Origin of the sequence: Melaminivora sp., assembly GCF_032059615.1 — a bacterium.
Lineage (GTDB): Bacteria > Pseudomonadota > Gammaproteobacteria > Burkholderiales > Burkholderiaceae_C > Melaminivora.
In genome coordinates this window covers 1-52,352 of sequence record NZ_DAMCAM010000015.1, presented here as the reverse complement: position 1 = coordinate 52,352, position 52,352 = coordinate 1, and the positions used below count along the sequence as shown (strand labels likewise).

Annotated in this window: 48 protein-coding genes and 1 tRNA gene; 13 read left to right on the top strand and 36 right to left on the bottom strand. The window is 68.8% G+C overall.

The window, feature by feature from the left end; genetic code table 11:
- The 8 genes from RT051_RS05190 to RT051_RS05155 all read right to left on the bottom strand — a co-directional run.
- Window positions 1-3,634 (bottom strand): nitrate reductase subunit alpha (locus RT051_RS05190; RefSeq protein WP_313073048.1); only part of this gene is annotated, 3,634 nt, incomplete at its 3' end.
- 79 nt (window positions 3,635-3,713) lie between these two features.
- Window positions 3,714-5,159, bottom strand: a complete 1,446-nt coding sequence (locus RT051_RS05185; RefSeq protein ID WP_313073044.1) for an MFS transporter — start codon at window positions 5,157-5,159, stop codon at window positions 3,714-3,716.
- A 43-nt stretch (window positions 5,160-5,202) separates the two neighbouring features.
- Window positions 5,203-6,486, bottom strand: coding sequence for a nitrate/nitrite transporter (locus RT051_RS05180; RefSeq protein ID WP_313073041.1), 1,284 nt, complete (start codon window positions 6,484-6,486; stop codon window positions 5,203-5,205).
- 248 nt (window positions 6,487-6,734) lie between these two features.
- Window positions 6,735-8,777, bottom strand: coding sequence for a Cache 3/Cache 2 fusion domain-containing protein (locus RT051_RS05175; RefSeq protein ID WP_313073029.1), 2,043 nt, complete (start codon window positions 8,775-8,777; stop codon window positions 6,735-6,737).
- Between the two features lie 145 nt (window positions 8,778-8,922).
- Window positions 8,923-9,606, bottom strand: a complete 684-nt coding sequence (locus RT051_RS05170; protein ID WP_313073026.1) for a response regulator — start codon at window positions 9,604-9,606, stop codon at window positions 8,923-8,925.
- 41 nt (window positions 9,607-9,647) lie between these two features.
- A complete protein-coding gene (locus RT051_RS05165; RefSeq protein ID WP_313073021.1) occupies window positions 9,648-11,519 on the bottom strand; it encodes a type IV pili methyl-accepting chemotaxis transducer N-terminal domain-containing protein in 1,872 nt (623 codons plus the stop codon).
- Between the two features lie 116 nt (window positions 11,520-11,635).
- Window positions 11,636-14,077, bottom strand: coding sequence for an adenosylcobalamin-dependent ribonucleoside-diphosphate reductase (locus RT051_RS05160; protein ID WP_313073017.1), 2,442 nt, complete (start codon window positions 14,075-14,077; stop codon window positions 11,636-11,638).
- Between the two features lie 254 nt (window positions 14,078-14,331).
- Complete coding sequence (locus tag RT051_RS05155) at window positions 14,332-17,064, bottom strand: EAL domain-containing protein (RefSeq protein ID WP_313073013.1); 2,733 nt, start codon at window positions 17,062-17,064, stop codon at window positions 14,332-14,334.
- A gap of 42 nt (window positions 17,065-17,106) precedes the next feature.
- Between RT051_RS05155 and purU the strand changes: the two genes are divergently transcribed.
- The 5 genes from purU (at window position 17,107) to RT051_RS05130 (ending at window position 21,948) form a co-directional block, all read left to right on the top strand.
- On the top strand, window positions 17,107-17,955 hold the full coding sequence (gene purU / locus RT051_RS05150) for a formyltetrahydrofolate deformylase (protein WP_313073007.1): 849 nt from the start codon (window positions 17,107-17,109) through the stop codon (window positions 17,953-17,955).
- A gap of 14 nt (window positions 17,956-17,969) precedes the next feature.
- Window positions 17,970-18,860 (top strand): LysR substrate-binding domain-containing protein, encoded by an 891-nt coding sequence (locus RT051_RS05145; protein ID WP_313073002.1) that lies wholly within the window; start codon window positions 17,970-17,972, stop codon window positions 18,858-18,860.
- Between the two features lie 100 nt (window positions 18,861-18,960).
- Window positions 18,961-20,466, top strand: a complete 1,506-nt coding sequence (locus RT051_RS05140) for an FAD-linked oxidase C-terminal domain-containing protein (RefSeq protein WP_313072998.1) — start codon at window positions 18,961-18,963, stop codon at window positions 20,464-20,466.
- 186 nt (window positions 20,467-20,652) lie between these two features.
- Window positions 20,653-21,135: a carboxypeptidase regulatory-like domain-containing protein gene (locus tag RT051_RS05135; protein ID WP_313072995.1), complete on the top strand. Its 483-nt coding sequence runs from the start codon at window positions 20,653-20,655 to the stop codon at window positions 21,133-21,135.
- 117 nt (window positions 21,136-21,252) lie between these two features.
- Window positions 21,253-21,948 carry a MarC family protein gene (locus tag RT051_RS05130; protein ID WP_313072991.1) on the top strand — a complete coding sequence of 232 codons (696 nt, stop codon included), beginning with the start codon at window positions 21,253-21,255 and terminating at the stop codon, window positions 21,946-21,948.
- A 28-nt stretch (window positions 21,949-21,976) separates the two neighbouring features.
- Here the strand turns inward: RT051_RS05130 and RT051_RS05125 are convergent, their stop codons facing one another.
- The 4 genes from RT051_RS05125 to RT051_RS05110 all read right to left on the bottom strand — a co-directional run bounded on the left by RT051_RS05125 (window position 21,977) and on the right by RT051_RS05110 (window position 29,700).
- Window positions 21,977-23,323, bottom strand: a complete 1,347-nt coding sequence (locus tag RT051_RS05125) for a DUF445 domain-containing protein (RefSeq protein ID WP_313072986.1) — start codon at window positions 23,321-23,323, stop codon at window positions 21,977-21,979.
- A gap of 76 nt (window positions 23,324-23,399) precedes the next feature.
- The gene (locus RT051_RS05120; RefSeq protein WP_313072981.1) at window positions 23,400-24,545 is read right to left on the bottom strand and encodes an aminotransferase class V-fold PLP-dependent enzyme; all 1,146 of its coding nucleotides are present in this window, start codon (window positions 24,543-24,545) and stop codon (window positions 23,400-23,402) included.
- A 63-nt stretch (window positions 24,546-24,608) separates the two neighbouring features.
- Window positions 24,609-27,908 (bottom strand): carboxyl transferase domain-containing protein, encoded by a 3,300-nt coding sequence (locus RT051_RS05115; RefSeq protein ID WP_313072978.1) that lies wholly within the window; start codon window positions 27,906-27,908, stop codon window positions 24,609-24,611.
- Window positions 27,909-28,089: 181 nt separating this feature from the next.
- A complete protein-coding gene (locus RT051_RS05110) occupies window positions 28,090-29,700 on the bottom strand; it encodes an AMP-binding protein (protein ID WP_313072974.1) in 1,611 nt (536 codons plus the stop codon).
- Window positions 29,701-29,819: 119 nt separating this feature from the next.
- Between RT051_RS05110 and RT051_RS05105 the strand changes: the two genes are divergently transcribed.
- Together RT051_RS05105 and RT051_RS05100 are read left to right on the top strand one after the other, a co-directional pair.
- A complete protein-coding gene (locus RT051_RS05105) occupies window positions 29,820-30,554 on the top strand; it encodes a TetR/AcrR family transcriptional regulator (RefSeq protein WP_313072970.1) in 735 nt (244 codons plus the stop codon).
- Entirely contained in the window at window positions 30,551-31,795 is a 1,245-nt protein-coding gene (locus RT051_RS05100) for a branched-chain amino acid ABC transporter substrate-binding protein (protein WP_313072968.1), read from the top strand. Before RT051_RS05105 ends, RT051_RS05100 begins: the two co-directional genes overlap by 4 nt.
- 29 nt (window positions 31,796-31,824) lie before the next feature.
- Here the strand turns inward: RT051_RS05100 and RT051_RS05095 are convergent, their stop codons facing one another.
- Complete coding sequence (locus RT051_RS05095; RefSeq protein ID WP_313072965.1) at window positions 31,825-32,568, bottom strand: YggS family pyridoxal phosphate-dependent enzyme; 744 nt, start codon at window positions 32,566-32,568, stop codon at window positions 31,825-31,827.
- 33 nt (window positions 32,569-32,601) lie between these two features.
- Between RT051_RS05095 and RT051_RS05090 the strand changes: the two genes are divergently transcribed.
- From RT051_RS05090 to RT051_RS05080, 3 genes are all read left to right on the top strand, one after another.
- A complete protein-coding gene (locus tag RT051_RS05090) occupies window positions 32,602-33,645 on the top strand; it encodes a type IV pilus twitching motility protein PilT (protein ID WP_313072960.1) in 1,044 nt (347 codons plus the stop codon).
- 1 nt (window position 33,646) lies between these two features.
- Complete coding sequence (locus RT051_RS05085; protein ID WP_313072956.1) at window positions 33,647-34,783, top strand: PilT/PilU family type 4a pilus ATPase; 1,137 nt, start codon at window positions 33,647-33,649, stop codon at window positions 34,781-34,783.
- Window positions 34,784-34,874: 91 nt separating this feature from the next.
- Entirely contained in the window at window positions 34,875-35,804 is a 930-nt protein-coding gene (locus RT051_RS05080) for an NAD(P)-dependent oxidoreductase (RefSeq protein WP_313072951.1), read from the top strand.
- 33 nt (window positions 35,805-35,837) lie between these two features.
- On the opposite strand, the gene RT051_RS05075 is transcribed toward RT051_RS05080, so the two are convergent.
- From RT051_RS05075 to RT051_RS05065, 3 genes are read right to left on the bottom strand one after another with little or no spacing between them, the layout of a single operon-like run.
- On the bottom strand, window positions 35,838-36,503 hold the full coding sequence (locus tag RT051_RS05075) for a BON domain-containing protein (RefSeq protein WP_313072947.1): 666 nt from the start codon (window positions 36,501-36,503) through the stop codon (window positions 35,838-35,840).
- Entirely contained in the window at window positions 36,500-37,102 is a 603-nt protein-coding gene (locus RT051_RS05070) for an SIS domain-containing protein (protein ID WP_313072943.1), read from the bottom strand. The genes RT051_RS05075 and RT051_RS05070 overlap by 4 nt, the downstream gene beginning before the upstream one ends.
- Before the next feature lie 58 nt (window positions 37,103-37,160).
- Window positions 37,161-37,565 carry a YraN family protein gene (locus RT051_RS05065; RefSeq protein WP_313072941.1) on the bottom strand — a complete coding sequence of 135 codons (405 nt, stop codon included), beginning with the start codon at window positions 37,563-37,565 and terminating at the stop codon, window positions 37,161-37,163.
- Here RT051_RS05065 and rsmI point away from each other — a divergent pair.
- Entirely contained in the window at window positions 37,565-38,506 is a 942-nt protein-coding gene (gene rsmI / locus RT051_RS05060) for a 16S rRNA (cytidine(1402)-2'-O)-methyltransferase (RefSeq protein WP_313072938.1), read from the top strand. The two genes, RT051_RS05065 and rsmI, sit on opposite strands and share 1 nt — an antisense overlap.
- A gap of 163 nt (window positions 38,507-38,669) precedes the next feature.
- On the opposite strand, the gene RT051_RS05055 is transcribed toward rsmI, so the two are convergent.
- From RT051_RS05055 to RT051_RS04965, 19 genes are all read right to left on the bottom strand, one after another.
- Window positions 38,670-38,746, bottom strand: a tRNA-Met gene (locus tag RT051_RS05055).
- Window positions 38,747-38,772: 26 nt separating this feature from the next.
- Entirely contained in the window at window positions 38,773-39,171 is a 399-nt protein-coding gene (rplQ, locus tag RT051_RS05050) for a 50S ribosomal protein L17 (protein ID WP_313072935.1), read from the bottom strand.
- A gap of 88 nt (window positions 39,172-39,259) precedes the next feature.
- Entirely contained in the window at window positions 39,260-40,249 is a 990-nt protein-coding gene (locus RT051_RS05045; RefSeq protein WP_313072932.1) for a DNA-directed RNA polymerase subunit alpha, read from the bottom strand.
- A 115-nt stretch (window positions 40,250-40,364) separates the two neighbouring features.
- Window positions 40,365-40,988, bottom strand: a complete 624-nt coding sequence (gene rpsD, locus RT051_RS05040; protein ID WP_313072927.1) for a 30S ribosomal protein S4 — start codon at window positions 40,986-40,988, stop codon at window positions 40,365-40,367.
- A gap of 128 nt (window positions 40,989-41,116) precedes the next feature.
- Complete coding sequence (rpsK, locus tag RT051_RS05035) at window positions 41,117-41,521, bottom strand: 30S ribosomal protein S11 (protein ID WP_313072923.1); 405 nt, start codon at window positions 41,519-41,521, stop codon at window positions 41,117-41,119.
- A gap of 16 nt (window positions 41,522-41,537) precedes the next feature.
- The gene (gene rpsM / locus RT051_RS05030) at window positions 41,538-41,903 is read right to left on the bottom strand and encodes a 30S ribosomal protein S13 (RefSeq protein WP_312302620.1); all 366 of its coding nucleotides are present in this window, start codon (window positions 41,901-41,903) and stop codon (window positions 41,538-41,540) included.
- Between the two features lie 27 nt (window positions 41,904-41,930).
- The gene (gene rpmJ / locus RT051_RS05025) at window positions 41,931-42,044 is read right to left on the bottom strand and encodes a 50S ribosomal protein L36 (RefSeq protein ID WP_003050535.1); all 114 of its coding nucleotides are present in this window, start codon (window positions 42,042-42,044) and stop codon (window positions 41,931-41,933) included.
- A 155-nt stretch (window positions 42,045-42,199) separates the two neighbouring features.
- Window positions 42,200-43,519 carry a preprotein translocase subunit SecY gene (gene secY / locus RT051_RS05020; RefSeq protein ID WP_313072915.1) on the bottom strand — a complete coding sequence of 440 codons (1,320 nt, stop codon included), beginning with the start codon at window positions 43,517-43,519 and terminating at the stop codon, window positions 42,200-42,202.
- Between the two features lie 23 nt (window positions 43,520-43,542).
- Complete coding sequence (rplO, locus tag RT051_RS05015; protein WP_313073050.1) at window positions 43,543-43,974, bottom strand: 50S ribosomal protein L15; 432 nt, start codon at window positions 43,972-43,974, stop codon at window positions 43,543-43,545.
- 11 nt (window positions 43,975-43,985) lie between these two features.
- A complete protein-coding gene (gene rpmD, locus RT051_RS05010) occupies window positions 43,986-44,168 on the bottom strand; it encodes a 50S ribosomal protein L30 (RefSeq protein WP_100133813.1) in 183 nt (60 codons plus the stop codon).
- A 14-nt stretch (window positions 44,169-44,182) separates the two neighbouring features.
- Window positions 44,183-44,704, bottom strand: coding sequence for a 30S ribosomal protein S5 (rpsE, locus tag RT051_RS05005; protein WP_313072905.1), 522 nt, complete (start codon window positions 44,702-44,704; stop codon window positions 44,183-44,185).
- Between the two features lie 18 nt (window positions 44,705-44,722).
- Entirely contained in the window at window positions 44,723-45,088 is a 366-nt protein-coding gene (gene rplR, locus RT051_RS05000; protein WP_313072901.1) for a 50S ribosomal protein L18, read from the bottom strand.
- A gap of 11 nt (window positions 45,089-45,099) precedes the next feature.
- On the bottom strand, window positions 45,100-45,633 hold the full coding sequence (rplF, locus tag RT051_RS04995; RefSeq protein ID WP_313072897.1) for a 50S ribosomal protein L6: 534 nt from the start codon (window positions 45,631-45,633) through the stop codon (window positions 45,100-45,102).
- A 25-nt stretch (window positions 45,634-45,658) separates the two neighbouring features.
- Window positions 45,659-46,054, bottom strand: a complete 396-nt coding sequence (rpsH, locus tag RT051_RS04990; protein ID WP_313072893.1) for a 30S ribosomal protein S8 — start codon at window positions 46,052-46,054, stop codon at window positions 45,659-45,661.
- 21 nt (window positions 46,055-46,075) lie between these two features.
- Window positions 46,076-46,381, bottom strand: a complete 306-nt coding sequence (rpsN, locus tag RT051_RS04985; protein ID WP_313072891.1) for a 30S ribosomal protein S14 — start codon at window positions 46,379-46,381, stop codon at window positions 46,076-46,078.
- An 11-nt stretch (window positions 46,382-46,392) separates the two neighbouring features.
- Window positions 46,393-46,932, bottom strand: coding sequence for a 50S ribosomal protein L5 (rplE, locus tag RT051_RS04980; protein ID WP_313072889.1), 540 nt, complete (start codon window positions 46,930-46,932; stop codon window positions 46,393-46,395).
- Between the two features lie 11 nt (window positions 46,933-46,943).
- Window positions 46,944-47,264, bottom strand: a complete 321-nt coding sequence (gene rplX, locus RT051_RS04975; protein ID WP_313072886.1) for a 50S ribosomal protein L24 — start codon at window positions 47,262-47,264, stop codon at window positions 46,944-46,946.
- 13 nt (window positions 47,265-47,277) lie between these two features.
- On the bottom strand, window positions 47,278-47,646 hold the full coding sequence (gene rplN / locus RT051_RS04970; protein ID WP_313072883.1) for a 50S ribosomal protein L14: 369 nt from the start codon (window positions 47,644-47,646) through the stop codon (window positions 47,278-47,280).
- Between the two features lie 224 nt (window positions 47,647-47,870).
- Window positions 47,871-49,472 (bottom strand): glycerol-3-phosphate dehydrogenase/oxidase, encoded by a 1,602-nt coding sequence (locus tag RT051_RS04965; RefSeq protein WP_313072879.1) that lies wholly within the window; start codon window positions 49,470-49,472, stop codon window positions 47,871-47,873.
- Between the two features lie 109 nt (window positions 49,473-49,581).
- Here RT051_RS04965 and glpK point away from each other — a divergent pair, with 109 nt between their 5' ends.
- Window positions 49,582-51,087, top strand: a complete 1,506-nt coding sequence (glpK, locus tag RT051_RS04960) for a glycerol kinase GlpK (protein WP_313072875.1) — start codon at window positions 49,582-49,584, stop codon at window positions 51,085-51,087.
- Between the two features lie 101 nt (window positions 51,088-51,188).
- Window positions 51,189-52,028 carry a pyrroline-5-carboxylate reductase gene (proC, locus tag RT051_RS04955; RefSeq protein ID WP_313072871.1) on the top strand — a complete coding sequence of 280 codons (840 nt, stop codon included), beginning with the start codon at window positions 51,189-51,191 and terminating at the stop codon, window positions 52,026-52,028.
- 13 nt (window positions 52,029-52,041) lie between these two features.
- On the opposite strand, the gene RT051_RS04950 is transcribed toward proC, so the two are convergent.
- The coding region (locus RT051_RS04950) for a UbiA family prenyltransferase (RefSeq protein WP_313072866.1) at window positions 52,042-52,352 on the bottom strand (311 nt) is incomplete at its 5' end.

Here is a 52,352-nt window from a genome sequence, read left to right as displayed (position 1 = left end):
TGTGCGTGGGCTTCAGGACCACGCGCGTCACCGAGTTGTGGATGCCGCCGCGCACATGGGTCATCTCCGAGCCGGGGGTGTTCACGATCTTTTCCTGGGCGTGGTACATCATGACCATGCCGGGCTTGACGCGCTGGCTGACCACGGCGCGCGCGGTGAGAGCGCCGTTGACGTTGAACAGCTCGATCCAGTCGTTGTCCTCAATACCGGCGCGCTTGGCGTCCTCCTCGCTGACCCAGACGATGGGCCCGCCGCGGCTCAGGGTGAGCATGAGCAGGTTGTCCGTGTAGGTCGAGTGGATGCCCCACTTCTGGTGCGGCGTGATGAAGTTCAGCTGGATCTCCGGGTTGCCGTTGGGTTTGAGGCCCATGACCTCGGCCGTAGCTTTCAAGTCCACCGGCGGGCGGTAGCTGGTGAAGCCCTCACCGAAAGCCAGCATCCAGGGGTGGTCCATGTAGAACTGCTGGCGCCCGGTCAGCGTGCGCCATGGGATCAGCTCGTGCACGTTGGTATAGCCGGCGTTGTAGCTCACCGTCTCGCTCTCGATGCCGCTCCAGGTGGGCGAGCTGATGATCTTGCGCGGCTGCGCCTGGATGTCGCGAAAGCGAATCTTCTCGTCCTCACGGTGGATGGCCAGATGCGTGTGGTCGCGCCCGGTCTGCTTGGACAGGGACTCCCAGGCCTTCACCGCCACGTGGCCGTTGGTCTCGGGCGCCATGTGCAGCACCACCTCGCAGGCGTCGATGTCGCTCTCGATCCTGGGCATGCCCTGGCTCACGCCGGGCTCCCGCACCACGCCGTTGAGCTGGCCGAGCTGGGTCACCTCCAGTTCGGTGTTCCAGTTGATGCCCTTGCCACCGTTGCCCAGCTTGTTCATCAACGGGCCCAGGGCGGTGAAGCGCTTGTATACGTTGGGGTAGTCGCGCTCCACCACCTGCATCTGCGGGCCGGTCTTGCCGGGGATCAGGTCGCACTCGCCGCGCGTCCAGTCGGACACGCCGAAGGGCTGCGCCAGCTCGGCCGGGGAGTCGTGCGCCAGCGGCGACAGCACCAGCTCGCGCTCCACACCCAGCTGGCCGGGGCACAGCTCGCTGAACTTCTTGGCAAAGCCCTTGTAGATGTCCCAGTCGCTGCGCGCCGACCAGGCCGGGTCCACCGCCGTGGACAGCGGGTGGATGAAGGGGTGCATGTCGCTGGTGTTGAGGTCGTTCTTCTCGTACCAGGTGGCCGTGGGCAGCACGATGTCCGAGTACAGGCAGGTGGTGCTCATGCGGAAGTCCAGCGTGACCAGCAGGTCCAGCTTGCCTTCGGGCGCCTTGTCGTGCCAAACCACCTGGGTGGGCTTGGCGTCCTGCGGACCCAGGTCCTTGCCCTGTACGCCATTGCTCGTGCCCAGCAGGTGCTTGAGGAAGTACTCATGCCCCTTGCCTGAGGAGCCCAGGATGTTGGAGCGCCACACGAACATGTTGCGCGGCCAGTTGTCCGGGTGGTCGGGGTCGATGCAGCTCATCTTCAGGCTGCCGCTCTTGAGCGCCTGGACCGCGTAGTCCTTGGGGTCCTGGCCCGACGCCTCGGCGTCGCGCACCACCTGCAGGGGGTTGGTTTTCAGCTGCGGCGCCGAAGGCAGCCAGCCCATGCGCTCGGCGCGCACGTTGTAGTCGATGAGACTGCCGCCGTATTCGCTCCTGTCGGCCAGCGGCGAAAGCACCTCCTCCACCCCGATGCGTTCGTAGCGCCACTGGTCGGTGTGGGCGTAGAAGAAGCTCGTCGAGTTCTGCCAGCGCGGCGGGCGGATCCAGTCCAGCGCGAAGGCCAGGAGTGTCCAGCCGGTCTGCGGACGCAGTTTTTCCTGGCCCACGTAGTGCGCCCAGCCGCCCCCGCTCTTGCCGATGCAGCCGCACATCATCAGCATGTTGATGACGCCACGGTAGTTCATGTCGCAGTGGTACCAGTGGTTCATCGCCGCGCCGATGATGACCATGGAGCGGCCCTCGGTCTGGTGCGCGTTCTGTGCGAACTCGCGCGCTACGGTGATGACCTGGTCACGCGGCGTGCCGGTGATCTTTTCCTGCCAGGCGGGCGTGTAGGGCGTGTCGTCGTCGAAGCTCTGGGCGGCGAACTCGCCGGGCAGGCCACGTGCCACGCCGTAGTTGGCCACCTGCAGGTCGAACACCGTGGCCACCAGCGTCTCGCCGCCAGCCAACCGCAGGCGCTGCACGGGCACGGTGCGCACCAGCACGTCGGATTGCGGATTGCTCGGAAAATGCTCCGAAGGCAGGCCGCCGAAATAGGGAAAGCCCACGCGCGCGGTCTCGTCCTGGCCGCCCTCGCCTTCGAGCAGCGACAGGCGCAGGCGCACCTCGCCGCCGCCCGAGGCGTCCTTCTGCTCCAGGTTCCACTGCCCCTTGTCGGAGCGGCCGTCAGGGCCCCAGCGAAAGCCGATGGCGCCCTGCGGCACGACCACGCGGCCGGACTCGTCCAGCGCCACGGTCTTCCACTCGGGGTTGTTGGCCTGGCCCATGCTGCCATCGAAGTCGCTGGCACGCACGTAGCGGTCGGGCACCATGACCGTCTCACCAGACTCGAGCACCTTCTCCTTGAGCGTCACCAGCATCGGCATGTCGGTGTAGCGACGCACATAGTCGTCGAAGTAGGCGCTGCGCTCACCGCTGTCGGGGAAGTAGAAATCCTTCAGGATCACGTGGCCCATGGCCATGGCGATGGCCGCGTCCGTGCCCTGCTTGGGGTGCAGCCAGATGTCGGACAGCTTGGCCACTTCGGAGAAGTCGGGCGTCACCGCCACGGTCTTCGTGCCCTTGTAGCGCACCTCGGTGAAGAAGTGCGCGTCCGGCGTGCGCGTCTGCGGCACATTGGAGCCCCAGGCGATGATGTAGCTGGAGTTGTACCAGTCGGCGCTCTCGGGCACGTCGGTCTGCTCGCCCCAGACCTGCGGCGACGACGGCGGCAGGTCGCAGTACCAGTCGTAGAAACTCATGCACACGCCGCCGATCAGCGACAGATAGCGCGTGCCGGCTGCATAGCTGATCATGGACATGGCCGGAATGGGCGAAAAACCGATGACCCGGTCCGGCCCGTGGCGGCGGATGGTGTGGATGTTGGCCGCGGCGACGATCTCGTTGACCTCGTCCCAGCTCGAGCGCGCAAAGCCCCCCATGCCACGCACCTTCTGGTATTCGCTGCGCTTGGCGTCGTCACTGACGATGCTGGCCCAGGCCTCCACCGGTCCCAGGGTCTGGCGCGCCTGACGCCACAGACGCAGCAGGCGGCCACGCACCATGGGGTATTTCACGCGGTTGGCGCTGTACAGGTACCAGCTGTAGCTGGCGCCGCGCGAGCAGCCGCGCGGCTCGTGGTTGGGCATGTCCCAGCGCGTGCGCGGGTAGTCGGTCTGCTGGGTTTCCCAGGTGACGATGCCGCCCTTCACATACACCTTCCAGGAGCACGAGCCGGTGCAGTTCACACCGTGCGTGGAGCGCACCACCTTGTCGTGCGCCCAGCGGTTGCGGTAGGCGTCCTCCCAGGTGCGGTCCTCGCCGGTGACCTGGCCGTGCCCGCCGGCGAAAGTCTCGCGCGGCTGCGAAAAGTAGGTGAGGCGGTCGAGGAAGTGACTCATCGTGTTTCCTTCATGGTGTTGTCGTGGTGGAGCGGCAAAGGGATAGAAGATGGCGAAGAAGGGGCCGGGCCGGGCGTCATCAGCATGGCATCTCGGCACTGCGGCGCGCGTAATACCACCAGGTCACGACCACGCACAGCAGGTAGAAGGCAGCAAAGATCCACAGCGCCAGCTCAGGGCCACCGGTGGCGGCGATCGAGCTGCCGTAGCTCTTGGGGATAAAAAAGCCCCCGTAGGCACCCAGCGCGCCGGCAAAGCCCACGGCCGCGGCACCCTCGGTGTTGCCATCGCGGATGGCCTGGGCGCGCGCGGCCTCGTCGCCCTCGTGCGCATGGCGCAGCTTCTGGTTCAGGAAGATCACCGGGATCATGCGGAAGGTGGAGCCGTTGCCGATGCCGGTGGTGCAAAACAGCACCAGGAACATGATGAAAAAGCCGGCGAAGCTGCCCTCGGCGGGGCCGAACGGCAGCACATAGCCACCCGAGCCCTTGGGCAGAAAGTACAGCACGCCCACCACCGCCAGCGCCATGACCAGGAAGTTCCACAGCGTCACCACGCCGCCGCCGACCTTGTCGGCCAGCCAGCCGCCAAAGGGCCGGATCAGCGCGCCCAGCAGCGGCCCGAGCCAGGCATAGGCCAGCGGGTTGATGGCCGGAAACAACGCCTTGATGAGCAGCGGAAAGCCCGCGGCAAAGCCGATGAACGAGCCGAACGTGCCCAGGTACAGCAGGCACATGATCCAGTTGTGCTTGGCACGGAAGATGGCCGCCTGCGCGGCAAAGCTGGCACGGGCATCGGCGATGTCGTGCATGCCGAACCAGGCGGCCAGCGAGGCGATGGCAATCCAGGGCACCCAGATGAAAGCGGCGTTCTGGGCCCACACGCGCGTCTCGACGCCGTTCTTCATGATGGTCTGGGCGTCGCCACCGAAGATGCCGAACACGCCGGCGGTGATGACCAGCGGGCTCAGGAACTGCACCACCGACACGCCCAGGTTACCCAGGCCTGCGTTCACGCCCAACGCCGAGCCCTTGCGCTCCTTCGGGAAAAAGAAGCTGATGTTGGCCATGCTGGAGCTGAAGTTGCCCCCGCCCAGGCCGCACAGGAGCGCCAGGATCAGCATGGTGGGGTAGCCGGTGGTGTTGTCCTGCACGGCGTAGCCGATGCCGATGGCCGGGATCAGCAGCGACGCGGTGGACAGCGCCGTCCAGCGGCGCCCGCCGAAGATCGGCACCATGAAGGAGTAGAAGATGCGCAGCGTCGCGCCCGACAGCGCCGGCGCCGCGGCCAGCCAGAACAGCTGATTGGTCGAATACTTGAAGCCCAGGGCCGGCAGGTTCACCGCCACCACACTCCAAACCTGCCAGATGGCGAAGGCCAGGAACAGCGCGGGCACCGAAATCCACAGGTTGAGCTTGGCAACGGCCTCGCCCTCCTTTTCCCAGAACTTTTTGTCCTCGGGAGTCCAGAGCGAGAGCAGGCGGCCTTTGCGGCCATTGCCGGATGAAACGGTGGTGGAAGACATGAAGCGTCTCCGGTGAAGGGAAAAGGGGGGGAGTGCGTTCGGTTCAGCGCAACGCGGCGGCGCCCTGCGGGGCCATCACGTCGGTGCGGCGCACCTCGGTGAAGTACATCCAGATCAGCGACACCCAGACCACGCCGTACATCAGCATGAAGGCGCTGGAGCGGATGCCGGTCCAGTCCATCAGCACACCGAACAGGATGGGCAGGATGAAGCCGCCCAGGCCGCCGGCCAGGCCGACGATGCCGCTGATGGCACCGATGTTGCCGGGGTAGTCGTCGCTGATGTACTTGAAGACGCTGGCCTTGCCGAAGGCCCAGGCGATGCCCAGGATGAACATCAGGCCGGTGAAGACATAGACGTTCAGGCCGATGTGCAGCGTCATGGGGCCGTTCACGGTGGCGATGGTGAAGTCGGTCTGCGGATACGACAGCAGGAACAGGCAGATCCAGCTGACCCACATGACCCACCAGGTCACGCTGTGCGCGCCGTACTTGTCCGAGAGCACACCGCCAATCGCCCGCAGCACGCCGCCGGGCAGCGAGAAGCACGCCGCCAGCAGGGCGGCGACGCGGATATCGAGGCCGTACTCGCCCACGTAGTACTGCACCATCCACAGCGCCAGGGCCACGTAGCCGCCGAAGACGATGCTGTAGTACTGGCAGTACTTGAGCACCTTGGGATCCTTCAAAGCCTTGAGCTGCTCGGTGAACTTGACGTTGCTCGGCACCAGGTGCGCCGGGTCGCTGGCGCTGAACATCCAGAACAGCACCAGCGTGCCGAGCATGATGGCGGCATAGACGTGTGGCACGGCCTGCCAGCCGAAGGCCACCAGGATGACCGGGGCGACGAACTTGTTCACTGCAGCGCCCGAGTTCCCGGCGCCATAGACGCCCATGGCCATGCCCTGGCGGTGCTTGGGGAACCAGCGCGCCACGTAGGGCGTGCCCACCGAGAAGGCGCCGCCAGCCAGGCCGACGAAGAGGCCGATGACCAGGAAGTGCCAGTACTCGGTGGCCGAGCCCATGAACCAGATGGCCGGCACGGTGCAGGCCAGCAGCACCGTCATGACGATGCGCCCGCCGTATTTGTCCGTCCAGATGCCCAGCGGCACGCGGATCAGCGAGCCGGTGAGCACCGGCATGGCGGTGAGCAGGCCGAACTGCGTGGACGACAGGTTCAGCATCTTCTTGATCGGGATGCCGATGACGCCGAACATCATCCAGACCATGAAGCACACGGTGAAGGCCAGCGTGCTGACGATCAGGACCGACCAGGCCTGGCGGCTTTTCCTGGGATCCTGGCTTACGGGAGGTGAGGAAGTGGCCATTGCGCTTGTTTCCGGTTGTGCAATGGACGCCATGGTGGGGCATGGAGGGCGGCGCGCCCATCCTCCGGTGGCAGGTCGCAGGCGCGGCAGAAGAACGAGGTTTGTCAGCGAAAACCCTAATCCAAAAGAACTAGGGGGGAGTGATCCAGCCTGCCAGGAATAAAGAACAAAAATGAAAAAAGCCGTTGACTGGCAACGGCTTTCAGCTATTTTAAAAGTAGCAACCCGGGTGCCCCCGGCGGCGCAGCTCAGGCGGCGCGAGCCAGCAGCGGCCGCGACGGCGCGGCGTCGCCGCGGTCCAGGCGCGCTGGCCGGGCGTCCATCAGTGCCGGCCCCGTGGCCGCCAGGTGGAACACCGCCACCGACTGCACCATCTCATCCGCCTGCTGACGCAGGCTCTCGGCGGCGCCCGCCATCTGCTCGACCATGGCGGCGTTCTGCTGCGTCGCCTGGTCCATGTTGGCCACCGCCTCGCCCACCTGCGCCACGCCCGTGCTCTGCTCGGCGCTGGCATGGCTGATGTCGGAGATCAGCTGGGTGACCTTGCGGATCTCGGCGATGGCCTGCTCCATGGTGTCGCCGGCGCGGCTGGCGCGCACGTTGCCCTGCTCGATCTCGGTCACGCTCGAATTGATGAGTTCGCTGATCTCGCGCGCGGCTGCCGCCGAGCGCTGCGCCAGCGCCCGCACCTCGCCGGCGACCACGGCAAAGCCCCGGCCCTGCTCGCCCGCGCGCGCGGCCTCGACGGCCGCGTTCAGCGCCAGGATGTTGGTCTGGAAGGCGATGCCGTCGATGACCTGGGTGATATCGGCGATCTTCTTGCTGCTGGCATCGATGGCCTGCATGGTCTGCACCACCTCGCGCACCGCCTGGCCACCCTCGGTGACCACGCGCTGCGCCTCATGCGTGAGCCGGTCGGCCGAGCGCGCGTGGTCGGCGTTGTGCGCCACCGTGCCGCCGAGCTGCTCCATGGCCGCCGCTGTCTCCTGCAGGGCGCTGGCCGCGCTCTCGGTGCGGGCGGCCAGGTCCTGGTTGCCCTGGGCGATCTCGGCGCTGGTCTGCGCCACGCCATCGGCGCGGGCATGCACGGCGCGCACCACCTGGGTCAGGCCGTCGGCGGTCTGGTTCATGTCATCGAGCAGGTGACCGATCTCGTCCCGGCGCGAATGGTGGATGCGCACGCTCAGGTCGCCCGCCGCGATGGCGGTGGCCATGCGGCTGGCCTGCTGCAGCGGGGCGACCACCATGCGCCGGATCAGCACCAGCCAGACGCCGGCCAGCACCGCGACGGCGCCCAGGCCCAGCGCCGCGATGGTCGCCAGCAGGCGCACGACGCCGGCCAGGAACTCGTCCTTGTAGGCGCTGGCGGCATAGACCCAGTTCCAGGGGGCATAGTGGCCAAAGACCGCCACCTTGTCGCGCGGCGCATCGGCGCCCGCATCGCGCCAGGCGTATTCGATGACGCCCTGCTTGCGTTCGAGCATGTCGCGCAGGAAGGCCGGCCCCTCGCCGCCACCCTCGGGGTGCAGCAGATTCCTGCCCTCCTGGCTGGGGTGCACGGCGGCCACGCCGTAGCTGGGGCCCGCGTCGGCGCGCAGCACGAAGTAGTAGCCACTCTCGCCACCCACCTTGAGTTCGCGTATCGACGCCTTGAGCTGGTTGAGCAGCTCGGAGAAGTCCTGGCCCACGAAGAGCGCGCCAACGACGGCCCCGGAGGAGTCCTTGAGCGGGCGGTAATGCGTCATGAACTGGCGCCCGAACAGCGTGGCCAGGCCGGTGTAGCGCTGCCCGGACTGCAGCGCCGCGATGGCCGGGTGCGCCGCGTCCAGGGGCGTGCCGACCACCGGCCGACTCTCGCCGTCCTTGAGCGAGGAGGCGATGCGCAGGTAGCTGCCGCCCTGGGGCAGCAGCACCGTGGCCACCACGCCCGTGGTGCGGGTGAAGGCCTCCAGCCGCGCGTTGTCGCCGTTGAGCGGGGCGCCATCCAGGGTCAGCCGGGGCACGTCCCCGGAGGCGTCCAGCGCCAGCGTGCCCGCCAGCGCCGCCTGCAGGCTGTCGGCGAAGAATTCCACGCGCTGGCGCTGGTCGCGGTCGTTGGCCTCGATGAAGCGCCCCAGCATGGTGATGCCCTGCTGCATCTCCGAGCGCAGCTTCTCCTGCATGGCCTGCGCGATGCCCCAGGCGATGGCTGCCACCAGCGTCGCCAGGATGGCAGTCACCCAGACAAAATTGGTGATCGCCAGACGGGCGCCCAGGCCCCTGCCCTGCCAGATACGTCGACCCTTGCGCATGCCCTGCCTCCTCCCAAAAAGGAAAAACCGACCAAAGAGGGCGGTTACATAGTGTTTCGCAATGTATCGGCAAGTCTGCGCGGGTTTTTGATCAAGGTCAAACGACATGGCATGTCCGCCGCGGCAGCAGGCAGGCGGGGCGCCGTTACAGCTTGCGGTCGGAGGCGTACACGGCCGCCTGCACGCGCGAGGTCAGGCCGAGCTTGCGCAGGATGTGCTGCACGTGAATCTTCACCGTCGTCTCGGCGATATCGAGCGTGCGGGCGATCTCCTTGTTGCTCGCGCCGCGCGCGATCTCGCGCAGCACCTCTTCCTCGCGCGGCGAGAGCGGAGCCGCCAGCTCGTCGGCCGGGGCGGGGGCGGGCGCCGGTTCGGGCACGCCCTGGGTCTGGAAGGCCGCCACCAGCTTGCCCATCATCTCGGGGCTGACCACGGGCTCGCCGCGCGCCGCGCGGCGGATGGCCTCGGCCAGCAGCTCGCCATCGATGGTCTTGAGCAGGTAGCCCTGGGCGCCGCGCTGCAGCGCCGCGGCCAGGTCGGCGCCGTCCTCGCTCACGGTGAGCATCAGCACGCGGCTGTGCGGCGAGGCCTCGCGCAGGCCGGCGATGGCGTCCACGCCGCGCACGCCGGGCAGGTGGTTGTCCAGCAGGATGATCTGCGGGCGCAGCTGCGGCACCAGGCGCAGGGCCTCGCCGGCGTCGCCCGCCTCGCCCACCACATGCAGGTCGGGTTGCTGGCTGAGCAGCGCCACCAGCCCGCGGCGCAGCAGGGTGTGGTCATCAATCAGGAACAGGGTAATCGCTTCAGCAAGGGGGGATCGCTCGGGCATGGTGCGCAAGCATAGTCCCCGCGTGCCGCGGCTGCGGCGCCCTAACCCTCCACGCTGCCGGGCGGCAGCTCCAGCCGCACGCAGGTGCCCGGACGGCCGGCGGCCGAGTCGATGGCCAGCTGCGCGCCGATGCGCTCGGCGCGCTCGCGCATGATGCCCAGGCCGACGTGCAGCGAGTCCGGCGGCACGGCCCCAGGGTCGAAGCCGCAGCCGTCGTCGTGCACCTCGAAGCGCCAGCGCGGATGGCGCTCCACCCGCAGCAGCACGGTGCGCGCGCTGGCGTGCTTGCGCACGTTGGACAGCGCCTCCTGCACGATGTGCAGCACCTGGATCTGCACGTCCGGCGCCAGCGGCCGGCCCTGGCCGGACATGGACAGGTACGTCGGCACGCCGGTCTGGTGTTCGAACTTGGACAGCGTGGCGCGCAGCGCGCCCTCGATGTCCTCGTCCTGGGTGCGCGTGCGAAAGTGCACCAGCAGCTCGCGCACGTCGGCGTAGCACTCGCGCACGCCCGTGTCGAGCTCGTCGATGCTGGCGTTGCGCGCGCCCTCGTTGCCCCGGGCCACGGCGTCGCGCAGCAGCTGCACCTGGATCTTGAGAAACGCCAGCGACTGCGCGATGGAGTCGTGCAGCTCGCGCGCGATCAGGCTGCGCTCGGCGGCCACCGCCGCCTCGCGCTCAAGCGCCGCGGCGCGCAGCCCCTCCATGGAGCTGGCCAGGTGGCGCGCCATGCTGGCCAGCAGCTCCTGCGTGTCCGCCGCCAGGGTGAAGGGGTAGCGGAAGAACAGAGTCACCTCGCCCAGCAGGCGCTGGTGCAGGCGCACCGGCACGTTCACCACGGTCTGGAACCCTGCCTCGCGGCAGTGCGGCAGTTGCACGTCGGTGGCCGGCAGGATGGGGATGACACGCATCTGCGCGCTCTCGGGCACCTGTCCGCATTCGCAGGAGCCGGCCATCACGCAGTGCTCCTGCTCGACCATGGACTGCGGCAGGCCGTCGGTGGCCAGCAGCACGTAGCGCTCGTTGGCTTCGTCGGACCAGCGCACCGCGGCGGCGTCCGCCCCGGCCACGCGCCGCACCTGCTGCACGAAGCCCCGGGTCAGCGCCTCCAGCGTGCTGGCCTCGGACGCCAGCGCGCTCACTTCGTAGAGCGCTTCCAGCCGCTGGTTCTGCAGCTCCACGCTGGCCGTCTTCTCGCGCACCTTGCGCTCGAGGTCCTCGTGCCAGGTCTGCATGGCGTGGGCCATGCGGTTGAAGCCGGCGGTGAGCTGGCCGAACTCGTCGTCCGCCTCCACCACCAGGCGCGTGGCCAGCTCGCCGCGCTGCACCCGCGCCAGCGCCTGCTGCAGCCGCATCACGGGGTTGAGCACCAGCAGATAGCTCAGCGCCATGAAGGCCACGGCGGCGGCGATCGCCAGCGCCACCATCATCAGCTGGAACAGGTGCAGCCCGGCCGTCCAGCGGGCGATCTGCACCTCGATGGCCTCGACGAAGCCATCCAGTTCGGTGACGAAGGCATCGCCCCGGGCCAGCGCCTGCTCGCGCGATGGCGGCGCGCGGCGCCACTCCGCGCGGATGGCCTGCCACTCATGCACGATGGCGCGGTAGTGCTCGCGTGTGGCGTCGCTCCAGGGCACGAACAGCGGCCGGGACGGATCGCCCGTGCGCAGCAGCTCCAGGCTGCGGTCGAAGCGCTGCGTCAGCACGGTCACCTCCTCGGGCGATTCGTTTTGCTGCGCCAGCACCATGCGCAACATGTTCATGCGCAGGCGCCCGGCCTCGTTCACCGCGGCCGCGCCGCCTTCGAGCTTCCAGGTCACCCACAGCGTGAAGCCGATGGAGGCCAGGGCCACGAGCAGGAAGGCCGTGCCCATGGCGAGCAGCTTGGTGGACAGCGTGGTCCGGTGGCGCATGGGCGCAGTGTAGCGGCCGCAGCCTGCGGCTGGCCACCGCCGAAAATCGCAGCAAAAACCCGCCCTGACCCTTGCTGGACAACGGGTTGTTGCTATCTATTTTGCAAGCGGAAGGCTCAGCCGCAGGTGCCCAGCGCGCCGCACTGGGTGCAGTAGTCACAGCCGTCCTTGCGGATCACGGCGTGCGCACCGCACTCGAAGCACTTCTTCCCCGCCATGGCCGGCGGCATGCCGCCGATGGCCAGAGGCGGCTCCTCCAGCGGCAGCTGCTGCTGCTCGGGCTCGGCCGAGCGGCGCGCCAGGATGTTCTGCACGGCGTAGGCGATGGCCGCCACCTCCGAGTCGTGCCACAGCGGCACCTGCGTGCCGTCGGCCCGCGTGTGCTGCCCCAGGCGCACGGGGCCGCGGTCCCAGGCCACCTTGCGCATGTCCGACAGGGCCCGCTCCAGGAAGCCGCCACGCGCGGCCAGCGACAAGAGGCGCATGCTGGAGGTGATCCACTGCTGCGACTCGCCGCTCTGGCCCACGGGCATGAAGAACTCGATGGCGCGGTCCACCGTGCCGCCGCGGCCGTTGGGCACGGGCAGGAAGGAGACGATGAGGTAGAGGCGCTTCTGGCCTTCCTGCGTCCAGTACTCGACCTTCTCGGCCACCGCCGACAGACCACCCTGGGGCCGGCTCTCGATCACCGTGCGCATGGGGTCCACGGGCACGGCCGGCTCCGGGCTGGGGGCAGGCGCGACGGCGGGCGCGGGCGCCGCCGCCGGCACTTCCAGCACCGCGCCCAGGATGCTGTTGGGCCGGTAGGTGGCCAGGCCCTTCAGGCCCGAGTGCCAGGCCTGCAGGTACAGGTCCTTGAAGTTCTCGTAGGGGTAGTCGGCGGGCACGTTGACGGTCTTGGAGATCGCCGTGTCGATGTAGGGCTGCACCGCCTGCATCATGGCCACGTGGTCGCTGGCGGCCATGTCCATGGCGCTGACGAAGTACTCGGGCAGCTGATTCACGTCGCCGCCCAGCGTCCTGTAGAGGCGCCAGGCATGGTCCTCGACCACGTACTCGCTCTTGCTGCCGTCGGCCTCGCGCTTCCTGCGCGTGTAGGTCCAGGAGAACGGCGGCTCGATGCCGTTGGAGGCGTTGTCGGCGAACGCCAGGCTCACCGTGCCGGTGGGCGCGATCGACAGCAGGTGGCTGTTCCTGATGCCGTGCTTCCTGATGGCCTTCTTGATGTCCTCGGGCAGGCGGCTGGCAAACGTGCCTTCGGCCAGGTAGCCGGCGGCGTCGAATTTCGGGAAGGCGCCCTTTTCCTTGGCCAGCTCCACCGAGGCGCGGTAGGCCGCGTCGCGCATGCGCTGGGCGATGCGCACCGCCATGTCGCGCCCGTCCTGGCGGTCATAGCGCACGCGCAGCATGGCCAGCGTGTTGCCCATGCCGGTGAAGCCCACGCCGATGCGCCGCTTGGCCGCCGACTCGGCGCGCTGCTGGGGCAGCGGCCAGAAGGTGACGTCCAGCACGTTGTCCAGCGCCCGCACCTGGGTGGCCACGGCGGCCTCGAAGGCGTCGAAGTCGAACGACGCTTCGCCCTGCAGCCCGAAGGGGTTGCGCACGAAGCGTGTCAGGATGATGGGCCCGAGATCACAGCAGCCGTAGGGCGGCAGGGGCTGCTCGCCGCACGGGTTGGTCGCCTCGATCCCCTCGGTGTAGCGCAGGTTGTTGTCGTTGTTGATCTGGTCGAGGAACAGGATGCCCGGCTCGGCAAAATCGTAGGCCGACTGCATGATGGTGTCCCACAGCTCGCGCGCGCGCACGCTGCGGTAGACCCACTGGCCGTTGGCGCGCTGGCGGGCGCCGGCCTTGACCAGCTCGCGGCCGGGCTCGGCGCGATGCACCAGCTCCCAGCTGCCGTCCTGCTCGACGGCCTGCATGAACGCGTCGGGCACGCCCACCGAGACGTTGAAGTTGTTCCAGCGCCCGGGTGTCCTCTTGGCGGTGATGAAGTCGAGCACGTCCGGGTGGTCGATGCGCAGCACGCCCATCTGGGCACCGCGCCGCGCGCCGGCGCTCTCCACCGTCGAGCACGACTGGTCGAAGACGTTGATGTAGCTGCATGGCCCCGAGGCCATGGAGTGCGTGCCCTTGACCAGCGCGCCGCGCGGGCGGATGCGCGAGAAGTCATAGCCCACGCCGCCGCCGCGGCGCATGGTCTCGGCAGCCTCGCGCAGGGCCTCGTAGATGCCGGGATAGCCCCCGTCATCGACCCCCTGGATGCAGTCGCCCACGGGCTGCACGAAACAGTTGATGAGGGTGGCCTGGATGTCAGTGCCGGCGGCGCTCATGATGCGGCCCGCGCCGATGGCGCCGGCGCGCAGGTTGTCCAGGAAGCGTGCCTCGAACTTCTCGCGCAGCTCGGGCTTTTCCACCGAGGCGAGCGCCCGCGCCACGCGCGCGAACAGGGCCTCGGCTCCGTCCTCGCCCTGCTTGAGATACTTCTCGCGCAGCACATCCAGGCTGATGGGCTGTTCGGGCAGGCTGGGGGCGAGGTCGGTCGGTTCGCGTTGCATGGCGTGTGGTATTCGTTCGTATGGGAGGGAGAAAAAGGCGCGCCGCAGGCGGGGCTGCGGCGAAGGCCCGTGGTTGTACACCGTAGCCGCGAAGCGGCCCTGGACCCGTATCAAACCCCGTCACCGCGTGCGCCTACGGGCTCTTCCATTCCTGTAGCACCCCGCCCTTGCCCACGGAGGCGCAAACGCGGTTTTGGGCTGCGGAAAAGTCAGGCAAGCCCATTTACTTTTTGTTGCGCCTTGGCGCCGTGGAGCTACGGCAGGGGGCTGTGTGCGCCGGCACCGGCCTGCAACGGCTGCCCGTGCCCGGCCTGCGCGGAGCGGGCGCGCAGCAGGCGCGCGAAATCATCGGCCGGAACGGGCGGGCTGCACAGATAGCCCTGGTACAGGTCGCAGCCGCGCTCCTGCAGGAAGGCCAGCTGCCCGGGTGTCTCCACCCCCTCGGCCAGCACCTGCAGGCCCAGGCTGTGGCCCATGGCGATGACCGCGGCGCTGATGGCCGAGTCGTCGGCGCTGTCCGGCACGTCGCGCAGGAAGCTGCGATCGATCTTGAGCACGTCGATGGGAAAGCGCTTGAGGTGCGCCAGCGACGAATAGCCGGTGCCGAAGTCGTCCACGGCGATGTGCACGCCCAGCTCGTGCAGGCGCTGCAGCGTGCGGCGCGTCTGCTCGGGCTGCTCGGCCAGGGCGGACTCGGTCAGCTCCAGCTCCAGCAGGTGCGCCGGCAGGCCGCTGGCCGCCAGCGCCAGCGCCGCGCACTCGGCCACGTCGTGCAGCTGGAACTGGCGCGGTGCGACGTTGACGGCGATGCGCAGCTCGGGCAGGCCGGCGCTGCGCCAGCGCTGGGCCTGCCGGCAGGCCTCGTGCAGCACCCACTCGCCCAGCGTGGCGATCAGGCCCGAGATCTCGGCCACGGCGATGAACTGCCCCGGCGCGATCAAGCCGCGCTCGGGGTCGAGCCAGCGCACCAGCGCCTCTGCGCCGACGATGCGGCCGGTGGCAATTTCCACCTGCGGCTGGTAGTACAGACGCATGTGGCCCTGGGCAAGCGCCGTGCGCAGGCGAGCCTCCAGCTCCAGGCGCTCGCGCGCGCCGTGGGTCATCTCGGCCGAGAAGAAGCAGTACACCCCGCGCCCGCGCTCCTTGGCGCCATAGACAGCCGCGTGCGCGCCCTGCAGCAGCAGCAGCGGCGTGTCCGCGTGCTCGGGGTACATGCAGATGCCCACGCTGACCCCCACCGTGACGGTGATGCCCTCGGGCGAGCACCAGGGCCGGGCCACGGCGTCGATCAGGTTGCGCGCCACGGCGGCAGCACCGCCGGCATGGCCCAGATGGCGCACCACCACGGCGATCTCGTCGCCCGCCAGGCGCCCGATCAGGTCGTCCGGGCGCAGCGCGCCGCGCACCTGCTGCACGATGTGCTTGAGCACCTCGTCGCCCACGGCATGCCCGTAGCTGTCGTTGACGTTCTTGAAGCGGTCCAGGTTCAGCAGCAGCACGGCGAACTGCTCGCCCGCCAGCTTCGCCTGGCGCAGCACGTCCTCCAGTTGCCGGCCGAACCACTGGCGGTTGGCCAGCCCCGTGAGCGGATCGCAGTGGGCCAGGAACTCCAGCTTCTCGCGCTGCGCCTTTTCCTCGGTGATGTCGGTGAAGATGCAGACGTAGTGCGTGACCTCGCCCTGGGCGTCGTGCACGGCCGACAGCGACATGCGCTCGGGAAAGACCTCGCCGCTCTTGCGCCGGTTCCAGATCTCGCCCTTCCAGTGGCCGGTGCGCGCCATGCTGTCCCACATGGCGTCGTAGAAGGCCTTGTCGTGCCGGTTGGACTTGAACACGCGCGGCGTGCGCCCGAGCAGCTCGTCCTCGGTGTAGCCCAGCACCCGCGTGACGGCGGCGTTCACCGACAGGATGCGCGCCTGTGCGTCGGTCACCACCACGCCCTCGACGGTGTTGTCCACCACGGTGGCTGCCAGGCGCTGGCGCTCCTCGGCCTCGCGCCGGTCGCTCAGGTCGGTGAGGATGCCCGAGAACCGCTCGGGCTGGCCGTGGGCGTCCAGGTGGCGCTGGCCGCGCGCATGGAACCAGCAGTAGCTGCCGTCAAAGCGCTTGAGCAGGACCTTCTCGTCGAAGGGCGCGCCGCTGGAGATCGCGTGCTCGACCGCGCGCTGCAGGCGCTCGCGGTCGCCCGAGTGCACGCGCGCCAGCAGCATCGACGGGCCCATGGTGCGCCTCTCGGGCTCGTGCCTGCGCAACAGGCGCAGCAGGCCGGGCGAATAGGTGGCACGGTGCTGCGCCAGGTCCCAGTCCCACAGGCCGCTGCCGCTGCCCTCCAGCGCCAGGCTCAGCACATGCTGGCTGTGCGCGAGCGCGGCCCGCGCCGCGCCGATCTCGCTCATGTCCTGCACCACGCACACCAGGTAGTCGGGCGCGCCGTCGATGGCCGGCACGTGGCTCACGTTGCACAGCACGGGCAGGGGCATGCCGCCATCGGCACGCACGCACAGGCGTTCGCCCTGGTAATGGTCGATGCGCCCGGCCAGCAGGCTCTCGAGCTGCCCGGCGGCGAACGGGCCGTCCGGCGCCACGATGAGCTCGTGGAAAGGGCGCCCTTGCGCCTCGCGGGCATCCAGCGCGAGCCATTGGCACAGCCGCTCATTGGCCCAAAGCAGGCGCAGGCTGCGCGCGTCCACGCGGGCGATGCCGGCGGGCGCGTGCCGCGCGATCTGCGCCATCTCCAGCGCCAGCGCGCCGCGCAGCCGCTCGGCGCGGCGCATGCGCAGCAGCAGCCACCAGGCGAACAGCCCCGACAGCAGCACGAATAGCCAGCCCTTGAGGGCGTGCCAGTGCGACAGCTGCGTGCTGCCCTGCAGCCAGTGCTCGATGGCCAGGTCGCCCAGGACGACCCAGGCCGCGCCCACGCCCAGGTAGATGGCCAGGCCCCAGGCCGGCGTCATGCGGGGCCCGCGCCCCGGAGAGTGGATGTCCATTGCTGCTGCAGCCCATGGGCCCTGCTGCGACAATTCGCAACCATGAGCCAAACCTATATTCTGACCTTGTCCTGCCCCGACCGGCTGGGGTTGGTCCACGCCGTGTCGGGTTTCCTGCTGCAGCACGGCGGCAACATCGAGGAAGCCGCGCAGTACAACGACCACGCCACCGGCCTGTTCTTCATGCGTGTGCAGTTCGCCTGTGCCGACCACGACGCGGCCACGCTGCGCGCGCACCTGCAGGAATTCGCCGCCGGCCACCAGATGCGCGCCGGCCTGCACGTGGCCAGCGAGCCCATGAAGACCGTGCTCCTGGTCAGCCGCGAGGGCCACTGCCTCAACGACCTGCTGTTTCGCGTGAAAAGCGGCCTGCTGCCCATCCGGGTGGCGGCCATCATCAGCAACCACCGCGACTTCTACCAGCTCGCGGCCAGCTACGACATCCCGTTCCACCACATCCCGGTCACGGCGGCCACCAAGGCCCAGGCCGAGGCGCGGCAGTACGAGATCATCCAGCAGGAGGGAGCCGAGCTCGTGGTGCTGGCACGCTACATGCAGATCCTGTCGGACGACCTGTGCACAAAACTGGCCGGTCGCGCCATCAACATCCACCACAGCTTCCTGCCCAGCTTCAAGGGTGCCAAGCCCTACTACCAGGCGCACGACCGGGGCGTCAAATTGATTGGCGCCACCGCCCACTACGTCACCGCCGACCTCGACGAAGGCCCGATCATCGAGCAGGACGTGACCCGTGCCGACCACACCGACACGGTGGAGGACCTGACGGCGCGCGGCCGCGACACCGAAAGCCTGGTGCTGGCACGCGCCGTCAAGTGGCACAGCGAGCACCGCGTGCTGCTCAACGGGCACAAGACCGTCGTGTTCCGTTGAAGGACAAGCCCGCCATGGCCGCCCCGGACGGCGCCGGCCTGCGGCGCATCCCGCCCATCCAGTGCCTGCTGACCTTCGAGGCGCTGGCGCGCCTGCGCAGCGTCACGCAGACCGCCGACGAGCTGTGCGTGACGCCCAGCGCCGTGAGCCACCGCGTCAAGCAGCTCGAGCAGATCCTGGGCACGCGGCTGTTTGGCCGGGCGGATTTTTCCCTCACCACCGATGGCAGCGCCTACCTGGCCCACGTGCGCGAGGGGCTCACCGCGCTGCAGCGCTTTCCGGGCGCGGCGGCCAACCCGGCCAAGCGCCGCTTGAAGATCGCGGTGACGCCGACCTTTGCGCGCTCCATCCTGATCCCGCGCCTGCGCCAGTTCACCGAGGCCTACCCCGAGATCGACCTGGCACTGCAGGTGTCCATTCCGCTGCTGGACGTGGTGGCCGAGGACGCCGACCTGGTGGTGCGCTTCGGGCCCGGCCACTACGCCGATATGGAGCACGTGGAGATCGCGCGCGACATCGTCACGCCGCTGGCCTCGCCCGCCTTCGTGCGCGAGCACGGCCCCTTCGAGCGGCCCGAGGACCTGGCCGAAGTGCCCCTGCTCAGGAGCCCGCTGGAGCCCTGGAGGAGCTGGTTCGACGCCTGCGGCCTGAACTGGCCGGCCCCGGCCGAGGGCTCGCAATTCAACGACGTGGGGCTGATGTGTGATGCGGCCGCCGCCGGCATGGGCGTGGCCCTGGTGCGCCTGAAGCTGGGCATGCCCTGGCTGGAGCAGGGCACCCTGGTGCGGCTGTTCGACATCGACGCGCCCAGCCCGCACGCGCACTACCTGTGCTGGCGCACCGGCACCATGGACCGCTGGGAGTGCTCGGCCTTCGCCCAGTGGCTCAGGCACGCCATGGCCTGAGCCATGGCCCGGGCCGGGCCCTGAGGGCCGCGCGGCCGCTTCACGCCCTGCTGCAAGAAAACTCACGCCGCCCCCGCACGCGCTCGCCTACAGTCACTCCATGTCCAGCCCTGCCTCCACCCCACCCCTGCCCACCCCTGCCGAACGCGCCGCGCGCCAGCAGGAAGTCGTCCAGGCGCTGTCGGCCTGCCTGCCCGCGCACGCCCTGCTGTGGCACGCCGAGGACACCACGCCCTACGAGTGCGATGGCCTGACGGCCTATCGCCAGCGCCCGCTGGTGGTCTGCCTGCCCGAGACGGAAGGCGAGGTGCAGGCCGTGCTCAGGACCTGCCACCGGCTGCAGGTGCCGGTGGTGGCGCGCGGCGCCGGCACGGGCCTGTCGGGCGGCGCCATGCCCCATCCCATGGGAGTGACGCTGTCACTGGCCAAGTTCAACCGCATCCTGGACGTGGACGCCGCCAGCCGCACGGCGCGCGTGCAATGCGGCGTGCGCAACCTGGCCATCAGCGAGGCGGCCGCGCCCTTCGGCCTGTACTACGCGCCCGACCCGAGCAGCCAGATCGCCTGCACCATCGGCGGCAACGTGGCCGAGAACTCGGGCGGCGTGCACTGCCTGAAGTACGGCCTGACGGTGCACAACGTGCTGGCCGTGCGTGGCTACACCGCAGACGGTGAGCCGGTGACCCTGGGCAGCGGGGCCCTGGACACGCCCGGCTTTGACCTGTTGGCCGCCGTGATCGGCAGCGAGGGCATGCTGGCCGTGGCGCTGGAGGTGACGGTGCGCCTGATCCCGCGCCCGCAGCTGGCGCGCTGCATCATGGCCAGCTTCGACGACGTGCGAAAGGCCGGGGACGCCGTGGCCGCGGTGATCGCCGCCGGCATCATCCCCGCCGGCCTGGAGATGATGGACAAGCCCATGACTGCCGCCGTGGAGGATTTCGTGCATGCCGGCTACGACCTCTCGGCCGAGGCCATCCTGTTGTGCGAGAGCGACGGCACGCCTGAAGAGGTCGAGGAAGAGATCGCCCACATGAGCCAGGTGCTGACCGCCGCCGGCGCCACGGCGATCGCCGTGAGCCGCGACGAGCAGGAGCGCGCGCGCTTCTGGAGCGGGCGCAAGAACGCCTTTCCGGCCAGCGGCCGCATCAGCCCGGACTACATGTGCATGGACTCGACCATTCCGAGAAAGCGCCTGGCGGACATCCTGCTGGCCATCCAGGAGATGGAGAAGAAATACGGACTGCGCTGTTGCAACGTCTTTCACGCCGGCGACGGCAACCTGCACCCGCTCATCCTGTTCGATGCCAACGACCCCGACCAGCTGCGCCGCTGCGAGCTGTTCGGCGCCGACATCCTGGAGACCAGCGTTGCCATGGGCGGCACCATCACGGGCGAGCATGGCGTGGGGGTGGAGAAACTGAACAGCATGTGCACCCAGTTCACGACCGAGGAGAACGCCCAGATGTTCGCCCTGAAGGCCGCGTTCGATCCGGCCGGGCTGCTCAATCCGGGCAAGGTCATTCCCACGCTCAACCGCTGCGCCGAGTACGGCAAGATGCTGGTGCGCGGGGGCAAGCTGGCGCATCCGGATTTGCCAAGGTTCTAGCAAAAACCCTTGAAACCGGCGCCAGTCAACGACATCTTGCTACAAAATTTGCCACATCGGTCGTTGATCCGAGCCGGCTGCGGCAACGCTCGCCCCACACCCGGGTGCGCCCTGCTCCGACACCCGCCGTCGCGGTCCCGCGCGAGCATGGCCTTCTTTGCGTATGCACGACCAAGGAGCCCTGCCATGCCCGCCCTGCCCGCCCTGCCCGCCCTGTCCCGCCTGTTCACCCCGCTGGCCGCCGCCGCTCTGACCCTGGCCAGCGGCCCGGCGCTGGCCCAGCAAGGCGGTGCGGCCGCCGCGCCCGCCTCCTCCACGCAGTCCGGCGCACAGGCGCGCATGCCGGCCGTGCAGGGCCAGGGCTCGCTGCGCTACCAGTGCGGCGGGATCGGCAGCGACGAGTCCGATGCCATGCGCGCGGCCATGAAGGACCATCCGCTGTCGCTGCTGTTCGCGCGTGCCGACGGCGCCTACGAGGCCAACGTCCAGGTGCGCATCAGCCCGCAGGGCGGCCAGGGCGAAGCCCTGTCGTTCACCGCCGCCGGTCCGGTCTGCCTGCTGCAGCTGCCCGCCGGCAACTACCAGGTGCAGGTGCAGGGCGCCGGCCAGAGTCACTCCCGCACGGTGCGGGTGGGCGGCTCGCCGCAGACGCTGGACTTCCGCTTCTGACCGGCACTGCCCCTTCCGGCAGCAGCGTCTCGACGAAAAGGCGCTGCTGTCCGCCTATGATTTGCGCCCCCGGCACCCCGTTGGCGCCCTGAACCTCTTCGCCTGCAGCCTTTTCCCATGGAACTTTCCGCGCTCGATCTGCTGGCCGCCTTCGCCCGCAGCGTGCTGTTCGTGCTGGCCGGGGTGCTGCCCATCATCAACCCGCTGGCTTCGGCGCCGATCTTCGTGGACCTGACGCGCGGCCTGAGCGACCAGAGCCGTGCCCAGCTGGCGCGCCGCGTGGGCAAGAACGTGGCACTGCTGCTGGCCGGCACCATGCTGCTGGGTTCCTACGTGCTGCACATCTTTGGCGTCTCGCTGCCGGTGGTACGCATCGCCGGCGGCATGATCGTCGCCTCCATCGCCTGGCGCATGCTGCATGCCCAGCAGGTGGCCAGCGAGGAAACAGCCAGCATGGCGCTGTCGATCAGCGAGGAAAAGGCGCACATCAAGGCCTTCTACCCCCTCACTTTCCCGCTGACCTGCGGACCCGGCTCGATCGCCGTGTCGATCGCCATCGGCGCCAGCCTGCACACGCGCAGCAGCCTGCCGACCACCGTGGCCAACATGACGGGCGGGCTGGTGGCCACTGCGCTGCTGGGGCTGCTGGTGGCCCTCACCTTCCGCTACGCCGGCCGCCTGCTGCGCCGGCTGGGCGAGACCGGGCAGATCGTGTTCCTGCGGCTCATGGCCTTCATGCTGCTGTGCGTGGGCGTGGAGATCCTGTGGGACGGCGTGCGCGCGCTGCTGGCGAGCGTGCTGCCCGCCGGCTGACGGCGGGGCCTGGCGCGCCGCCCCGGGCTCAGCCCGGGCGCGCCAGCAGCGCCCACAGCGCGCCGGCATGCGAGACGCCGAACAGCACCAGGCCGATCAGCCCGCCCACCACCGTGCCGTTGATGCGGATGTACTGCAGATCCGGGCCGATGTGCAGCTCGACCAGGCGCGCCGTCTCCTGGGCATCCCAGCGCTGCACGGTGGCGTGGATGTGCTCGGCCACCGACTGCGCCACGTCGGGGGCGAAGGTGGCGGCCCACAGCTCCAGCCGCACGTTCAGCCGCACGCGCAGCGCCGGGTCGTGGGCGAGCGAGCGGCCCAGCCAGCGGCCCATGCCGGCCACGCGCTGGGCCAGGCGCGAGTCCTCGTTCATCAGGTCGTCGCGCAGCTTGCGCCGCACGTCCTGCCACAGGTGGCGCACGTAGCGCCCCAGGACTTCGTCGTTCTGCAGGTAGCGGCGCACCTCCTCGCTGCGGCGCGCCCAGTCGGGGTCGGTCTGCAGGCGCTCGATCAGCCGGGCCACGGCCGCGTCCAGCGCCTCGCGCAGTTCGTGGTCGCGGTCCTCGGCCACGGTCTTGAGCAGCGCCTCCACCGCGTGCGTGATGGCGTCCGCACCCTTGCCGGTCAGCCACTCGGTGGGCAGCATCTTCTGCTTGAGCGGGTGCTCGCGGCGCAGCCAGTGCACCAGCGTCTCGGCGATGAAGGCGCGCGTCTCGGGATTGCGCACCGTCTCGCCCAGGCGCGCCAGCAGGGCGTCGAGCAGGCTCTGGTGCCGGCCCTCGTGCGTGAGCGCGGCCAGTGCCGAGGCCATGGAGCGCGAGATGTCCAGCTGCCCCACCAGCGCCCGCGCCGCGCGTGCGAGAAAGGCCTGGATGCGCGCGTCCTCCACCGTCTCCAGCGCCGTGAGCGCCAGCCGCGCCACCTGGCGCCCGAGTAGCTGGGCATTGGCCGGAGCGGTGAGCCACTGCGCCAGCATGTCGGCCGGGTCGTGGCGGCGGATCAGCGCCACCAGCGAGGGCGCGTCGAGGAACTTGTCGCGCACGAAGGCCGCCAGGTTGCCACCGATGCGGTCCTTGTTGCGCGCGATGATGTCGGTGTGGCGCTGCACCAGCGGCAGCGGAATGCGCCGAAACAGCGCCGAGACGGCGAACCAGTCGGCCAGGGCCCCCACGGTGGCCGCCTCGGCCACGGCGCGCAGGCAGCTCACCCCCAGGCTGGGCGGCAGGAAGTGGGTGGCGACAAAGACCAGCACCACCAGCACCAGCAGGCCCGTCGCCTGGCGCTTGGCGCGCGCGAGCTGGCGCGCGTGACTCAAGGGGACGGCGGAGGTCAGGGGCGGCTCGCCGGCCTGCGGCTCCGGAGGTGGCACGGGCATGGCCGCAAGCATAGGCCGGCGCCGCCCGCACCGTCCATGGGGCGGCTGTAGGAGGCGGGCCGGCAGGCGCGTGCGGTCAGGCCGCCTGCTGGGCGCCTATCTGGTCCAGCGCGGCGCGCAGGTGGCCCACGGTGCGCTCGACGTTGTGCCACTTCTCCAGCCCGAATAGGCCGATGCGGAAGGTCTGGAAGTCCGGCCCCTCGCCGCACTGCAGCGGCACGCCGGCGGCGGTCTGCAGGCCGACTTCGAGGAACTTCTTGCCGCTCTGGATGCCCGGGTCGGTGGTGTAGCTCACAACCACGCCCGGCGCCTTCCAGCCCTCGGCGGCGACGCTCGGGAAGCCGCGCGATTCGAGCAGCTCGCGCACCTTCTCGCCCAGCTCAATCTGCTCGGCGCGCACGCGCTCGAAGCCATAGGCGCGTGTCTCCAGCATGACGTCGCGCAAGAGCACCAGCGCGTCGGTAGGCATGGTGGTGTGGTAGGCGTGCTGGCCTTTTTCGTAGCCCTCGGCAATCTGCATCCATTTTTTCAGGTCGCACGAAAAACTGGAGCTTTGCGTGCCCTCGATGGCGTCCCGCGCGCGCTTGGACAGCATGACCATGGCGCAGCACGGCGAGCCGCTCCAGCCCTTTTGCGGCGCGCTGATCAGCACATCGACGCCCGTGGCCTGCATGTCCACCCACATGGCGCCCGAGGCCACGCAGTCGAGCACGAACAGCGCGCCGACCTCGTGCGCGGCCTCGCCCACGGTGCGCAGATAGTCATCGGGCAGGATGATGCCGCTGGCCGTCTCCACATGCGGGGCGAAGACCACCTTGGGCTTTTCCGCGCGGATGGCGGCGGCCACCTCGTCCGCCGGGCAGGGCGCCCAGGGCGCCTGGCTGCCGCCCTCCTGCTGGCGCGCCTTGCAGACCACGGAGCCGCCGCCCAGGCCGGCGTCGGCGTCAAAAATCTGCGTCCAGCGGTAGCTGAACCAGCCATTGCGCACGATCAGCACCTTTTCCCGGTTGGCGAACTGGCGCGCCACGGCCTCCATGCCGAAGGTGCCGCTGCCCGGCACCAGCACGGCGGTGTGGGCGTGATAGACCTCTTTCAGCGTCGCCAGGATGTCCTGCATGACGCCGACGAAGCGCTGGGACATGTGGTTGAGCGCGCGGTCGGTATAGACGACGGAAAACTCCAGTAGTCCATCAGGGTCGATATCGGGAAGCAGTCCGGGCATGGTGTGGTTTTCTCCAAAGATGGCAGGCGCCGCAGCGCCAAGGCGGGGCAGCTTACCACCGGCCTACCAGGTATCCACGAAGCGCGCGCGGCCCGGGCGCAGCTGCGCCGAGGCCAGGCCGCGCGCGAGCCAGGCGCGGGTCTCGGCGGGGTCGATCACGGCGTCGATCTCCAGCGTGCTGGCCAGGTGCATGGCCTCGCCGTGGGCGTACTGGCGCGCCAGCAGCTTGCGAAACAGCGCATCGCGCTCGGCCCCTTCGGCCACGGCCTCCAGCTCCTTGCGAAAGCCCAGGCGCACCGCCCCTTCCAGCCCCATGGCGCCGAATTCGCCCGTCGGCCAGGAGACGGTGAACACCGGCGCGTGCAGCCCGCCCGCCGCCATGCCCATGGCCCCCAGGCCATAGGCCTTGCGCAGCACCACGGCAAAGAACGGCACGCGCAGGCTGGCGGCGGCAACGAACAGGCGGCTGACGCGGCGCACCTGGGCGGTGCGCTCGACCTCCGGCCCGACCATGAAGCCGGGCGTGTCGATCAGGCTGACGATGGGCAGTCCGTGGGCATTGCACAACTGCATGAAGCGCGCCGCCTTGTCGGCTGCCGGCGCGTCGATGGCGCCGCCCAGGTGCCCCGGGTTGCTGGCCAGCAGGCCCACTGGCCGGCCCTCGATGCGCGCCAGGGCCGTGTGGATGCCGACGCCAAAGCCGGTGCGCAGCGGCAAGAGGCTGCCCTCGTCCACCAGACCTGTCATGGCGGCGCGCGTGTCATAGACGCGCAGGCGGTTTTCCGGCACCACGGCGCGCAGGGCGCGCTGATCGGGCGCGCTCCACTGGCGCGCCCGGCCCTGGAAGAACGACAGGTAGTGCCGCGCCGCCGCCACGGCTTCCCGCTCATCTTCCACCAGCAGGTCGATCACGCCGCTCTCGTGCTGCACGCCGCTCGGGCCGATGTCTTCGGGCCGGAACACGCCCAGGCCGCCGCCCTCGATCATGGCCGGGCCGCCCATGCCGATGTTGCTCGCGCGCGTGGCGATGATGACGTCCGAGCAACCCAAGAGCGCCGCATTGCCGGCAAAGCAGCGCCCGTGCGCGATGCCGACCACCGGCACTTGGCCGGACAGGGCGGCGTAGGCGGCAAAGGTGTGCACGTGCAGGCCGGCGACGATGGCCATATCGGTGTCGCCCGGCCGCCCGCCGCCGCCTTCGGCAAACAGCACCACGGGCAGCTGCTGATCCAGGGCGATGCCCAGCATGCGGTCGGTCTTGGCGTGGTTGCGCATGCCTTGCGTGCCGGCCAGCACCGTGGCGTCGTAGGCCATGACCACAGTGCGGGCCTGCTCCTCGCTCTCGCAGTGCGCGCCGTTGACGCTGCCGATGCCGGTGACCATGCCGTCGGCGGGTGTGTTGGCGATCAGGTCTTCCATGCTGCGCCGGCGCGTCTGCGCAGCCACGGCCAGCTGGCCGTATTCGATGAAGCTGCCAGCATCGCACAGGTCGGCGATGTTCTCGCGTGCGCTGCGGCTGCCGCGCGCGTGGCGGCGCGCCATGGCCTCGGGCCGGGCGGCGTCCAGCGTCTGCGCATGGCGCTCGATGACGCGCTGCAGATCGGCGCGGATCTGGTCCGGGTCGTGCTGCGTGGCCGGGCCGTTGGCAGCCTCGCCCGGAGCGTCATCTGCCGCGTCGAGCAGCACGATGGCCTGGCCCGGCACCAGCTGCGTGCCCGGCGCCACCAGCCACTGGCGCAGGCGGCCCGCGTGCGGCGCGGCCAGCACATGCTCCATCTTCATGGCTTCGAGCAGGGCCAGCTCGGCGCCGGCGGCGACCCACTCGCCCTCGGCCACGCTGCACTGCACCAGGCGTGCCGGCATGGGCGCGCGCAGGGCGCCCTCGGGAGCCTCTGGCACGCTCTCGGCGGCAGCGGAAGGGTTTGAATGATTTTGGCCTTCAGCCCTTGCTGGGTAAAGGCTCTCAGCTATGGTTTTTGCTTCTTCCAGCAGGTCCGGCAGCACGCCTTCCAGCCAGCGCGTGTGCACCAGCTGGCTGCGCATCTCGGGCCGCTCGGCCAGGGCGCGCAGCAGCGTCAGGTTGGTCGCCAGGCCGTCGATGTGGAACTCGGCCAGCGCGCGCTGCGAGCGGCGCAGCGCCGCCTCGAAGCCATCCGGGGCGGTCACGATCAGCTTGGCCAGCAGCGTGTCGTAGTGCGGCGAGGGCGCGCTGCCGGCCTGGCCGTGGCTATCGACACGCACGCCGGGGCCGCCGGGCAGCTCGAAGCGCACCAGCCGGCCACTGCCGGGCACGGCGTTGCCCTGGGCATCCAGCGTCTCGGCATTGATGCGCCACTGGATGGCGCAGCCGCGCACGGGGGGCGGGGCGGCAGCGTCCAGCCCCAGCCCCAGCCCGGCCAGCCGGGCGCCGGCGGCCAGGCGCACCTGGGCCTGCACCAGGTCGATGCCGGTGACCTCCTCGGTGATGGTGTGCTCGACCTGCAGCCGGGCGTTGGTCTCGATGAAGACGAAGTGCAAGTCCTCGCTGCGCAAGTCCACCAGGAACTCGAAGGTGCCCAGGCCTTCGTAGGCCACGGCGCGCGCCAGGGTCAGCGCAGCGCCCTGCAGTTGCGCGCGCAGCGCCGGCGTGAGCGAAGGGCTGGGCGCAATCTCCACCAGCTTCTGGAAGCGCCGCTGCAGCGTGCATTCGCGCTCGCCCAGGGCAATGGCCTCGTGGCCGTCGGCCAGCACCTGCACTTCGATATGGCGCGCGCCTTCCATCAAGCGCTCGACATAGACGCCCTCGACGCCAAAGGCGGCGCGCGCCTCGCGCTGGCAGCGCGCGTAGGCATCCTCCAGCTCGGCCAGGCTGCGCACGGCGCGCATCCCGCGCCCGCCGCCGCCGCCCACGGCCTTGAGCATGACGCCGGCGCCGCCCTGGGCGCTGAAGAATTCGCGCGCCTGCTCCAGGCTGACCGCGCCGCCGCTGCCCGGCATGACGGGCACGCTGTGCTGCTGCGCCAGCTCGCGCGAGCGCGCCTTGTCGCCGAACAGCGCCAGCTGCGCCGGCGTCGGGCCGATGAAGCGCAGGCCAGCATCCTGGCAGGCCTGGGCGAAATCGGCGCGCTCGCTCAGAAAGCCATAGCCGGGGTGGATGGCGTCACAGCCATGCGCGCGGGCGATGGCGATGAGCTGCGCGCCATCGAGGTAGGCGGCCGGGCCGCTGGCAGGCAGGGCCACGGCGGCGTCGGCTGCCTGCACGTGCGCGGCGTGGGCGTCGTCCTCGGCAAAGACGGCCAGGCTGGCGACGCCCAGCTCCTGCAGGGCGCGGGCAATGCGGATCGCCACCTCGCCCCGGTTGGCGATCAGGATTTTTTCGAACATGGGTCAGTGAAATTCAAATTTGATAGCTGATGGCGCTTGCACGGCCTGGGTTTGCAGGCTTTTTCACCTTCTCCCGCGTGCAGGAGAGGGCTGGGGTCAGGGGGCCAAAAATGGGCGTTGCGCTTGAATCACCCCCTCACCCCTACCCTCTCCCCCAAGAGGGAGAGGGAGACAGGGCGCCTCAGGCTGCGTCCTTGAGCAATCGCCGCAGCACCTTGCCCGCCCCGGTGGCCGGCAGGGCGTCCACCACGCGCACCTCGCGCGGCGCCTTGTAGGGCGCCATGTGCTCGCGGCACCAGGCGATGAAGTCCGCCTCCTGCAGCGTCTGCCCGGCGCGCGGCACGACAAAGGCGCGCACCACCTCGCCCTTGGCCGCGTCGGGCACGCCGATCACCGCCGATTGCGCCACGGCGGGGTGCTTGTTCAGGATGGCCTCGACCTCTTCGGGGAAGACGCTGTAGCCCGAGACCTTGATCATTTCCTTGAAACGCCCCAGGAAGGTGAGGTAGCCCTCGGCATCGAGCTGGCCCATGTCGCCGGTGTGCACCCAGCCGTCGCGCAGGGTCTGCGCCGTGGCGTCGGGGCGCTTCCAGTAGCCTTTGAAGTTGCCCGGCCCGCGCACCACGATCTCGCCGGTCTGGCCGGCGGGCAGCGTCTCGCCCGTGGCCGGGTCGATGATGCGAATCTCGTTGCCGGTCACGGCGCGGCCCTGCGTGCCCCAGCGGATGGCGCCGTGCGGCATGGCGGTGTCCACGGTGTGCGTTTCGCTCAGGCCATAGGCGGCCTCATGGCTGATGCAGTTGGGCGCAAAGGCCTGCCACTGGCGCGCCAGCTCCTCGGTCCAGGCGAAGCCGAAACTCGTCACCGGGTTGCGCACCAGGGCGCTCCAGTCGCGCTCGCGCGCGCCGGGCAGCTGCATCAGCGCGCCATTCATGGGCGCGATGCTGTACCACCAGGTGACGCGTTCGCGCTCCAGCGCCTGGGCCACGCCCTCGAGGTCGAAGCGGTGCAGCAGCACCAGGGGCGCGCCGGTCAGCACCGGCAGGTTCACGCCCATGACCATGCCGGCGATGTGGTAGAGCGGCGCCACGGCCAGCAACACGTCGCCCGCCTGCACGCCGTTGCACTGCGCCGCCGCCTCGGTCTTGTACAGCGCGTTGCCGTAACTCAGCATCGCGCCCTTGGGCAGGCCGGTGGTGCCGGACGTGTAGGTCATCAGCGCCACGTCGTCCAGCTCCAGCGCCACCGGCGCGGGCACGCCGCCGCCGCGCGCCACGGCCAGGAAGTCCTCGCACCCGGCGGGCAGCGGGGCCGTGGCGGCGGCGCGCCCGGCCAGCAGCTCGGGCGGCAGGGGCAGGCTGGGGGTCTCGGGCAGCAGATCGGCGTAGCGCACGACGAAGACGTGCTCGAGCTGCGTCTGCGCGCGCACCTGGTCCACCACCGGCAGCAGGCCGTCGGCGGCGACCAGCACGCGCGCGCCCAGGTCGGCGAGCTGGTACTGCAGCTCGTGCTCCTTGTTCAGCGGCCCGCAGGGGCAGACGATGGCGCCAATCTTCTGGATGCCGTAGTGCGCCATCAGGTACTGCGGACAGTTGTTCATGAACAGCGCCACCGGCTCGCCCTTGTGCACGCCCAGCGCCTGCAGCCGCGCGGCAAAGGCATCACTGGCGGCGTCCAGCTCGGCCCAGGTGATGGCGCGGCCGTACCAGCGCACGGCGGTGGCGCCGGGCATGGTCCGGGCGTGGCGGCGCAGGTGTTCGTGCAGGGGCTGGCGATCTGCGGTGCGATCCATGAACTGTCTCCTGTGTGTCAGAAATCGTTGTTTCGCGGCGCCTTCCGAGGGTTTGCCATGAGGACAGCGGCCAGGCACCGTCTTGCCAATGTATACCGCTCAGTAGAAAAATACTACCAATGGGTAGAACAAAGGCGACAACGGCTTCGAGAGCCACTCCCTTCTGGGAGAAATCTCCGGTGCAGGCACGGGGCCGGCAGCGCGCCAGCACCGCCACCACCGACGAAAAGCGCGAGCGCATCCTGGCGGCGGCCGAGACCTTGTTCGACGCCCAGGGCTACGCCCTCACGACCATGGAGCAGATCGTCCAGGCGCTCGGGGTGAGCAAGCCCTACGTCTATTACTACTTCCGCAACAAGCAGGAAATCTTCGAGACGCTGTGCTGGCGCCCCGCCGTGGCCTGCTTCACCGCCATGGACTTCCCCGAGGACGACGCCCGCCCGGCGCACCTCAAGGTCACCGAGGGCGTCGAGCGGCTGATTCGCGCCACCATCGAGCACCACCCGGCGGCCTTCTTCCCCTACCGCGAGCCGCAGGTGTTCCGGCCCGAATTCCTGGCCATGCAAAAGAAGCTGGCCAACCATTTCTATGACCGCATGTGCGCGCTGATGGAGCAGGCCCGCGCGGACGGGATGCTCGACTTCAAGGAAACCCGCCTGACGGCCATGGCCGCCTGCAGCCTGCCGGGCTTCCTCTACCACTGGTACCGGCCCGATGGGCGCCTGTCGCCCGCCGAAGTGGTGCGCGAGCTGTCCGAGCTGGCCTGGCGCGTCCTGGGCCTGCGCAAGGCGCGTCGCAAGCCGGCCCCCTCCTCCCTTGTTGCCTCCCATCCACCTGAAGAAAGCGCCCCATGACCCACTGCCTGCGCCCGCTGGCCGCCGCCGCCCTTGCCCTGTGCGCCATCAGCACGCACGCCCAGGAAACTTTCAAGATCGCCTACATCGACCCCCTCTCCGGGCCCTTCGCCAACGTCGGAGAGCTGATGCTGACGCACACGCAGTACGCGGTCGAGGACATCAACGCCAGGGGCGGGCTGTGGAAGGGCACGCAGCTGCAGCTGCTGCAATTCGACAGCAAGCTGTCGGCCCAGGAGAGCCAGAGCGCCCTGCAGGCAGCCATCGACCAAGGCGCCCGGGCCATCGTGACCGGTGGCTCGGGGTCCTCGGTGGTCACCGCGCTGGTGCAGGCCGCCACGCGCCACAACCAGCGCAATCCGGGCAAGGAAATCCTGGTGCTGAACCACTCCTCCATCGATCCGGAACTGACCGGCAAGGCGTGCAGCTTCTGGCACTTCCAGTTCGAGGCCAACACGGCCATGAAGATGAAAGCCATCGCCAACTACATCAAGGGCCAGGCCGACATCCAGAAGGTGTACCTGCTGAACCAGGACTACGCGCACGGTAAGCAGTGGGCCCACTACGGCCGCGAGCTAGTGAGCCTGGCGCGCCCCGACATCCAGTTCACCGGCGAGACACTGCACCCCATCGGGCGCGTCAAGGACTTTGCCCCCTATGTCTCCAGGATCAAGGGTTCGGGAGCGAGCTCCGTGATCACGGGCAATTGGGGACAGGACATGGCGCTGCTGCTCAAGGCAGCCGGCGAGGCCGGGTATGACCTGCGCTACTTCAACCACAGCGCAGGCTCGGTGCCCGGCACGGTACTGGCCGTCTCCCAGGCGGGGCGGGGCCAGTTGACCTGGGTGGCCGAATGGCACCCCGGCCAGGCCGATACGCCCAGGGTGGACGCCCTGGCGGCGGCCTACAAGGCCAAGACCGGCAAGGACTTCCTGGCGCCGCGCATCGACCTGACGCCCCGCTTTCTCGCGGCTGCCATCAACAAGGCCCAGTCCACCGATCCGGTGAAAGTTGCCCGTGCGCTGGAAGACCTCACGGTCGAGACCCCGTTGGGGCCGCTGCGCATGCGCGGCGAGGACCACCAGCTGCTGCTGCCGCAAGTGGTCAACACCATTGCCCCAGTGGACGGCAAGGCGGTCAAGCTCGGCTGGGAAGGCACGCGCTACGGTTTTCGTACAGATGCCGTGTATTCAGGCAACGAGCTGGCCCAGGGCAGCGACTGCAAGATGAAGCGCCCCTGACTCCTCTGTTTCGCCCCCAGCTGGGCGATTCAGGTCGCGCCGACGTGCACGGCGCGCACACCGAAGATCCCGCTGCCGACCCGCACCAGGGTGCTGCCGGCAGCCACGGCGGCCTCCAGGTCGCCCGTCATGCCCAGCGACAGGGTGTCGAAGCGCTCCAGCCCTTCGGCACCTGAGGCGGCAATCGCGTCAAATACCGCGCGCACGCGCTGGTGCACGGCCAGCTGCGCGGCAAAGTCCTGCTGCGGCTCGGGGATGGCCATGACGCCGCGCAGCGCCAGGCGCGGCAGGCGGGCTGCGGCGCACGCCAGCTCCAGCGCCTCCCCGGGCGCCACGCCGGACTTGTTGGCCCCGCCATCGACGTTGACCTGGATGCAGACATTGAGGGGCGGCATGCCCGGCGGCCGCTGGTCGGACAGGCGCTGGGCGATCTTCAGCCGGTCGATGGTGTGCGCCCAGGCGAAGTGCCCGGCCACCAGCCGCGTCTTGTTGCTCTGGAGGGGGCCGATGCAGTGCCAGACCAGCTCGCCGGCCAGAGCGGGCGCCATGCCTTGCAGGGCGGCCATCTTGTCCACCGCCTCCTGCAGGTAGTTCTCGCCGAAGGCGCGCTGGCCGGCCTGCGCGGCAGCCAGCACCGCCTCGGGCCCGAAGGTCTTGGAGACGGCCAGCAGCGCCACGGATCCGGCGGGCCGGCCCGCCGCGGCGCAGCTGCTGTCGATGCGCGCCCGCACTTCGTTCAGGCGGGCGGCGACGGTGTCGATAATATTTGTCATTTTCTTTGCGTACCGGACGATTCAAGAGGCCCTGTGGACATCACCCAATTGCTCGCCTTCAGCGTGAAAAACAAGGCCTCGGACCTGCACCTGTCCGCGGGCCTGCCGCCCCTGATCCGCGTGCATGGCGACGTGCGCCGCATCAACGTGGAGCCGCTGGACCACAAGGCGGTGCACGCCATGGTGTACGACATCATGACCGACGCCCAGCGCAAGGCCTACGAGGAGTTCCTGGAGGTCGATTTCTCCTTCGAGATCGAAGGCCTGGCGCGCTTTCGGGTCAATGCCTTCAACCAGTACCGCGGCGCCGGGGCGGTGTTTCGCACCATCCCGAGCAAGATTTTGTCGCTCGAGCAGCTCAACGCCCCGAAGATCTTCTGCGACCTGGCGCTGAAACCCCGCGGCCTGGTGCTGGTGACCGGCCCCACGGGGTCGGGCAAGTCCACCACGCTGGCGGCCATGGTCAACCACCTCAACGAGTGCCAGTACGGCCACATCCTGACGGTGGAGGACCCGATCGAGTTCGTGCACGAATCCAAGAAGTGCCTGATCAACCAGCGCGAGGTCGGGCCCATGACGCTGTCGTTCGCCGCGGCGCTCAGGTCGGCGCTGCGCGAGGACCCGGACGCCATCCTGGTGGGCGAGATGCGTGACCTGGAGACCATTCGCCTGGCCATGACGGCCGCCGAGACCGGGCACTTGGTCTTCGGCACGCTGCACACATCCAGCGCCGCCAAGACCATCGACCGCATCATCGACGTCTTCCCCGCGGCGGAAAAGGAAATGGTGCGCGCCATGCTGTCGGAGTCGCTGCAGGCGGTGATCTCGCAGACCCTGTGCAGGACGCGCGACGGCGCGGGGCGCGTGGCAGCGCACGAGATCATGCTGGGCACCAATGCCATCCGCAACCTGATCCGCGAGGCCAAGGTGGCGCAGATGTACTCGGCCATCCAGACCGGCAACAGCCTGGGCATGCAGACCCTCGACCAGAACCTGGCCGACCTGGTGCGCCGCAACGTCATCACCGCCGCCGAAGCGCGCGGCAAGGCCAAGGTGGCCGAGAACTTCCCCGACTGACATGGAACGCGACCAGGCCACCCAGCTCATCAACGACCTGCTGCGGCTGATGGTCAGCCGCGGCGGCAGCGACCTGTTCCTCACCGCCGAGTTTCCGCCCGCGATCAAGCTCGACGGCAAAGTGACCAAGGTGGCCGCGCCACCCCTGGCGCCGGCGCACACGCTGATGCTGGCGCGCTGCATCATGAGCGACCGCCAGGCGGCCGAGTTCGAGCGCACCAAGGAGTGCAACTTCGCCATCTCGCCGGCGGGCATCGGGCGCTTTCGCGTCAACGCCTTTCTGCAGCAGGGCCGCGTGGGCCTGGTGCTGCGCACCATCCCGAGCACGCCGCCGACCATCGACGCCCTGGGCATGCCGCCGGTGCTGAAGGAGGTGGTCATGAGCAAGCGCGGCCTGTGCGTGATGGTGGGCGCCACGGGCTCGGGCAAGAGCACGACGCTGGCCGCCATGCTGGACTGGCGCAACGAGCATTCCCACGGCCACATCATCACGGTGGAAGACCCGGTGGAGTTCGTGCATCCGCACAAGAACTGCGTGGTCACGCAGCGCGAGGTGGGGCTGGACACCGAGAGCTGGGAGGCCGCCCTCAAGAACACGCTGCGCCAGGCGCCCGACGTGATTCTGATGGGCGAGATCCGCGACCGCGAGACCATGGAGCACGCCGTCGCCTTCGCCGAGACCGGCCACCTGTGCCTGGCCACGCTGCACGCCAACAGCGCCAACCAGGCGCTGGACCGCATCATCAACTTCTTTCCCGAGGAGCGGCGCACGCAGCTGCTGATGGACCTGTCGCTGAACCTGCGCGCCGTGATCTCGCAGCGCCTGCTGCCGCGCCAGGACGGCCGCGGGCGCGTGGCCGCGGTCGAGGTCATGCTCAACAGCCCCCTGATCGCCGACCTGGTCTTCAAGGGCGAGGTGGCCGAAATCAAGGAAGTCATGAAGAAAAGCCGCAACCTGGGTATGCAGACCTTCGACCAGGCGCTGTTCGACCTGTTCGAGGCCGGCGCCATCAGCTACGAAGACGCCCTGCGCAACGCCGACTCGGCCAACGACCTGCGCCTGCAGGTCAAGCTGGGCAGCCAGCGGGCGCGCTCGGACGACCTGGACGCAGGCACCGAGCACCTGAGCATCGTCTGAGCCCAGCCCTTCCGCCCGGCAGCAAGCCGCGCACCACGACCGCGCTGCGCAAGCAGCCTTCCCTCTCTTTTCTCACGAACCCCGAAGACGCATGAGCCAAAGCATCAACCCCCGCAGCTATCCCGAAAACGCTCCCCGGCGCGTGGCCTTCCTGGGCCTGGGCGTGATGGGCTACCCCATGGCCGGCCACCTGGCGCGCGCCGGCCACAGCGTGACGGTGTACAACCGCACGCAAGCGAAATCCATAGCATGGAATCAAGAGTTTGCGCCGCAAAACACCGAAAACACCTCCAAGACGCCGCGCGAGGCGGCCACCGGGGCGGACATCGTTTTCTGCTGCGTGGGCAATGACGACGACCTGCGCTCGGTGGTACTGGGCCCGGACGGGGCCTTTGCCGGCATGCAGCCGGGCGCCATCTTCGTGGACCACACGACGGCCTCGGCGGCAGTAGCGCGCGAGCTGTATGCCGCGGCCCGCAGCCAGGGCCTGCAGTTCGTCGATGCGCCCGTCTCCGGCGGCCAGGCCGGGGCACAGAACGGCCAGCTCACGGTGATGTGCGGCGGCGACCCGCAGGCATTCGACGCGGTGGCGCCCACGGCCCTGGCCTTTGCCCGCGCCTTCACGCGCATCGGTGACAGCGGTGCCGGCCAGCTGGCCAAGATGGTCAACCAGATCTGCATCGCCGGGCTGGTGCAGGGCCTGTCGGAGGCCGTGGCGTTCGGCCAGCAGGCGGGCCTGGACATGCCGCTGGTGCTGGACGTCATCGGCAAGGGCGCGGCGCAGAGCTGGCAGATGGACAACCGCGGCAAGACCATGGCCGAGGGGCGCTTCGACTTCGGCTTTGCCGTGGACTGGATGCGCAAGGACCTGGGCCTGGTACTCGAGGAGGCGCGGCGCAACGGCGCACGCGTGCCGGTGACGGCGCTGGTGGACCAGTTCTACGGCGACGTGCAGCGTGCCGGCGGCGGGCGCTGGGACACGTCCAGCCTGGTCACGCGCCTGGTGCCGGCCAAGGACTGACGGACAGCGCCGGGGCGGCCCGGCGCTGCGGGTTCAGCGGGCTGGCGGGCGGGTTGCGGCCGGGTCCTGCGTGACGGTGGCGGGCTGCGCAGGCTGGCGCGCCAGCTCCTCCTCGCTGACCAGCTCGAAGACGCGCACCACCTTGTGCACGCCGCTCACTCCCCGCGCGATCTCGGCGGCGCGCGTGGCTTCGCGCTGCGTCACGCGGCCCATCAGATAGACCACGTTGCGCTCGGTCACGACCTTGAAGGCGGTGGCCGTCAGGTCGCGTGCGTCCACCAGGCTGGCGCGCACCTTGCCGGTGATGAAGGTGTCGCCCGAGCGCTGCGACAGCGACGTGGGCGCCATGACTGCCAGCTCGTTGACGGTGGACGCCACGTTCTCCACCCCGCGCACCACCTCCTCGGCCTTCTGGCGGGCCTCGGCCGTGGGCACCTCGCCGGTCAGCAGCACTTGGCGGTTGTAGCTGGTCACGTTGACGTGCGCCTCTCCGGGCAGCGTTTCGCGCAGGCGCGAGGCGGCGCGCAGCTCGATGCCCTCGTCCTCGACCTGGGTGCCGGCGGTGCGCCGGTCGGTGGCCATCAGGGTGCCAACCAGGGCGCCGCCGCCGATGACCAGTGGCGCGCAGGCCGTGAGCGCAGCGCCCAGCGTCGCTGCAGCAAGGGAGGCCGAAGCCGCGCGAAAAAGGGAATGACTCATGGCATGACCTCCTGATCTCCGAGCAATTGGGCGTCCATGCCGTCGCACAGGCAGTGCAGCACCAGCACCTGCATCTCGCGCACCCGCGCGGCGCGCTCGTGCGGGATGGTGATGAGCACGTCGGTCTCGCGCAGCAGGGCAGCCAGGCTGCCACCGTCGCGCCCGGCCAGGGCCACCACGGTCATCTCGCGCTCGTGCGCGGCGCGCACGGCATCCAGCAAGGCCGGCTCGTTGCCGCTGGTGGCCAGCAGCAGCAGCACGTCGCCGGCATGGCCCAGGGCGTGCACATGGCGCGCCAGCAGGGCGCCCTGCGCCGCGCTGCCGTCGGTGCCGGCGGACATCCAGGATGCATCGGGGGCCAGCGCCAGGGCGGCCAGGCCCGGACGTTCGCGCTCGAAGCCGGCCACGCACATGACGGCAAATTGCTGGGCCAGCGCCGCGCAGGTGCCGCTGCCGCAGGCCAGCACCTTGGCCCCCCCGGTCAGCGAGGCGACCATGGCATGCACCGCCGCGGCGATGGGGGCGCCGAGGGCCTGGGCGGCCTGGTATTTGAGGTCGGCGCTGTCGATGAAGTGCTGTTGGATCCGGTGCTCAAGCATGGGGCGGGAATCATACCCCCCGGCCCCATGACCGCCGCCGGCGCTGGTCTGCGGCTGCTCAGCAGGCCTCGAACGCGCCGCGCAGCCACTGCAGCCGGCCTTCATCGATCAGCACCGCGTCGAAGCGGCATGGCGGAGGCGCAGGCCAGCGCAGCAGAAAGCACTGGGCCGCAAAGACGATGCGTCGGCGCTTGACGGCGCCGATGCTCGCGCCCGCACCGCCGTGCGTGGCGCGGCCGCGGCTGCGCACCTCGACGAAGACCAGCGTGCCGTCGGGCTCACGCATGATCAGGTCGACCTCGCCGCCGCCGCGACCGGCGGTCCGATAATTGCGCTGCACCAGCGCCAGACCCGCCTGCTGCAGGTAGGCCAGTGCCCGGTCCTCAGCCGCGGCGCCCGCCACGCGCGTTCCGGGCGCAGGCACATTCGCCCCCTGCCCTTTCTTGCTTCGAAGGAATTCCATTGAGCGCATCCTTTGCCTCCGCCCTCGCCGCAGCGCACGACGCGGCTGCCGGCCAGCATTATCCGGAGGGCACGCTCTACGTCGTGGCCACGCCCATCGGCAACCTGGCCGACATCAGCCTGCGCGCACTGCATGTGCTGGCGCTGGCGGACACGGTCGCCTGCGAGGACACGCGCCACACCCAGGCGCTGCTGCGCGCCTATGGCATCGACAAGGCGGCGGGCGCCCTGCTGGCGGTGCACCAGCACAACGAGGCGGGCGCCGCCGAACAGGTCATCGGCCGGCTGCGAAGGGGCGAACGTGTCGTCTATGCCAGCGATGCGGGCACCCCCGGGCTGAGCGACCCGGGAGCGCGACTGGTGGCCGCCGTGCGCGAGGCCGGCCTGCGCTGCCTGCCCCTGCCTGGCGCGAGCAGCGTGACGGCGGCCCTGAGCGTGGCCGGCGCCGTGGCGACTTCGCCGCAGGCTGAGGGCTTTGTCTTCGCCGGCTTCCTGCCGCCCCGGGGCGCGGAGCGCGCAGCGGCCCTGCAACGACTGGCGGACGAGGTCCGCTGCACCGTTCTGCTCGAAGCTCCCCACCGGATCCGCGACCTGGCACAGGCCCTGGCCCCCTTCGCGCAGCGGCGCGTGACGCTGGCGCGCGAGCTCACCAAGCAATTCGAGGAGGTGACGACCCACGCCGCGCAGGACCTCGCCGCCTGGCTGGAGGCCGCGCCGCAGCGCACGCGCGGAGAGTTCGTCGTGCTGCTGCACCCGGCCCAGCCCGCACGCACGGGCGAAGAACAGCGGAGCGTGGAAGTGCTGCAACTGCTGCTGCAGGAGCTGCCGACCAAGGCAGCCGTAAAACTTGCCGCACAGATCACCGGCGCCCCGCGCAATGTGCTCTACGAGGCGGCGTTGCGGCTCAGGCGAGAAGACAGAGACGACACGGGCGGCGACTGAATGACAACGGGGCAGCACTCAAGCGCTGGGGCTGCCTGCATGCGGCCCGAGGCTTGAGCCGGGGCACCAGCCCCCTCGCAGCAGGGGAGCAAAACGGAAAAAACAGACAAAAAAAGACCCGCATAAAGCGGGTCTTTGAAGTGCAGGCAGAACCTGCCTTGTTTGGTTGCGCGAGGAGGATTTGAACCTCCGACCTTTGGGTTATGAGCCCAACGAGCTACCAGGCTGCTCCATCGCGCGTCAGAAACGTTAGTATAACCGGTTTTTCAGGCCTTGGCGACGTTTTCTTCGGCGGCTGCGTTTTCTTCAGCGCGCTCGACGAATTCCACATAGGCCATGGGAGCGTTGTCGCCCACACGGAAGCCCATCTTCAGGATGCGCGTATAGCCGCCCGGACGGGCCTTGAAACGCGGGCCGAGCTCGTTGAACAGCTTGGTCACGTTGTCGCGGTTGCGCAAGCGGTTGAACGCCAGGCGGCGGTTGGCGACCGAGTCTTCCTTGGCCAGGGTGATCATGGGCTCGATCACGCGGCGCAGTTCCTTGGCCTTCGGGACGGTGGTCTTGATGGCCTCGTGCTCGATGAGCGAGTTCATCATGTTCTGCAGCATCGCGAGGCGGTGCGATGTGGTGCGGTTGAGTTTACGCAGGCCGTGTCCGTGGCGCATGGTGCTTTCCTTTTTCAGTCAATTAAAACGGGCAGCCGTATCAGGTACTGCCCGGAGCACTCCCCGAGGGGGAAACGAAAATTATAAATCAGCGCTTGTCCAGGCCGGCGGGCGGCCAGTTCTCGAGCTTCATGCCCAGGGTCAGGCCGCGCGAGGCAAGGACTTCCTTGATCTCGTTGAGCGACTTGCGGCCCAGGTTGGGCGTCTTGAGCAGCTCGTTTTCGGTGCGCTGGATCAGGTCGCCGATGTAATAGATGTTCTCGGCCTTCAGGCAGTTGGCCGAACGCACCGTGAGCTCCAGCTCGTCCACCGGGCGCAGCAGCACCGGATCGAAAGTGGCAGCGCCGCGCGAGCTCGCAGGCTCGAAGGCCGCCAGCTCGCCGCCTTCCAGCTGGGCGAACACCGCCAGCTGCTCGACCAGGATCTTGGCCGAGGCGCGCACCGCGTCTTCGGCCGAAATCGCGCCATTGGTCTCGATTTCCATGACCAGCTTGTCCAGGTCGGTACGCTGCTCCACACGGGCGCTCTCGACCGTGTAGCTCACGCGGCGCACGGGAGAGAACGAAGCGTCGAGCACGATGCGGCCGATGGACTTGGTGGACTCGTCGGCATGGCGGCGCACGTTGCCCGGCACGTAGCCGCGGCCCTTCTCGACCTTGATCTGCATGTCCAGCTTGCCGCCGGCAGACAGATGGGCGATAACGTGGTCGGGATTGATGATCTCCACGTCGTGCGGTGTCTGGATATCACGCGCCGTGACGATGCCCTCGCCATCCTTGCGCAGCGACAGCGTCACCTCGTCGCGGTTGTGCAGCTTGAAGACCACGCCCTTGAGGTTCAGGAGGATGTTGACCACATCCTCCTGCACGCCGTCGATGGACGAGTATTCGTGCACCACCCCGGCGATGGTCACCTCCGTTGCTGCGTAGCCCAGCATGGAAGACAGCAGCACCCGACGCAGGGCGTTGCCCAGCGTGTGGCCATAGCCGCGCTCGAAGGGCTCCAGCTCCACCTGGGCACGGTTGGCGCCCAGCTGCTCCACGTTGATGGTCTTGGGCTTCAGCAAATTGGTTTGCATGCAGACTTCCTCTCAATACCCCCAGCTCGTTACACCGGTAAGGCTGGCGAAGCGCCCCCGGCGCGATGCCTCGCGCCAGGGGTGTATGTTTTTCCGGATGCGGGGCGTCCGTGGATCAACGCGAGTACAACTCGACGATCAGCGATTCGTTGATGTCGGCACCGAACTCGTCGCGGTCAGGCACCTTCTTGAACACGCCCTCGGCCTTGTCGGCATTGACTTCGACCCAGGCGGGCATGCCCACCTGCTGCGCCAGCTGCAGCGCCTCGGCGATGCGCGCCTGCTTCTTGGACTTTTCGCGTACGGCCACAACGTCACCGGTCTTGACCAGGTAGGAGGCGATGTTTACGGACTGGCCGTTCACGGTGATGGCCTTGTGCGACACCAGCTGGCGCGCCTCGGCACGCGTGGAGCCGAAGCCCATGCGGTAGACCACGTTGTCCAGGCGGCATTCCAGCAGACCCAGCAGGTTGGCGCCGGTATTGCCGCGGCGGCGCTCGGCCTCCTCGAAGTAGCGGCGGAACTGCTTCTCCAGCACGCCGTACATGCGCTTGACCTTCTGCTTTTCGCGCAGCTGCAGGCCATAGTCGGAGGTGCGGGAGCCCGAGGTGCGGCCGTGCTGGCCGGGCTTGGAGTCGAACTTGGCCTTGTCCGCGATGGAGCGACGTGCGCTCTTGAGGAACAGGTCCGTGCCTTCGCGGCGGGAGAGTTTGGCCTTGGGGCCGAGATAGCGTGCCACTTGTGTGTCCTTGGAATTTCAGCTGCCGCAAGCAACTTGCGGGAGCCACCTTCGCTGCGTGCGCAGCCGGTGGCGGTGGGCTTCGGTAAAAGGGGCTGCGGAGCTCTGTGAAGACCAGCAGCCCGGGTTCAGATGCGGCGGCGCTTCGGCGGGCGGCAGCCGTTGTGCGGCACGGGCGTCACGTCGGAGATCGACGTGATGCGGATGCCCAGTGCGCCCAGTGCGCGCACCGACGACTCGCGACCCGGGCCGGGGCCCTTGATCTCGACGTCCACATTCTTGATGCCCTGCTCCATGGCGGCGCGGCCTGCCACTTCGGAAGCCACCTGCGCGGCAAACGGGGTGGACTTGCGCGAGCCCTTGAAGCCCTGACCGCCCGACGATGCCCACGACAGTGCGTTGCCCTGGCGGTCGGTGATGGTGATGATGGTGTTGTTGAAGGAGGCGTGAACGTGGGCGATGCCGTCCGACACGTTCTTGCGGACCTTCTTGCGCACGCGCTGGGCGGCGTTGTTGGCGGGAGACTTAGCCATAGGGTTCTTTCAGTCCTTACTTCTTCAGTGCCGCTGCGCCCTTGCGCGGACCCTTGCGGGTGCGTGCATTGGTACGGGTGCGCTGACCGCGCATCGGCAGGCCGCGGCGATGACGGAAGCCCCGGTAGCAGCCGATGTCCATCAGGCGCTTGATGTTCATCGTCGTCTCGCGACGCAGGTCACCTTCGATGGTGAACTGGGCGATTTGGTCGCGGATCTTTTCCAGATCTGCGTCGGTCAATTCCTTGACCTTCTTGGAGTAGTCGATGCCGCATGCATCGCAGATCTTGCGAGCACGGGTGCGCCCAATGCCGTAGATGGCCGTCAGACCAATTTCGGCATGCTGATGGGGCGGAATGTTGATACCAGCGATACGAGCCATGTGCGTCCTCTAATGATCGTTAAGCCATCAGCCCTGGCGCTGCTTGTGACGCTGATCTGTGCAGATCACGCGCACCACACCCTTGCGGCGGATGATTTTGCAGTTGCGGCAGATCTTCTTTACCGAAGCCGAAACTCTCATTGCATTCTCCTAAACTTGTCCAATCGTTCCTTCCCTTACGGGATACAGCGGAACACAAAAATCAGCCCGCGAGCGAACGTTGGGCATCAATGAAAATTGCCGCAATTCTGGCGAACCCGCCACTATAGCGGATTCACCAAAACCAGGCCAGTGGGTCAGGCGCCAGCCGTCGTCTTGAAGTTCGCCTTCTTGAGCAGCGACTCGTACTGCTGGCTCATCAGGTAGTTCTGCACCTGGGCCATGAAATCCATGGTCACCACCACGATGATCAGCAGCGAGGTGCCGCCAAAATAGAACGGCACGTTGTACTTCAGGATCAGGAACTCCGGCAGCAAGCACACGAAGGTGATATAGATCGCCCCCGCCAGCGTCAGCCGAACCAGGATCTTGTCGATGTAGCGTGCCGTGTGCTCACCCGGACGAATCCCGGGGATGAACGCCCCGCTCTTCTTCAGGTTGTCTGCCGTCTCCCGGCTGTTGAAAACCAGCGCGGTATAGAAGAAGCAGAAGAACACGATGGCGGTTGCATACAGCAGCACGTAGATCGGCTGACCAGGCGTGAGCGTGCCTGCGATATCGCGCAGCCAGCGCATGGACTCACCGGCACTGAACCAGTTCACGATGGTCGCGGGCAGCAGGATGATCGACGAGGCGAAGATCGGCGGGATCACGCCAGCCATGTTCAGCTTGAGCGGCAGGTGCGAGGACTGCCCCCCATACACCTTGTTGCCCACCTGACGGCGTGCGTAATTCACCAGGATCTTGCGCTGGCCGCGCTCCACATACACCACGAAGTACGTGACCAAGCCCACGATTGCCACGATGAAGATGGCGGCGGGGATGCCCATGGCACCAGTACGCACCAACTCCAGCAGGCCACCCAAGGCGCTGGGCAGGCCGGCAGCGATGCCGGCGAAGATCAGGATCGAGATCCCGTTGCCCAGACCACGCTCAGTGATCTGCTCGCCCAGCCACATCAGGAACATGGTGCCTGCAGTGAGACTGACCACGGCCGTCATGCGGAAGCCAAAGCCCGGATCGAGCACCAGCCCCGCCTGGCTTTCCAGTGCCACGGCGATGCCCAGCGACTGGAAAACGGCCAGGCCGACGGTCCCGTAACGGGTGTACTGCGTGATCTTGCGGCGACCGGCCTCCCCTTCCTTCTTCATCTGCTCGAACGTGGGAACCACGTAGGTCATCAGCTGCATGATGATCGATGCCGAGATGTACGGCATGATCCCCAGCGCGAAGACCGTGAAGCGCGACAGCGCCCCGCCCGAGAACATGTTGAAGAGGTTGAGGATGCCGCCCTGCTGGCCGCTGAACAGTTGCTGCAACTGCGCCGGATCGATTCCCGGGACCGGGATGTGCGCGCCCACGCGGTATACGACCAGCGCGAGCAGCAGAAAGACCAGACGCCGGCGAAGGTCGCCGAACTTGCCGGTCTTCGCCAGTTGAGCTGCGTTCGTTGCCACGGATGCCTTTCGCAAACGGCCGGTCAGGCCACGCTGCCGCCGGCAGCCTCGATGGCCGCCTTGGCGCCTGCCGTGGCGAGCACACCGCTCAGCTTCACGGCGCGGGTGATCTCACCGCTCTTGATGACCTTGACCACGCGGGTCAGCTCGTCGATCAGGCCGGCCTTCCTGAGCGCCAGCACGTCGACTTCGTCGGCACCCAGGCGTTCGAGGGCCGACAGCGTCACCTCGGCGTTGAACTTCAGGCTCTGCGACTTGAAGCCGCGCTTGGGCAGACGGCGCTGCAGCGGCATCTGGCCGCCTTCGAAGCCGACCTTGTGGTAGCCGCCGGAGCGCGACTTCTGGCCCTTGTGACCGCGGCCTGCGGTCTTGCCCAGGCCCGAGCCGATGCCGCGGCCGACGCGGCGGCGCTCGCGCGTCGCCCCTTCTGCGGGCTTGATGCTATTGAGTTCCATCATCGACCCTTTCAGAGGACTTTGACCAGATAGCTGATCTTGTTGATCATGCCGCGCACTTCCGGGGTGTCCTGCAGCTCGCTCACGCTGTTGAGCTTGCGCAGGCCCAGGCCACGGACGGTGGCGCGGTGTGATTCCTTGGTGCCGATGGGGCTGCGCACCAATTGAATCTTCACGGTTTGTTGGGTTGTCATGTCAGCTGACTCCATCAGGCGGCGAACAGCTCTTCGACCGACTTGCCACGCTTGGCGGCCACTTCGGCCGGCGTCGTGCAGTTGGACAGGGCGTTGAGCGTTGCGCGCACCATGTTGTAGGGGTTGGACGAACCGTGGCTCTTGGCCACGATGTCGGTGATGCCCATGACTTCGAAGACGGCGCGCATGGGGCCGCCGGCGATGATGCCGGTACCTTTGGGCGCGGGAGCCATCATGACCACGGCAGCGCCGTGGTGGCCCGTCACGTTGTGGTGGATGGTGCCCTCCCTGAGGGAGACCTTCACCAGCTTGCGGCGGGCCTCTTCCATGGCCTTCTGCACGGCGGCGGGCACTTCCTTGGACTTGCCCTTGCCCATGCCGATGCGGCCGTCACCGTCGCCGACCACCGTCAGGGCTGCGAAGCCGAGAATGCGGCCGCCCTTCACGACTTTGGTCACGCGGTTGACCGCGATCATCTTCTCGCGCAGACCGTCGTCGCGACCTTCGTCCTGCACTCGGGGTTGAAATTTAGCCATTGTTATCTCGCTTGAGCTTTAGAACTGCAGGCCGGCTTCACGGGCCGCTTCGGCCAGGGCCTTGACGCGACCGTGGTAGGCAAAGCCCGAACGGTCGAAAGCCACGCGCTCGATGCCGGCCGCCTTGGCCTTCTCGGCAATGCGCTTGCCGATGATCTGGGCCGCGGCGGCATTGCCGCCCTTGCCCTCGCCACCCAGGGACTGGCGCACCTCGGGCTCCACCGTGGAGGCGCTGGCCAGCACACGGGCGCCGTCTTCGGAGATGACGCTGGCGTAGATGTGCAGATTGGTGCGGTGCACGGTCAGGCGCGCCACGCCCTGCTGGGCAATGCGGATGCGGGTCTGACGGGCACGGCGGAGACGCTGCTCTTTCTTGGTCAACATGTTGCAGCTCCTTATTTCTTCTTGGTCTCTTTGATGACGACCTTCTCATCCGCGTAGCGGATGCCCTTGCCCTTGTAGGGCTCGGGCGGACGCACGGCGCGGATTTCGGCGGCCAGCTGGCCCACCACCTGGCGGTCCGCACCCTTGACCACGACTTCGGTCGGGGTCGGGGTGGCCACGGTGATGCCGGCGGGCATGTCAAAGCTCACGGGGTGCGAGAAGCCGATGTTCAGGTTCAGCTTGGAGCCCGTGGCGGCGGCGCGAAAGCCCACGCCCACCAGGGTCAGCTTCTTCTCGAAACCGCGGCTCACGCCGACCACCATGTTGTTGACCAGCTGGCGCACGGTGCCGCTCATGGCATTGGCCTCACGCGACTCGTCGGCCGGCGTGAAACTCAGCTTGCCTTCGTTGCTGGCCACCTTGACCAGCGCGTGCTGGGCGAGCTGCAGCGTGCCGCCCGCGCCCTTGACGCTGATCTGGCTGTCGTTGATGGACACATCCACACCCTGGGGGATGGTCACCGGGGATTTGCCTACTCGGGACATTTCAATGTTCTCCTTGAATGCCGCGTCAGGCCACGTAGCACAGCACTTCGCCGCCGACACCGGTGGCGCGCGCCTTGCGATCGGTCATCACGCCCTTGGGGGTGGTGACGATGGCCACGCCCAGACCGTTCTGGACCTGGGGGATGGCGGCCGAGCCCTTGTACACGCGCAGGCCGGGACGGCTCACGCGCTCGATGCGCTCGATCACCGGACGGCCGGCGTAGTACTTGAGGGTGATTTCGAGTTCCGACTTGCCGGCTTCGCTCTTGACTTCGAAGCCGTCGATGTAACCCTCGTCCTTGAGCACCTGCGCGATGGCGACCTTCACCTTGGAGGAAGGCGCCGACACGGTGGCCTTGGAGACCATCTGTGCGTTGCGGATGCGGGTCAGCAGGTCAGCGATGGGATCACTCATGCTCATGTTGTATCTCTCCTGCTGCGCTTACCAGCTGGCCTTGGTGACACCGGGGATGTCACCGGCAAAGGCCAGTTCGCGGATCTTGTTGCGGGCCAGGCCAAACTGGCGGAACGTGCCGCGCGGGCGGCCCGTGATCTCGCAGCGGTTGCGCTGGCGCGTGGGGTTGGCGTTGCGCGGCAGCTTCTGCAGGCCCAGACGGGCCGCGTCACGCTCTTCGTCGGAGCGCTTGGCGTCGCCGGCGATGGCCTTCAGTTCCGCATACTTGGCAGCGTACTTGGCGGCCAGTTTTTCGCGCTTGAGTTCGCGCTCGATCAAAGCTTTCTTAGCCATAAGACGCTCTCTCAGTTCTTGAACGGGAAACGGAAGCCGGCGAGCAGCGCCTTGGCCTCTTCGTCGTTCTTGGCCGTCGTGGTGATGCTGATGTTCAGGCCACGCAGGGCATCCACCTTGTCGTACTCGATTTCGGGGAAGATGATCTGCTCTTTGACGCCGATGTTGTAGTTGCCACGGCCGTCGAAGGCGCGGCCCGAGATGCCGCGGAAGTCACGCACGCGCGGCAGGGCCACGGTGACGAAACGGTCCAGGAACTCATACATGCGCACGCCGCGCAGCGTGACCATGCAGCCGATGGCCTGGCCTTCGCGGATCTTGAAGCCGGCAATGGCCTTCTTGGCCTTGGTCACCACGGGCTTCTGGCCGGCGATCTTGGTCAGATCGGCCACGGCGTTGTCCATCACCTTCTTGTCGGCCACGGCTTCGCTCACACCCATGTTCAGGGTGATCTTGGTCAGGCGCGGGACTTCCATGATGGATTGGTAGCCGAACTTTTCCTTCAGTTCGGCCGCGATCTTGTCGCGATAGAGTTGTTGCAGTCGTGCCATGGGGGAATCCTTTAAGCCGTCTTGATTTCGGCGCCGCTGGACTTGAAGACACGCACGCGCGTGCCGTCGGCCTGCACCTTGATGCCGACGCGGTCGGCCTTGCCGGTGGCGGCGTTGAAAATGGCCACGTTGGACTGGTGGATGGGCATGGCCTTCTCCACGATGCCGCCCATGGTGCCCTTCATGGGGTTGGGCTTGACGTGCTTCTTGACCAGGTTGATGCCCTCGATGATGAGGTAGGCATCGTCCTTGCGCACCGTCACGGTGCCGCGCTTGCCCTTGTCGCGCCCGGTGAGCACGACGATTTCGTCGCCCTTGCGGATCTTGTTCATGGTGCCTATTCCTTCAGAGGACTTCAGGAGCCAGGGACACGATCTTCATGAAGCGCTCGGTGCGCAGCTCGCGCGTCACGGGGCCGAAGATGCGGGTGCCGATGGGCTCCAGCTTTGCATTGAGCAGCACGGCGGCATTGCCGTCGAACTTGACGAGCGAGCCGTCGGCGCGGCGGATGCCCTTGGCGGTGCGGACCACCACGGCGCTGTAGATCTCGCCCTTCTTGACGCGACCGCGCGGAGCAGCTTCCTTGACGCTCACCTTGATGATGTCGCCCACGCTGGCGTAGCGACGCTTGGAGCCGCCCAGCACCTTGATGCACTGCACGGACTTCGCGCCGGTGTTGTCGGCGACGTCCAACCGAGTTTCTGTCTGGATCATGTGAATATTCCCAACTTGTACCAGCGGCCTTCCCACCCGAGAAACCGGATGCGAAAAGGTCAACGCCAGTCAGTCTTGGGCCCGTCGTCCGCGCCGCAAACCATTTACGGCGCTTCCCGCTGGGCAGATATGCCTCGCGAAGGCAGTAGCTGCCAACGCGAAGCCCGAGATTGTCGCAAAAGAAAAGTGCGCCGTCAACACCCCTGGTGCGCGGCGCGCCGCATTCACTGCGGCACGGTGGCGTACTGCCGCGCCAGCGCCTCGAAGGCCGCCAGTTGCGGGTCGTGACCAGCCAGCTCCTCGGTCAGCAGGGTCGCCACGCGCGGCGCCAGGCGGGCGGCCAGCTGTGCGTCCAGGAACAGCACGCGCGCGCGGCGCGCCAGCACGTCCTCCACCGTGCGCGCGTACTCGTGACGCACGGCGTGGCGCACCATGGCCTCGCTCAGGCCCTCGGCCAGCCAGACGTCGGCGCCCGGCAGCGCGGCGACGACGGCGGCCTCGGTGCCGTAGGAGTGCGGGCCCTGGGGCTCGTTCATGCCGTGGCGCGGCCGGCCGGCGGGCGCGCCGACCAGCGGCAGGCGCACCGTGACGCCGCCCGCCCGCGCGGGCAGCAGGCGCGCGTCCATGCACTTTTGCAGCACGTCCTCGGCCATGGCGCGGTAGGTGGTCCACTTGCCGCCCGTCACGGTGACCAGGCCCGAGGCGCTGGCAATCACCGTGTGCTCGCGGCTGATGCTCTTGGTGCTGCCCTCGTCCGCCCCCTGGGGCTTGACCAGCGGGCGCAGGCCCACCCAGATGCTGCGCACGTCCCCGGCGCGCGGCGCGCGGCGCAGGTAGCGCGCGGCCTCGCCCAGGATGAAGGCCACCTCCTCGCGCAGGGCCAGGGGCTCGCGCGCCAGGTCCTGGCGCGGGCTGTCCGTGGTGCCCAGGATCAGCTTGCCCAGCCACGGCACGGCGAACAGCACGCGGCCGTCGGCCGTCTTGGGCACCATCAGGGCGTGGTCGCTGGGCAGGAAGTCGCGGTCCACCACCAGGTGCACACCCTGGCTGGGGGCGACCAGGGGCGCCAGCTTGCGGCCCGTCTGCTCGCCGTCGCGCTGGCGCAGCGCGTCCACCCACACACCCGTGGCGTTGACCACGCAGCGCGCACGCACCTGCAGGCGCTGGCCGGTCTCGGCGTCCTCGCAGACCACGCCGGCCACCTTGCCGTTTTCGTGGATCAGGTCCGTCACCGGGCAGTAGTTCAGCACCAGCGCGCCCTTGAGCGCCGCGGTGCGCGCCAGCGCCAGCGCCAGGCGCGCGTCGTCGAACTGGCCGTCCCAGTACTTGACGCCGCCCTTGAGGCCGTCGGCGGCGGCCGTGGGCAGGCAGCGCAGCGTCTCCATGCGGCCCAGGCACTGGGTGGGGCCCAGGCCGGCCTTGCCGGCCAGCGCGTCATAGACCTTCAGGCCGGTGCCATAAAAAGGCGTCTCCCACAGCTTGTACGACGGCATGACGAAGGCCAGCGGCTGCGCCAGGTGCGGCGCGTTCTTCAGCAGTGTGGTGCGCTCGTGCAGGGCCTCGCGCACCAGGGCGATGTTGCCCTGGGCCAGGTAGCGCACGCCGCCGTGCACCAGCTTGGTGGCGCGCGAGGAGGTGCCCTTGGCGAAGTCGTGCGACTCCAGCAGCGCCACCGAAAAGCCGCGCGCCGCCGCGTCCAGCGCCACGCCCAGGCCGGTGGCGCCGCCGCCGACGACCACCAGGTCATAGGGTTCGGGCCGCGCCAGCTGCGCGAGCAGCCGGGCGCGGTCGGTGGGCAGGGGGGTGGGGGCGGTGTCAGCAGTCATGCGGCGATTTTCCACGACTTCCGGCGCGCCGGTCGGGGTTTACCCGAGAGGCCCATCCTGCGGCCGGGACGCCGCGCCCGGGGCACCGGGCGATTTATGCTCGCCCTCCATGACCTACCTGCTCGCACTCGACCAAGGCACTTCCAGCTCGCGCGCCATCGTCTTTACGCCCGAGGGCCACATCCTGGCGCAGGCGCAGCAGGAGCTGCCGCAGATCTACCCGCGCCCGGGCTGGGTGGAGCACGACCCGCGCGAGATCTGGCGCACCCAGCTGGCTACGGCGCGCCAGGCGCTGCAGCAGGCCGGCGTCACGGCGCGCCAGGTGCGCGCCATCGGCATCACCAACCAGCGCGAGACCACGCTGCTGTGGCACCGCGCCACCAGCGCGCCGCTGCATCACGCCATCGTCTGGCAGGACCGGCGCGGCGAGCCCCTGTGCGCACGCCTGCGCGAGGACGGGCACGAGGCGGCCATCCAGCAAAAGACGGGCCTTTTGATCGACGCTTATTTCTCGGCCACCAAGCTGCAGTGGCTGCTCGAGCACGTGCCCGGCGCGCGCGCCGCAGCCGAGGCCGGGGAGCTTGCCTTCGGCACCGTGGACAGCTGGCTGATCTGGCAGCTGACCCAGGGCGCGCGCCACGTCACCGACGTGAGCAACGCCAGCCGCACCATGCTCTTCAACGTCCATACCCAGCAATGGGACGAGGAGCTGCTGCAGCTGCTGGACATCCCGCGCGCGCTGCTGCCCGAGGTGCTGCCCTCCAGCGGCGACTTCGGCACCACCGGCGCCGACCTGCTGGGCGCCCCCGTGGCCATTGCCGGCGTGGCGGGCGACCAGCAAAGCGCCCTGTTCGGCCAGGCCTGCTTTTCCGCCGGCATGGCCAAGAACACCTACGGCACGGGCTGCTTCATGCTCATGCACACGGGCGGGCAGTTCCAGACCAGCGGCAACGGCCTGCTGGCCACCAGTGCCGCGCAGACCACCGGCGCGCCGCCGCAGTACGCGCTCGAAGGCAGCGTGTTCGTGGGCGGTGCCGTGGTGCAGTGGCTGCGCGACGGCCTGCACGCCATCCGCGCCAGCAGCGAGGTGCAGCAGCTCGCCCAGAGCGTGCCCGACTCGGGCGGCGTGATGCTGGTGCCGGCCTTCACCGGCCTGGGCGCGCCCTACTGGCGGCCCGACGCGCGCGGCACCATCACCGGCCTCACGCGCGGCACGACGCTGGCGCACATCGCGCGCGCGGCGCTCGAGTCCATCGCCTACCAGAGCGCCGCGCTGCTGGCCGCCATGGGGCGCGACGTGGCCGCGGCCGGCGGCGCGCCGGTCGCCGAGCTGCGCGTGGACGGGGGCGCCTGCGTCAACGACCTGCTCATGCAGTTCCAAGCCGACCTGCTGGGCATCCCGGTGGTGCGCCCGGCGGTGGTGGAGACCACCGCCCTGGGCGCGGCCTACCTGGCGGGGCTGGCCAGCGGCGTCTATGCCAGCCAGGAGGAGCTGGCCCGCCTGTGGCGCGCCGAGCGGCGCTTCGTGCCCACCATGGAGCGCGCGCGCGCCGAGGCGCTGATGGCGCGCTGGGAGCACGCCGTGGCGCAGGCGACGCTGGAGCCGGAAGGCTGAAAACCATAGCGCGTAGCCAGCGTTAATCAACGGTTTGCGGCACTTTTCATTCCGAAAACCAGCACAGCCAACGACCCGTCACTACTTTTTCAATAGCAACCATGTCTTCCACCCAGCCCACCGCCCCCGACTTCTCCCTGGCCTTCATCGGCGGCGGCAACATGGCCAGCGCCCTGGCCGGCGGCCTGCTGCGCGAGGGCCTGGCGCCGGCGCGCGTGACCGTGGTCGAGCCGCTCGCGGCCGCCCGCCAGGCGCTGCAGGCGCGTCTGGGCGTGCAGGCGCTGGCCGCGCCACAGGCAGCGCTGGCGCAGGCGCAGCTGGTGGTCTGGGCCGTCAAGCCCCAGGTGCTGCGCGAGGCGGCGCGGCAGGCCCTGCCCCACCTCGCGCCCGGGGCCCTGCACCTGAGCGTGGCCGCCGGCATTCCCACGGACAGCCTGGCGCGCTGGCTGGGCAGCGAGCGCATCGTGCGCGCCATGCCCAACACGCCGGCGCTGGTCGGGCGCGGCATCACCGGCCTGTTTGCCCGGCCCGGGGTGGACGCGGCCGCGCGCGAGCGCATCGGGCAGGTCATCGCTCCCACCGGCCAGCACCTGTGGGTGCAGCGCGAGGAGCAGCTGGACGCCGTGACCGCCCTGTCGGGCTCGGGGCCGGCCTATGTCTTTCTGTTTCTCGAAGCCATGGAGCAGGCCGGCGCGGCCATGGGCCTGCCCGCCGCGCAGGCCCGGCAGCTGGCGATCGCCACCTTCCAGGGCGCGGCCGAGCTGGCGGCGTGCTCGGGCGACGCGCCCGAGGTGCTGCGCCAGCGCGTGACCAGCCCGGGCGGCACCACGCACGCGGCCATCAAGCGGCTGCAGGAGGGGGGCGTGCCGGGACACTTCATCGCCGCCATGCAGGCGGCCGAGGCACGCGCGCGCGAACTGGCGGCCGAGTTCGGCGGCTAAAGGCCCGGCGCGCTCAGCCGCGCAGCGCGTAGCCCAGCGCCACGCCGGCGAAGATCGCCGCGCCGATCCAGTGGCTCTTGCTGAAGGCGACGAAGCAGCCCTCGCGCGCGCGGCGGCGGATCAGCGTCCAGTGCCACAGCACCTGGGCGGCCGCCGCGCCCAGGCCCAGCCACAGCGGCCAGCCCAGGCCCTCGCCGGCCAGCGCCAGCGCCGTGAGCAGCAGGCACAGCGCAAAGAACAGCATGACCCCGGCGACGTCCAAGCGCCCCAGCGTGATGGCCGAGGTGCGCATGCCGATCTTCAGGTCGTCGTCGCGGTCCACCA

Excerpts from the sequence above, each read along its gene's own strand:
- rplF (WP_313072897.1), bottom strand. The coding sequence starts at position 45,633 with ATGTCCCGAGTAGGCAAATCCCCGGTGACCATCCCCCAGGGTGTGGAT.
- RT051_RS05125 (WP_313072986.1), bottom strand. The coding sequence starts at position 23,323 with ATGCCCGTGCCACCTCCGGAGCCGCAGGCCGGCGAGCCGCCCCTGACC.
- rplN (WP_313072883.1), bottom strand. The coding sequence starts at position 47,646 with ATGATCCAGACAGAAACTCGGTTGGACGTCGCCGACAACACCGGCGCG.
- rpmD (WP_100133813.1), bottom strand. The coding sequence starts at position 44,168 with ATGACAACCCAACAAACCGTGAAGATTCAATTGGTGCGCAGCCCCATC.
- RT051_RS05105 (WP_313072970.1), top strand. The coding sequence starts at position 29,820 with ATGGGTAGAACAAAGGCGACAACGGCTTCGAGAGCCACTCCCTTCTGG.
- RT051_RS05100 (WP_313072968.1), top strand. The coding sequence starts at position 30,551 with ATGACCCACTGCCTGCGCCCGCTGGCCGCCGCCGCCCTTGCCCTGTGC.
- rplE (WP_313072889.1), bottom strand. The coding sequence starts at position 46,932 with ATGGCACGACTGCAACAACTCTATCGCGACAAGATCGCGGCCGAACTG.
- RT051_RS05115 (WP_313072978.1), bottom strand. The coding sequence starts at position 27,908 with ATGTTCGAAAAAATCCTGATCGCCAACCGGGGCGAGGTGGCGATCCGC.
- glpK (WP_313072875.1), top strand. The coding sequence starts at position 49,582 with ATGACCTACCTGCTCGCACTCGACCAAGGCACTTCCAGCTCGCGCGCC.
- RT051_RS05145 (WP_313073002.1), top strand. The coding sequence starts at position 17,970 with ATGGCCGCCCCGGACGGCGCCGGCCTGCGGCGCATCCCGCCCATCCAG.
- RT051_RS05095 (WP_313072965.1), bottom strand. The coding sequence starts at position 32,568 with ATGACAAATATTATCGACACCGTCGCCGCCCGCCTGAACGAAGTGCGG.
- RT051_RS05045 (WP_313072932.1), bottom strand. The coding sequence starts at position 40,249 with ATGCAAACCAATTTGCTGAAGCCCAAGACCATCAACGTGGAGCAGCTG.
- RT051_RS05160 (WP_313073017.1), bottom strand. The coding sequence starts at position 14,077 with ATGCAACGCGAACCGACCGACCTCGCCCCCAGCCTGCCCGAACAGCCC.
- RT051_RS05175 (WP_313073029.1), bottom strand. The coding sequence starts at position 8,777 with ATGCGCAAGGGTCGACGTATCTGGCAGGGCAGGGGCCTGGGCGCCCGT.
- rplX (WP_313072886.1), bottom strand. The coding sequence starts at position 47,264 with ATGAACAAGATCCGCAAGGGCGACGAAATCGTCGTGCTCACCGGGCGC.
- RT051_RS05080 (WP_313072951.1), top strand. The coding sequence starts at position 34,875 with ATGAGCCAAAGCATCAACCCCCGCAGCTATCCCGAAAACGCTCCCCGG.
- rpsH (WP_313072893.1), bottom strand. The coding sequence starts at position 46,054 with ATGAGCATGAGTGATCCCATCGCTGACCTGCTGACCCGCATCCGCAAC.
- rpsM (WP_312302620.1), bottom strand. The coding sequence starts at position 41,903 with ATGGCTCGTATCGCTGGTATCAACATTCCGCCCCATCAGCATGCCGAA.
- RT051_RS04965 (WP_313072879.1), bottom strand. The coding sequence starts at position 49,472 with ATGACTGCTGACACCGCCCCCACCCCCCTGCCCACCGACCGCGCCCGG.
- RT051_RS05140 (WP_313072998.1), top strand. The coding sequence starts at position 18,961 with ATGTCCAGCCCTGCCTCCACCCCACCCCTGCCCACCCCTGCCGAACGC.
- RT051_RS05170 (WP_313073026.1), bottom strand. The coding sequence starts at position 9,606 with ATGCCCGAGCGATCCCCCCTTGCTGAAGCGATTACCCTGTTCCTGATT.
- proC (WP_313072871.1), top strand. The coding sequence starts at position 51,189 with ATGTCTTCCACCCAGCCCACCGCCCCCGACTTCTCCCTGGCCTTCATC.
- rpsE (WP_313072905.1), bottom strand. The coding sequence starts at position 44,704 with ATGGCTAAATTTCAACCCCGAGTGCAGGACGAAGGTCGCGACGACGGT.
- RT051_RS05135 (WP_313072995.1), top strand. The coding sequence starts at position 20,653 with ATGCCCGCCCTGCCCGCCCTGCCCGCCCTGTCCCGCCTGTTCACCCCG.
- RT051_RS05065 (WP_313072941.1), bottom strand. The coding sequence starts at position 37,565 with ATGGAATTCCTTCGAAGCAAGAAAGGGCAGGGGGCGAATGTGCCTGCG.
- rpmJ (WP_003050535.1), bottom strand. The coding sequence starts at position 42,044 with ATGAGAGTTTCGGCTTCGGTAAAGAAGATCTGCCGCAACTGCAAAATC.
- RT051_RS05165 (WP_313073021.1), bottom strand. The coding sequence starts at position 11,519 with ATGCGCCACCGGACCACGCTGTCCACCAAGCTGCTCGCCATGGGCACG.
- RT051_RS05075 (WP_313072947.1), bottom strand. The coding sequence starts at position 36,503 with ATGAGTCATTCCCTTTTTCGCGCGGCTTCGGCCTCCCTTGCTGCAGCG.
- rpsN (WP_313072891.1), bottom strand. The coding sequence starts at position 46,381 with ATGGCTAAGAAAGCTTTGATCGAGCGCGAACTCAAGCGCGAAAAACTG.
- rplR (WP_313072901.1), bottom strand. The coding sequence starts at position 45,088 with ATGTTGACCAAGAAAGAGCAGCGTCTCCGCCGTGCCCGTCAGACCCGC.
- RT051_RS05110 (WP_313072974.1), bottom strand. The coding sequence starts at position 29,700 with ATGGATCGCACCGCAGATCGCCAGCCCCTGCACGAACACCTGCGCCGC.
- RT051_RS05120 (WP_313072981.1), bottom strand. The coding sequence starts at position 24,545 with ATGCCCGGACTGCTTCCCGATATCGACCCTGATGGACTACTGGAGTTT.
- purU (WP_313073007.1), top strand. The coding sequence starts at position 17,107 with ATGAGCCAAACCTATATTCTGACCTTGTCCTGCCCCGACCGGCTGGGG.
- RT051_RS05185 (WP_313073044.1), bottom strand. The coding sequence starts at position 5,159 with ATGTCTTCCACCACCGTTTCATCCGGCAATGGCCGCAAAGGCCGCCTG.
- RT051_RS05130 (WP_313072991.1), top strand. The coding sequence starts at position 21,253 with ATGGAACTTTCCGCGCTCGATCTGCTGGCCGCCTTCGCCCGCAGCGTG.
- RT051_RS05070 (WP_313072943.1), bottom strand. The coding sequence starts at position 37,102 with ATGCTTGAGCACCGGATCCAACAGCACTTCATCGACAGCGCCGACCTC.
- RT051_RS05085 (WP_313072956.1), top strand. The coding sequence starts at position 33,647 with ATGGAACGCGACCAGGCCACCCAGCTCATCAACGACCTGCTGCGGCTG.
- RT051_RS05155 (WP_313073013.1), bottom strand. The coding sequence starts at position 17,064 with ATGGACATCCACTCTCCGGGGCGCGGGCCCCGCATGACGCCGGCCTGG.
- rplO (WP_313073050.1), bottom strand. The coding sequence starts at position 43,974 with ATGGAACTCAATAGCATCAAGCCCGCAGAAGGGGCGACGCGCGAGCGC.
- rplQ (WP_313072935.1), bottom strand. The coding sequence starts at position 39,171 with ATGCGCCACGGACACGGCCTGCGTAAACTCAACCGCACCACATCGCAC.
- RT051_RS05180 (WP_313073041.1), bottom strand. The coding sequence starts at position 6,486 with ATGGCCACTTCCTCACCTCCCGTAAGCCAGGATCCCAGGAAAAGCCGC.
- rpsK (WP_313072923.1), bottom strand. The coding sequence starts at position 41,521 with ATGGCTAAGTCTCCCGCCAACAACGCCGCCCAGCGCGTGCGCAAGAAG.